We start from the raw sequence: 57,671 nt of genomic DNA on the forward strand, positions 1-57,671 counted from the left end.
AACAGTTGTTGAGCAACCAGGTTTAGGTCAACAAACAGACAAAGTAGAGAAAATTATCTTTGTTAGTGGTAAACTTGCAATAGACTTAGCAGACAAAGTAAAAGATGGTGCAGGTTTCGATCATCTTCACATAGTACGTGTTGAACAGCTTTATCCGTTCCCACAAGAAAAGATTCAAGCTATTGTGGCACGTTTCCCAAATGCGAAACAATTAGTTTGGGCTCAGGAAGAACCTCAAAACATGGGGTCTTGGAACTTTGCTCTACCATATCTACTAGAAATAGCAGAAGATCAAGAAATTACTTATGTAGGTCGTGTGCATAGAGCAAGTCCTGCTGAAGGTGATGGAGATACGTATAAAGTAGAACAAGCACGTATTATTGAAGAAGCTTTAAAAGACTTATAAGATAGGATTAGACATAGAGGAGGAAATTCAAGTGGCAGACATTATTGTTCCAGAATTAGCAGAATCGATTACAGAGGGTACTATTGCACAGTGGTTAAAACAACCAGGTGATACAGTTGCAAAAGGTGAGTTCATTGTTGAACTTGAAACAGATAAAGTAAACGTAGAAGTTATTTCCGAGGAAGCTGGAGTAGTTAGTGAACTTTTAGCTGCTGAAGGAGATACTGTTCAAGTAGGGCAAGTAATCGCAGTAGTTGGTGCGGGTTCAGGTGCATCTGCATCAGCTCCATCGTCACAACCGGAAGCAAAAGAAGAGGTTAAAGCTCCTGAGGCGCCTAAGGCAGCACCAGTTGCAGAAGAAACTTCAACTGAGCAAGACCGTACAATCGCTAGTCCTGCAGCGCGCAAATTAGCTCGTGAAAAAGGCATTAACTTAAGCGACATTTCACCAGTGGATCCAATGGGTCGCGTACGTGTACAAGATGTTTCAGTTCATGGCTCTGCACCAGCACCTTCAAAAGCAGTACCAGCTCCAGCGGCTAGTGCAGCTAAAGAAGATGATGGTCGTACAACTCGTGAGAAAATGTCTCGTCGTCGTCAAACAATCGCTTCTCGTTTATTAGAAGTAAGACAAAATACTGCAATGCTTACAACTTTCAATGAAATTGATATGACGAATGTGATGGCATTGCGTTCACGTAAAAAAGATCAATTCTTTGAAGAAAATGATGTACGTCTTGGTTTTATGTCGTTCTTCACAAAAGCTGTAGTAGCTGCACTTAAAAAATATCCATATGTAAACTCTCAAATTGATGGAACAGATATCGTGAAAAATAACTTCTTTGATATTGGTATCGCAGTTTCTACAGAAGGTGGTCTAGTAGTTCCGATCGTTCGTGATGCAGACCGTAAAAACTTCGCAGAAATCGAAGCTAATATTGGAGAACTAGCTAAAAAAGCTCGTGATAACAAATTAGCACTATCTGATATGTCTGGTGGTTCTTTCACTATCACTAATGGTGGGGTATTTGGATCATTGATGTCCACTCCTATCTTAAACGGTACGCAAGTAGGTATACTAGGGATGCACACAATCCAAAAACGTCCAATCGCTGTTGGAAATGAAGTTGAAATCCGCCCAATGATGTACATTGCATTATCTTATGACCACCGTGTTATTGATGGTAAAGATTCAGTAGGTTTCTTGAAAACAGTTAAAGAATTACTGGAAAACCCAGAAGACTTATTACTAAATAGTTAATATTAAAAGACTCCCATAATATTGGGAGTCTTTTTTGAATAATAAAATCTAGACAATAATACTACTGATTTTTGTTACAGGTGGGGTACCTAGGCTAGAGCACCACCTCTCTTATGGGAAGGCAACCTAAGTTCTCCACGTCCTGCGGCAACGATTGGATAATCCATCATCCTGTTGGCCACCGCCGAAGTCGCCACCTTATACTATTATCCATATAGTGAGTAGTACTCTGCTATAAGAATGAGTATGGCTTATCGCTATGATAAAAAGGTTGTCCAGTTTTTTAGGAATTAACAAAGCCAATGAAAGATAAAGACTAATTATTATTGTTGATTGGAGCGCAGGGCAACAGGTACATGAGCTGAAGACCCTAGACTGATCGTAGCTAAAATCTTTTTTGCGACGAGCTTGGCCAGGAGCAAGGGAAGTCGCTGAAACTATGCCTGCGAAAGCGTCCGACTGAGCGGCAATCAACCGCATAGCTAGGTTTTGTTCTAAAAGGACCGGGAGTTTTTTACATGATTGCATATTTCGCAAATATACAGTTTTGAATTGGTTTGTTGCAAATTAATGAAACTTAAATTATTTTAGAACGTACCATAATATGTAATTACTGTTTCTACTTAATGGCAGAATGTTTAATATGGGGGTTTTCATCTGATTTGGGTAAACTTTGCATTAATTGTGTTGATTGTGTTTGTTATAAATTCTTTATTTAAGTTACTTTTAAGAAAATCATTTAATATCGAGAAAGAAAAAAAGTCTTTTTATCCTAACAAACATTTTAACGAATGGCATAGGAAAATTGATTGGTTTATCAGAATTACTTCCTTAATTGCATTTATATTTACTACGAACTTAATCTTTATCGAAGGTTATTCGATAAACGTTTTACTAATAACCTCTTTTTTCTACATTGGAATAGATTATTTTGTAAGGGCATTTTTTGAACGTAAATTTTCGAGGAACACAAAACAATATATACTAACTATTAGTGAAGGGATTATAATTATGCTTGCCCTATTTATAGTCTTTAAGTTTGATTTACTAGTTTAATGACAATTATTTTAATATCAAAAATATAAGTTGATTTTCCTTGTTTCCATTCTGCGATAAATTCTTAAATATATTAACCCTCTTTTGATGAAATGTAATTTCATAATAAGATCAAATTCGTCACTTGCCCATCTTCATTCCATTGATTTATGATTATTGAAAAAGGATATTGTTCAATTTCAATTTTTAAGTTCTCAACATTTTTGACATCTGGAGGTTCTTCTTTAATCTCTAAAATTATTAAGTTTCATGCTTCCGAATAGATCCTGAGTAACCTATTAAATTATTATTTAAATATAACATATATTGATAATTATAAACCTTTACTTCATAAAATCTTTAGCAATCTTTTCACGTTGTAGAGAATGATGATTAATTAACTGCTACAGTATTCGAAAAAATAACGAAGGGGTGTGACTTGGCACGGCCCCTTCATCATAGTTTATATATGTAGCCTATGTTTGTCCAAGTCCGCATAGGCGCTTTCATTTTTTCTGTGTAACATAGAAGTTGCAATGAGAGATGATGCATTTAATAAAAACATGCTCATAGGAACTAAGAGGTTTTTGCTTTCGGTGCTCTTTTTCTTGTCGTTGGTTTTTTCTGTTTTGTTTTATCAAGAGAAGCTTGAAGTGCAGACATTAGATCGGTCACATTTGATGGTAATTCTGTCTGTTTTTCGCTAGTCGTTACTACATGGTTTCCAGCCTTTTTCTCTTCAATCAGTTCCATTAAGTCAGTTCGATATTCGTCCGTGTATTTTTCTGGATCGAACGCTGTAGTTAATTGGTCAACTAGCATAAGCGCCGTATCAAGTTCTTTTTTTACGACCGTTTGTTCAGAAGGAATATTCGGAACATCTGCGGTACTACGAACTTCATCGGGGAAATGAATAGTTTCCATGATTAACGTTTCCTTATAAACGCGTACAATTGCTAATTGCTCCTTTGAACGTATCATAATTTTCGCAACGCCTATTTTACCTGACTCCTGTAATGCTTCCCTTAAAAGAGAGTATGCTTTACTACCACCACTATCTGGGGCCATAAAGTAACTGCGCTCAAAGTAAATGGGATCTATTTCTTCTAATTTTACAAAATCTATTATTTCTACAGCCTTATCCTCATTTTCTTTTTTAAGTTTTTCTAATTCTTCTACATCTAAAATAACAAATTTGTTTTTAGAGTATTCATATGCCTTGACGATATCCTCATTCTTCACCTCTTGCTTGCAGCCTTCACATACCTTCGCATAGCTTATTGGGGTATGACATTCCTTGTGGAGCTGACGCAATTTAATATCCTTATTTTCTGTTGCTGCATGAAGCTTTATGGGAATATTAACCAATCCAAAACTAATACTTCCTTTCCATACTGTATGCATTATGCTCACCACTTTTTCTTTTTCTTCTTACTATGCAATCTTTTCTTTCTTTTATGTATCAAATGTACATCTTATATGAAAACTAAAGAAAAACAGTGGAAGTAGGAAGAAAAATGTTGCCAATGCTTTTAACTGCTTCAACGGAAATCCCTGTAGGAAAAGAATGGCTGTATGAAACAAAATATGATGGGTTCCGATGCATTTTACACTGGGACAATGAGCCATTACTTAAAAGTAGAAACGGTAAATTACTAAATGATGTATTTCCGGAGATTATAAGCTACTGTCATGAAATTTATAGCGAAATCAAATCCTTTTTACCACTAACGTTGGATGGAGAGTTAGTCTATTTAATAAATAACTTTCAAAGTGACTTTTCTAAAGTGCAGGTAAGAGGTCGTATGCGAAATAAAGAGAGCATTATTAAAAATGCACAAACATTTACCTGTCATTATGTAGCTTTTGATTTGCTGCAATATAATGGGAAGGATTTAACTAACCTTTCTTTAACTAAGCGAAAGCAGCAAATGGGGCGACTCTTTACTAAAATTCAGCTTCCCGTTTCTATAAACTATCAGGATACAAAAAGATTGCAGTCTATTGATGTTTTTGAGGACAATACTCAATTATGGGATAAAATAATCGCAAATAATGGGGAAGGGTTAATCGCTAAACAAAAGAATAGTACATGGAATAGCGCACAGCGTACAACTACGTGGTTAAAAATAAAAAACTGGAGATATATTAGTGTCATTTTAACGAAATACGATAAAGGTAATGGTTTTTTTCACGGTGCAGTTTATCAGAATGATCTTTTAGTAGAAGTCGTAACGTTTCGTCATGGACTATCCGAAATGGAGCAAAATACATTAATGGCCATATTTCAAAAGAATGGGACAAAACTAACCAATAATATTTGGGTAATTGAACCGTCCATTTGCGTGGAAATTGCTTGTATTGATTTTGATGGCAAAAAATTAAGGGAACCAAGGTTTCATTCGTTTAATTTGAATAAAGAAATACAGGATTGTAATTGGCAACAAATGCACAAACAGTTATATCCTTTACCACCAAGTACAAAGGTGACTCATCCAGATAAACCTATTTGGCCTGATATAGGGATACAAAAAGATGACTACCTTTTGTACCTGCAACGAATATCTCCTTACTTTTTACCTTTTCTAAAGGATAGGCTTCTAACAATTATTCGGTTTCCACATGGAGTAACAGGAGAAAGTTTCTATCAGAAAAACAGTCCGGATTATATACCTGATTTTGTTAAGACAAAGCAAATGGACGATATTAGCTATATTATGTGTAATGATTTAGAAACCTTACTTTGGTTAGGGAACCAACTAGCATTGGAATTTCATATTCCTTTTCAAACAGTAAATACGGAAAATCCAACCGAAATTGTATTCGACTTAGATCCGCCATCAGTTGATGAATTTTCACTCGCTGTGGAAGCTGCTCTTCGAATGAAAGTAATATTTGATCAGTTTCAGCTTAAATCTTTTGTGAAAACCTCAGGAGGAAAAGGCATTCAACTCTATATACCACTAGTGGAAAATAGCTTCTCATATGATGAGACAGGTATTTTCACTAAATTTGTGTGTGAGTTTTTAGTGGAGCAGGATCCGAAATGGTTCACTACGGAGAGGTTGAAAAAGAATCGAGGGAATAAATTGTATTTAGATTATGTTCAACATAAGGAAGGTAAGACGATAATCGCACCGTTTTCACCAAGGGGTAATAAGTTGGGGCTGATCGCAACCCCGCTTAAATGGGAGGAGGTTAGAGCGTCATTAAAGCCGGATATATTCTCGATTCCATTCGTAATAGATCGTATAAAAAACGAGGGGAATCCCTTTCAGGCTTTTCGAGATGATTTAGAACAAGAGAATTTTGCGATTGTATTAAAGCAATTGAAAGAACTAATAAAAAAATGATTAATTGAAAAAAGTTGTCTTGAATCGTATACTAGTTATAAAGGACGTGGTTAAATGATACATACGAATTGGGCTACAAAGCCAACTATTAAAACAGTGACTTGTACACAAACAGATGCTAAAAAATTTCTTGTGAGCAATGTCCTTACCGTTGGAAAATCATATGAAGTTAAAAATGAAACAGAAGAATTTATATTTGTAATTGACAACACAGGCAAAGTTGGAGGCTACTACAAAGAATATTTTCAATAAAAACCGATGATGATTTCATCGGTTTTTTTCATAAGGAGACAAGAGCATAATATGAAAGAAATCGTATTGGAAGAACAACAAATCAGACTAAAACGAGGACATTCTGAACAAGATAAAGCTTTGATTGGTGCGGGTGGATATCTTTCGCCAGAAGAACATTTACTAGAGGATGTCCTTATTGCTGTTTCATTAAAAAAACCGGTACTATTGAAAGGTCCAACAGGAGCAGGGAAAACAAAGCTTGCCGAAACAGTTTCGGCGTTTTTTTCGCAGCCTGTTCAAAGTATAAACTGTTCGGTTGACTTAGACGCAGAGGCTTTGCTAGGTTTTAAAACAATCGTGACAAATGATGGAGTAAGTACTATTGATTTTGTAGATGGACCAGTAGTGGAGGCGATGAAAAAAGGTCATATTTTATATATCGATGAGATTAATATGGCGAAATCAGAGACGCTTCCCATTTTGCATAGTGTTCTAGATTATAGAAGAATGCTTACAAACCCTTTTACTGGAGAAGTAATAAAAGCGCATCCCGATTTTTCCGTTATTGCAGCAATCAATGAAGGATATATAGGTACCACTCCTATGAATGAAGCATTGAAAAACCGTTTCGTTTCGTTTGCAATTCCCTATATATCCGGTGAGCATCTTGAAAAACTATGGGAAGAAATGTTTCCTGAAGCACCGAAGGCTTTACATACACTTATGCTGAATCTAGCAGGTGATTTAATGGAACAAGTGAAACAAGGATTGCTATCAGAGGAAGCCGCATCCATTAGAAGTTTGCTTTATGCTACTGAATTGGCGCAATATATGGAGCCAATCAGAGCCATTACGTATGCCATTGCGGAAAAGCTAGAGGATGACCAAGAAAAACAGCTTGTTTTAGCATTGGCCTCTTCTTGGATCAAGTGAGGGAGATAAATGGGTTCGGTTGACCGTTTTATACAGTTCAATAATGAAACAATAGACGCAAGACAATTAATGCATTATGAAAATGTAGCAAAAGCTTTAACTAAAAATACCTTATTAGCAATCAATGAACGTAAACTAATGGAATTTCAACCAGCGGAGCAGACCATTTCCTTAAGTGTGTTTTGGAGACATCGTGAGGAACATGTGATGCATGCTGGTAGAATGTCGGATATATTTCTTATGTCGGAAGGATTTTGGAAGTTTTTCGATGTCCTAAAATGGCAGGAGTTTCAGCAGGAGAAACCAATAAATCTAATGAAATTTCAGGATCAGCTATTGTTTTGTATCGAAGAATTTCGAATGATTGAAATGATTCAGAAAAAAAGAGTAGGTACGCAGAAGATATTTAACAAACGCATCCAAACCTATTTAGATTTTCATAAACAACAGCTTCGCGTAAATAGACAAAAAGGTTTTTTAGCAGATGCCTTTATTAGTTATTTATATATATCCCTTTATGAAGGTACGATGTTCGTAGAAGGACCAGATTCCTTTAAGCTAGCTAATAGCATTATTCAAAAAGTATATGAATCAACAAACACCCAGCATACTATTGATATAGTTTATCAGCTTTATTTTCTTCTAAATGAATATGTGAAAGAAGATAGCTTGTTGCAATATTACGCAATTATTTCTTCCTCCAGTTTACCTACAAAGGATTTTCATTATCATAGAGGGGTAAAAAATGCGGAATCTGGTGAAGAAGAAAAGAAGGATACAATTGAAGAGGTATTTAGATCCTGGCATCGTGAAAATGAGCAGGAAAACGGTGTGCATCTCCAATATGAATTGGAGCATGGAAGAGATGGAAAAGCCGAACCAGCTATCGATGCGGAAGAAGGGCAAGAGGGTCATGAAATTACGATGACTGGAAAGGGCCAGTCAAGTGCGAATAGTAGAGAAGGACAAGTTAATCGAAGGGGTGAAGATCAATCCAGTGATTTAAAGAAAGCTGGCAAATCCTTTGGTAAAGAACATACAAATGTAGTTTACAAGGAACAGCGCATTGAAACCACTAGTCTTTCTGACAATAAGCATCTACTATACAAGTATCGGCAGGAGCATGCGCCTTATCTTAAGGCGTTTATACAAGAGATGAAGAAGCGACTGGAACAAAAGCGTTTAGATAAACGAACAAACTTAACAAAAGGTAGGTTATCTCCCAAATTGACAGCGCTTTGGACAGAGGATAGACCCAAACCGTTTTATAAAAAGAATGCTCCAAGCATTCAGTTAAATGCTGTATTTGGGTTGCTAGTGGACGGCTCAGCTTCCATGCAAGACAAGATGGAGGAAACGAAAAAAGCTGTGCTACTGTTTCATGATGTACTAACGCAGCTAAAAATCACACATGAAATTGTCCTTCATTATGAAGATGCTTATGAAGCAACGGAATCCTCCCAACCGAATGCATTTGAATGGATCCACAAGCTGGAGGACTGCCAAAAGGATAGTGGCTTAAATATTCTTTCAATGACCGCTCATGAAGATAATAGAGACGGCTTTGCGATTAGATGGATGGGGCAACGGTTAGCGAATCGACAGGAGACGCATAAGTTCCTTCTTGTATTTTCGGACGGAGAGCCATCTGCATTTGGATACGCGCAAAATGGTGTTATGGATACCGCGGAGGCAGTATTGGAGCAGGAGCAGTTTGGTATAACGGTTTTACATCTGTTTTTAAATGATCGGGAGGCTACAGAGGAGCAGTTGAATCTATTTCGCTTAATCTTTGATAAAAAATCAGCTACGGCTTCTTCATTAGAAAAATTTTCAGAAGAAACACTACGATTATTACGCAAAATGCTTCATCTTGTAGTGCAAGGTTCTTAAAAGAAAAGTACTTTTTTTATTAACCTAATTTGTTTAAGAGGTATAAACAAGGGAATAAATATAAGCGAGGATTTTTCTTCGTAATTTTGTTCCTCTTATAAATGTTCTCAAACAAAATTGTCGAGACTACAATTTTGGAAGGAGAATTGTTTTTAATGAATTGGTATGAAAAGTTGAATCAATATTTTCCAATCGATGAGATGAAATCACGAGTCCACATGGAAACACTTTTGGTGGATAAAGAAAATGTGTATATCAAAGATGAAGGGCCAAAGCATGTATTGATGTACGTAGAGTTTGAAAACTTTGTATTTGTGGATTATTTATTTGTTTCTAAGGAAGCTCGAGGAGAAGGCCTTGGCCGGAAATTATTGAATCGATTAAAAGAGAAGAATAAAGTCATATTATTAGAAGTTGAACCTATAAATTATGAGGATACTGATTCTGAAAAACGACTTAGATTTTATGCACGGGAAGAATTTAAACATGCCACTCGTATTGGATATACACGTCGATCGCTTGCAACCGGTGAAAATACCATTTTGGAAATTTTATATTGGTCTCCATCAGAGGAAGATGAATATGCAATTTATGAAGCTATGAAGTGGACATATGAAAATATACACACGTATAAAGATGAACATTTTTATGGAGATTCTTATGACTCTTCTCATGAAGTATTAGTGTTTAATGATGAAAACAAGAAAAATATGTTAAGACCATACTGAAGCGTTGTACAACTAAAATAAGACCCATAAACAAACATACCATTTATAGAAAGAGCGCTCGAAGAATATTATTTATCTTCGAGCGCTTCTTTTCTGTATTAAGTGTATTAGGAAGATCGGTTTTTAGATTGATCTGCAATGAGAAGCAGGCGTTGCTTCAATTCTTCCTCCATGCGGCCAATTTCTATTTCTGCAGCTTTTCGTTTCACACGACCATCTGCCTGAATGCGCATCGTTTCTTCAATTGTTTGTAGAAGGTTTTCTTGTGTTTTCTTCAATGTATCGATTTCTACAATACCACGTTCATTTTCTTTCGCGGTTTCAATGCTATTGACTTTAAGCATCTCTGAATTTTTTAACAGTAGGTCATTCGTTGTTTGAGTTACTTGTTTTTGTGCAGCTACCGCTTTTTGTTGACGATTTAATGTTAAAGCAATGGCGATTTGATTTTTCCAAAGTGGGATAGATGTCATAATGGATGACTGAATTTTTTCGGCAAGTGTTTGATTGGTTTGCTGGATCATGCGAATTTGTGGTGCACTTTGAATCGTAATTTGTCGCGATAACTGTAGATCATATACTCTTTTTTCTAAACGATCGACAAATTGGGCCATATCATTCACTTCTTGATATGCCATTTGGTCATTCGATAATTCTGCTTTACGTCTTAACTCGGGGATCGTTACATTTACGATTTCGTCTCGCTTTAACTCTGCTGCAGCAATATAGACGTTAAGCGCTTGGAAATAGGTTTTATTTTGGTCGTATAGTTTGTTGAGCATTTGAACGTCCTCGACAAGCCCGCGTTTTGAATGCTCTAGCTGAATACCAATACGGTCTATTTGTGTGCTTAGCTTTTGATACTTAGTCATAAGCTCCTGAACAGAACGATTGACACGACTAAATAATTTTTTAATACCAGATTTTTTTTGTGTAGATAATTCCTCTGGATTAATCTCGGATAGTTTGTTCATCAAATCACTTAAGATGTCTCCAACAGGTCCGATATCTTTCTTTTGAACATGATCTAACATTTGGTGTGAAAAACGGGTAAGCTCTGCTTGGGCATTAGCTCCATAAGTTAGTATTGCTTCATAGTTACCAGCGGGTATTTGTTCTGCCAATTGCCGGGCTTTTTGCTGCTCCGCTTCAGATAAACGATCCAATAATTTTGGAGGAGTAGCTTCTGCATCTGTTGAAACGGCTTGCGGTTTAGCTGTATCCAAAGTAAATGGGCTTGCTAATAATTCGTCCATTAATAAATCATCTTTTGTATTCGATAACTTTTCGCTCATCTTCTGATTCTCCTTTTAGATATAAAGGTCTTTCTGTTTGTTTCACAGATAGTTTGGCAAAATCCAATTCCATTTTAAGAAGCTCCACGTCTGAGGCTAGTACACTGTGTAAATCCTCTTCCATTACAGTACTGATAGATTCAAGTGTATCTCGTGTGTCCTGTAGAGCAAGCTTCATATCCTTGTTTTTCACCGGCTGTGAAACTAATAATGTATATTTGGAAGTTAGTTCGACGGCAGAATCTAAATGTGCATAAAAGAAGTTTTCCGCCTGATAGAATTTTTTGGGATTCGATTTAACAATAGAGATAATGCGTTTTGCTAAACGATTCATCTCGAATAATTGTTTAAACGAACTGATAGAACGCACTTTCAAATATTGACTATTTAAAGCTTTAATCTTTTTATTTGCTTCTTTTAACTGTTGCTGAATATGGAAATACTCGGATAGAGTCATTTGGTGTTTTTTCATAATTCGTCTTTGTTGTATTTTCTTTATCGTAAAATTAGAAATTAAATAGACCCCAATAGCTAAAGCGGAGCTCCAGAAAAATCCACTTTGTGTGGAGAAAAAGAAAACAAACCAAGAAGTGATCATGATCGGTATATTTAAGCAATGACGTATGAAGGATTGAACTACTTCACTCATGATGTTACCTCCTTTTGATACTATTATATACGATTCAACTAGAAGAAGGTTTCATTTACACCTGATTTTAAACGATATCTGATTGCATGGAGGTATAGCCCTTTAAATCATCAAAAAATTCGATTTCAAAGGCATTTGTTGTAGATAAAGGAGATACTCCCTTTTGAATATACTCTAATAGCTCCTCTAAATCATTCGTAGAACCCTCTATATCAATGACGATGTGCTTATTTTCCATTTGTTTGCAGTAGCCTTTTAAACCAAGTGATTGTGCTTTTTGTTTTACTAAAAATCGAAAACCTACTCCATCCACATCTCCATGCATTTGTATATGAGCTCGTTTATTCATCACAAAGTCTCCTAATCTGTATAGTTATTGGCTTTACTATAACTTAACCGAAAAAGTAGGAATTTTCAATTTATATATTTCAAGCCTTTTAAGTAGACATTTTAAATAGGAACAGTAAAATATGTATTAATAAAAAATGTTAGAGGCGATGAAAATGTTCGAAATTATTTATATGAAGGCCGACTATGAGCCGTGGTGGCAGTTTGAAGGCTGGGAGCAGCATATTATAGAAAAGCATTCTTTTGAAAATGAATCGGAAGCACAATCTTATCTAGAAAGTAAACTAGCAGAATTGCGGGATAAATTTCCAAAAGAAAAAGGGAAGCACGATAAATATTGGGCTTTTTGGTCCGAGAAGGAACAATGCTTTTGTGAATCGTGTGATGACGATTTACAAATATACCATGGATTAATATGGAATTCGCGATAAACTATTTAGAATTATAAAAAAACTCGTTGACTAAAATGTTCCAGCTGATATAATTTAAGTAACAATTCAATGTGAAAAATACCGTATTAATGATTCACATATCCTATGAAGTGATCGATGTGAAATCGGTACTTCATGGAATATGTGAATTTTTTCACGTATTGATTAATTTTTTGGAGGTAATAGAATGAAACAAGGTACAGTAAAATGGTTTAATGCAGAAAAAGGATTTGGCTTTATCGAAGTAGAAGGTGAAAATGATGTATTCGTACACTTCTCAGCAATTCAAGGAGAAGGCTTTAAATCACTAGAAGAAGGTCAAAAAGTAGAGTTTGAAGTAGTGGAAGGCAACCGCGGACCACAAGCGGCAAGCGTTACAAAATTATAAGAGGACAAAGAAGCACACCGTTTGGATGTGCTTCTTTTTTTTGTAAATAGGTTTAATGCTCTGTTAAGAGGGTAAAAAAGTTAAAGTATAGTTTTTAATAGGGGGAAAAATTTTGGCTGATATATTACTAGAACATAACCTGAAAGAATATTTAGAGGAAAACAAACAAAATTTTGAATCATACTTATTAAACCAAGCCGTAAATGTCAGAGAAAAGATAAATGATATTTTAAGAGTTGGCGATATTGATCTGATCAATAATGCACATAAATTAACTAGTTACATAATTAATGGCAATGAGCAGGAAAAACTAAGAGCTTTTGCTAAGCAAGAAGGTGTTGCATGGGCGACTTTTTCTTTAACATTATCGTTTAAATTAGAATGGGTTCAAGCTATTAGAAGAACATTGTGGCATTTCATTAAAAAATATAATGAAGAGATGAAATCAATTTCAATTGATTCCTTTTTTCAATTAGAAAAGCAGATTAACAATCAAATAGACTACTTTTTAAATGAATTTTTCATAAATTATTCGACCTATAAGGATGCACTTATTTCTTCTCAACGTAAAGTGGTGGAAGCCCTTTCAGTTCCTATAATTCCCATTACACCAACCATTTGTATTTTACCTTTAATCGGATCTGTAGATACTTATAGAACAAGTATATTAGAAGAAAAGGTACTTACAGAGATTGGTCGTTTGCACATTCAAACATTAATAATGGATCTTTCGGGAATTTCAGAAATGGAAACAGAGGTCATTGATCATTTAATGAAAGTTATTTATGGTACGTCTATGATGGGCTGTAGTACTGTTATTACTGGTCTTAGACCGGATGTTGTTCGACAGATGATTCAACTAGGCGTTCAATTTGGTCATGAAACGAAAACGTATGCGACTTTGCAACAAGCTCTTAATCAATATTTGATCAATTAAAAGAAAGGTGATTCGAGAGGTTAAACTCGAATCACCTTTTTCATTGTTGTATTATTCTATTTTTTCGACTATGGAGGATATCATAAATGGTTCATCTTCATTTGTGGACATATAATCCCGTTGAATTTCCCCATATCCTTTCGCAAAGTATTTGCGCATCAGATTTCCTTGCTCATCTATTTTCTCCAAGACCACAACGTTTTCGAAAGTTTGTAAATCTGTATCAACAGTTGTTGAAGAAGAAGTTATCTTCCAACCATTAAATTCTGTTCCCACTTCTAATGGTGTTTTTAAATAGACGGAGATAGTCTCCATTGCCTGAAGTTCCTGAAGGGTAGGATTTGCTTCCTCGTATGCTTCACCTTGCTCATCGATAAGCGTGATTTCGGTAGGTGAAATTTTATAATATCTTCTCATAACTGTCCCACCATTGTCTTCATAGGTAGCTACATAGTTATCGAAAAGGTGGTTGGTTTTTAATGTGAAAGCTGCATATTCATTGCCTTCTCCTTTAAACTTCGCTGTAGAATTATCATTTAAAAAATATTGCATTAAATCTGTTGCTTCTTCTCTAACGACAATAGGCTCTGTTATCGGGGTTTCCGTATGTTCAGGAGTCGACTGCTTTGTCTGTTCATTTGTACAGGCAAAAAGAAAAACGATAGGTATTAATACTACGAACATATTTTTCATCGTGTTTGCTCCTTTTTGATTTTAGTATTAGACGTCGTCAAGCTAATTATGTTTCAAACAATCTTTTTTTTGGTATAGTGAATAGAGGAAGGGGATATGACCATGAATGTAGAACTGAAAAAAGATTTACCAACTTATGAAGAGCAACAAGACTTCTATATAAAATTGCGTTCTAAAATTACAGACTACGTACAAAGTAAATCGGGTAAGGCCGGGAAGTTTACTCCATATCTTCTGTTCGCCCCGGATTTATTTCACTTATTGGTTAAGTCGATGTTTGATGACCGTTTAGATGCTAAGAGTAAAACACTCGTAGGTAGTGGGATTTTGTATTTCATCACTCCTGTAGATGTATTACCAGAAGGATTAGTTGGACCAGGTGGTTTTATTGATGATATTATTGTAGCTACTTTTGTCGTGAATATGTTACTAAATAAGTTTTCGCCTGAGGTAATTGAAGAACATTGGGCGGGAGACGAGAAATTGTTGAATGTGTTGAAAAAGGTTTCGGAAACTAGTGATTCATTCCTTGGTAAGTTACCGAGTAGGTCTCTACTTGGACGTTTTATTAAAACTTCAAAAAAGGACAAGGTTGCTAATAACTGATCCTTTCTGAATGTAGGAATTGTAAATGCCACCACTCATATAGAACTTCAATATTAAAAGCATTGCTAATTTTTAGCAATGCTTTTTTTATGCTATGCAGCACAGCATTTAGAAATTTTTACATTATGTATAGTCAACCTTACATAATGTACAGCATACAATACAATATGTAAAACACCACATACAAAAAGTAAAAGGGGGTATGTTAGCATGACCTATCAAGAAAAGAAAAGTATCGTCTCCTTATTCAGCGCTATTTTCATTTTTATATCCTTCTGCTTTTATATGTATCCACTGTTTCCAGAAGATGCATCAGAATCACCAGAAACCTTACGCTATTGGGGCTTCTTCGTATTATGCTTAACGGTTGTTTCTATAATAGCGCACATAGTAATTAGTATAATTTTTAACATTTTGTTTAAAATCACGACAAAAGAAAAAGTCCCAACATTTGCAGATGAGTTGGATAAATTAATAGATTTGAAAGCAAACAGAATTTCTTTTTTTGTTTTTATTCTTGGATTTATTACTGCAATGGGAGTATTAATGCTTGATCAAAGTTTACCGTTGATGTTTATTATTCTTATTATTTCGGGATTCACTTCGGACGTGATCGGCTCTCTATCAAAGCTATATTACTATAGGAGAGGGGTCTAATATGAGCAAAAATCTTGTCGGCAATCATATTCGAAAATTAAGGTTTAACAATAATGAAATGACCCAGCAGCAATTAGCTGACAAGGCAGGAATAACAAGACAAACAATCGTAGCGCTGGAAAAAGGAAACTACTCGCCATCACTAGAGCTGGCTTTTCGCATTGCTTTAGTCTTTAACTTACCATTGGAAGAAGTATTTTTTTATGGGGATACTGTCAACTTGAACGAGCAAGAAAAATGATAAGTAAGGGGAGAAAAGATGGACTCAAATCAGAAATCGGCAAAGATTGTGGGTGTACTGTTTTTCGTAGCAGCAATATCGGCGGTAATCGGGTTGTTGCTATACGATCCAATTCTAAATGGATCCGATTATTTAGTGCAAGGTTCCGAATATTCCACTCAGATTGCTCTAGGAGCATTAATGGAGTTAATCCTGGTCGTATCTGTAATAGGAACTGCAACCACAATGTTTCCGATTTTAAAAAAGTACAATGAAACAATAGCTATTTGGCATGTGTCCTTCCGATTTCTAGAAGGGGTTATTATTACTATTGGTATTATAAGCGTACTTTCACTACTAACATTAAGTCAGAATTTTGTGGCAGAGGGTACTGTAGACTCTTCGTCTTATCAAGTTTCCGGTACATTATTAATAGCTATTCACGATTGGGCGTTTATGCTTGGACCACTATTTATGTTAGGAATTAATACGCTTATGTATAGTTATATATTTTATAAAACGAAGCTAGTGCCTAGACCATTATCAATTTTAGGTATGTCGGGAGCCGTTATTGTATTTATTAATGCATTGTTAGTATTGTTTGGTGTAGTTGAACAACTTTCAGTGTGGGGGCTTTTGGCACTTCCTGTAGCGGCATTTGAAATGATCTTAGCGGGCTGGCTGCTCGTTAAAGGGTTCAATGAATCTGTACTCTCTCAATTATCAAAAGTGGCATAAGATACAAAAAAAGTACAGGATCATATAAATCCTGTACTTTTTGTATCTTATAAGTTTTGAGCTTCTTTCCACTCTAGGAACTCATCGTAAGTTAATTGTTTATCTAAGATTGATCCATCTTCACGAATTTCGATTACACGATTTGCGATAGTTTGGATGAACTGATGGTCATGAGACGTGAAAATCATCGCACCCTTAAATAGTGTAAGACCGTTATTCAACGCTTGGATAGATTCAAGGTCTAAATGGTTCGTTGGTTCATCTAGTAATAATACATTCGATTCCGAAAGCATCATTTTAGAAAGCATACAACGAACTTTTTCTCCACCTGAAAGAACAGATGGTTTTTTCTTCACTTCTTCGCCTGAGAAAAGCATGCGCCCTAAGAAGCCTCGTAGGAATGTTTCGCTTTCATCGTCAGGTGAGTATTGACGTAACCAATCTACTAATGATGGCTCGCTGCCTTCAAAGTATTTCGCGTTATCTAGCGGGAAGTACGCACGAGTTGTTGTGATACCCCAACGAATGGAACCTGCATTTGGTTCTTCTTCCTCTGCTAAAATACGTAACAATGCTGACTTCGCTAATTCATCACCTAGAAGAATAATTTTGTCTTCTTTGTTCATCGTGAAGCTTAAATTCGAGAAGAGTTTTTTGTCTTCAGTAGAATGACCTAAGTCTTGAACTTGTAAAACATCATTTCCGATTTCACGTTTCATCGCGAAGTTTACGTAAGGATATTTACGAGAGGATGGACGAATATCATCTAGTTCGATCTTGTCGAGCATTTTTTTACGAGAAGTTGCTTGCTTAGATTTAGAAGCATTTGCACTAAAGCGAGCAATAAAGGCTTGTAACTCTTTGATTTTTTCTTCTTTTTTACTGTTTTGATCGGAAGCTAATTTAGAAGCAAGTTGACTTGATTCATACCAGAAATCATAATTCCCAACGTATACTTGAATTTTACTGAAATCTAAATCCGCAATATGTGTACACACTTTGTTCAAGAAATGACGGTCATGGGATACAACGATAACAGTATTATCAAAGTTGATAAGGAAATCTTCTAACCATTGAATAGCTTTAATATCTAAATGGTTAGTAGGCTCATCTAGTAAAAGTACATCTGGTTTACCGAAAAGAGCTTGAGATAATAGAACTTTTACCTTTTCGGAACCAGTTAAGTCAGCCATTTTCTTTTGGTGCATTTCATCAGGAATACCAAGTCCTTGTAAAAGGATTGCAGCTTCAGATTCTGCTTCCCAGCCGTTCAAGTCAGCAAATTCACCTTCTAATTCCGCTGCACGCATACCATCTTCATCTGAAAAATCTTCTTTCATGTAGATAGCATTTTTTTCTTGCATAACTTCATATAAACGTTTATGACCCATCATTACTGTTTCTAAAACAGTGTGCTCTTCGTATTCGAAGTGATTTTGTTTTAAAATGGCTAAACGTTCATCCGGATTCATTATCACATTGCCTTCTTGCGGTTCAATTTCACCAGACAATATTTTGATAAATGTTGATTTTCCTGCTCCATTTGCACCGATCAAACCATAACAGTTTCCTGGTGTAAACTTTATATTTACGTCTTCGAACAATTTACGATCACCAAAACGAAGACTTACGTTACTTACTGCAATCATGCTAGTACCTCCTAAAATTCACAATGAACTTATTATAGCATGAAATATGAACAAATTCTATAAATCCTTGATTTTATAGGGCTTCAAGGTACGTTAATTAATAACTGGCCCCAAAATTAGCCCCGCTTGCTTCTAAGCTTTGACTGAACAAGGATACAGATTCAGGTAGGGATGAGAGATACCTGTTCTTCTTGAAAGTTCTCTTATAGATATGCCTTTTTTCTTCCTTGCCTTTCCAATAACATCTCCTAATTTTAAATGTCCCATAAAATTTCCCCGTTTCTATTGTATTTCTATTGCTTATATAAAAAGTGAAGGACGAGAACTAGCAAAGGCAGCAGGAAAGCATATGGGGCGGATTGGACAGCCCGAAAAGAAAGTACAGCAGGCGTTAGATTTGATGGCTACTCGCCAAACAAATGGAATGAGTGTTGCTGACATTGTTAAGATCACTGGCGTACCGAAACCAACGATCTATTTGAAGTTGAAAGAACAAACGAAGAAGTGATCTTGTGCAATTAACGAAGCATCTTAGTGAATGTATTTTTGGGAAGTGTTGAAAGATGTCACCGAAGAAGATGCCAGAATTTCCTGAAGCCTATGTCGTTGCACAGCCTATTTCTTCATAAACTCGCCCATAATTTAATGATAAAAAAAGGGAACCGAATCGCCTTTGCGATCCGAGTCCTTTTTTTTAATTTAGCAGTCAAATTGATTGTAAAATTACCACACTTGTGCGTGTATAACTAATACGCAACACTAGTGCAACCGTCGAATTTATACACTACTTATATTTATTCACCGCCCCTTGCTGTAGCAAGGTTCTTTCTTTATGCAGAGTGAAAATGGATGTATAGAGTAATTGTGAGGATGGTGGCACGAAATGGAAAAACACTAGGAATGACGTGGTAGCTACTAATATCGAGAAATTATTCTATTAGTGCGCAAATATTAATAATCAGAAAAAATTAAATATTCTATTTATTTTTAAAAAAATGTGTGCTAGAACAACTTTATAATTGCATACAATTATTTTAAAGGTGGTGAAGCAGTTGAATGAAAGAGCAAAAGTCAGTCGAGTCTCTACGAAAGATATTGCACATAAAGCGTTGAGAGAAATGATCATCAAAGGTGAACTGGAACCGGGTCAAGCAATTGCGGAGGAAGAGTTAGCCAAAGAGCTACAGATCAGTCGAACCCCTCTTAGAGAAGCTCTTCAGATTTTGGAAGTGGAAGGATTGGTCAATCGAAGTTTAAACGGCCGAATGAATGTCGCTCCGATTTCTACCCAAGAAGTGAAAGAAATCTTTGTTATCCGTAGCAACTTGGAAGGAATTGTAGTTGAAGATGCTATTGATAATATCACGCAAAAGGACATTGACCACTTAACCCATCTCACCAAATTACTCAAAATGGCGATAAGCCTGGAAGATTATGAGACAATCGATAGATTTGGTAAGCAATTCCACGAATACATTTACACGGTGAGTGGCAACAAGATGGCGGTCAAGTTCTTGTATCAGCTCAACAGCCTGATCAACCGGTACAGGCGATTAGCACACAAAAGAATTGGCGATACAAATCAATCCGTAAAAGAACATGAGACGATCCTTCATTACATCATCCAAAAAGACAAGATCAACGCAGTAGAAGAAATGAAGAAGCATATTTTAGGTTCGTTGAATCAAGCCATCAAGACGTTCCAAAAATACGAGCATGCCCAATTCTTACAAGAGAAAGGTACAGATTGAACCAGATTGCGAACCATATGAGAGGAGGAAGAGTTCATGACATATGCAGTAATGGGCGGTGGAAATACAGGGCAGGCCATTGCGGGATATCTGAAATTGAACGGAGAAAGCGTGAAATTGTATACCCGTGATTCACAGAAAGCCGAAAGAATTTCTACACAAGGGTTGGAAGTGAAAGGAATCTATTCCGGGCACGTCGATTTAGAGGCATTGACCTCCATAGATCAGGTGATTGCAGAGGCCCAGTTTATCATTGTATCGACGACGGCTATGGGGCATGAGACAATTGTCAATCAAATTAAACCGTTCTTGCGACCCAATCAAACCATCATCTTTTTTCCAGGCTACTGGGGTGCACTAGAATGTGAACGAATTCTGGGAACTGATTTGATTACAGAAAAGAACATTACAGTGGCCGAAACGAGTGCCATGCCTTTTGTAAGTTTGGCCGATCAAGCCGGTTCTGTTGCGATCACTAAAATCAAATACAACGTACTAATTAGTACGTTGCGTAAAGAGAACCAGATTGCTGCATCGTTTATGGAAAGGTTTCCGCAATTGATTCCGGGAGAAAGTGTATTTGAGACTTCCTTGAATAATTCCAATGTGGTGATTCATCCTCCGATCACCCTGTTTAACGCGGCAAGGATTGACGCGTCCGAGAGATTTCAGTTCTATCCTGACGGCGCGTCTCCCTATTCCTGTAACTATGTAGAAAAGATGGATAAAGAACGACTGGAAATAGCAAGTCGTCTACATGTCGATCTTCATAGCATTTTGAGTATCTTGAATGAATTTTATGATTCCGATTATCCCACTTTATATGAAGCTTTGCCCGGCTTGTTCCCTACAGGATTAGGTCCCACGAAACTCGATTATCGGTACCTGACAGAAGACATTCCATTTGGACTTGTTCCAATATCAGAATTAGGGAAAATCTTAGGGGTGGCAACACCGTATACCGACTCCATCATCAGCACTGCATCTTTACTCATGAACAGCGACTATAGGCAAGAAGGGATTCGCTTTCAGGGGTTGACCGAGGAGAATCTAAGGCGGATGTCCATGGTATAGCACATATAGGATTTGAAATAAAGCACTTGGGGAGGTAGAGATTATCTTACACGTTAAAAACTTACATGTTTCATACAACCAAAAAGAAGTGTTGAAAGGTATTAACCTATCGGTCGAAAAAGGCGAGGTTGTATCGTTTATTGGTCCGAGTGGAACAGGGAAAACCACCTTATTAAAATGCATCAATTACTTAGAAAAACCCCAACAAGGCGAGATTCAAATCGGGGATCTGCATCTCAATTATCAAAGTTTATCTAAGCAAGACATCCTCAAGCTTCGCAGGAAAACCGCCATGGTGTTCCAGATGTTCAATATTTTCAAACATAAGACGGTCATCCAAAACGTAATGGATGCTCAAATAGCCGTTCAGAAAAAGTCCAAAGACGAAGCGTATGCCATGAGCTTAAAGCAATTAGAAAAGGTAGGTCTTACAGACAAAATAAATGAATATCCCTCTCGATTATCGGGAGGACAATTACAAAGGGTCGGCATTGCACGTGGCTTGGCGCTTGAACCCGAGTTGATTTTGTTTGATGAACCTACTTCAGCTCTCGATCCCGAATTAGTAGAGGAGGTATTGAAAGTAATAGAAGATGTAGCAAAGTCCGGCATGACAACGCTTCTTGTCACCCATGAAATGGACTTCGCCAAGCGGATTTCCGACAAAGTGATCTTTATGGAAAATGGCCACATTGTGGAAGTGGGAACGCCTGAACAAATCTTCGAGAAATCAGTAAATGTGAGAACAAGGCGGTTTTTGACAAAGATCTATGCAGAGCAAGACCAACAAAAATTAAACATTAAGGGTGGTTGATAAGAATGAAGAAAAAGTCAATTCTAGTAGTAGCTTCTGTACTGGGTTTATCTCTCCTTACTGCATGCAATTCCACTGACAACGAGTCAGAAGCTGAGAGCAATGGGGATTCAGGCGTAAGAACAATCAAAGTGGCGACTGGTCACACGTCAAAACCATTGAGCTGGGTCGATGAGAACGGCGAAGTGACGGGTTATGAGCCTGAGCTGATCAAGGAACTGGACAAAGTGCTTGAAGACTATGAATTTGAATTATTCGGTGTGGAAGATTCAGCAGGTGAAACAGGACTAGCTACAGGTAAGTACGACATGTTAGCTGGTGGTCTTGGGTTCACGGAGGAACGTGCAGAGCAATATATCATTCCTTCAGAGTCTACTGGACGCGCACTGATCAAGATTTACGTGGCAGAAGGTAGTGGAATTGAAAGCATTCAAGACTTGGTAGGGAAGAAAATTTCGCCTCTATCACCAGCTGGTGCCACATATAAAACAGTTAAGGATTGGGAAGAAGAAAATCCAGAGTTTAAGCTTGAGTATGATTTAGCTGATGTAGGAATTCCAATCGCAGATCGACTAAAAGAAGTGGCGACTGGCAAGTATGATGCGTTGTTCTATCCATCGAGTTACGGACAAATCGAAATCATTGAAGATCAAAATCTACCTGTTGTGGGATTGGACCCAGTCAAAATTATCCCTACATTCTTTATGATTCACAAATCAGAGGAAAATGAGGAACTGAAACAAGCCATCGATGAAGGTCTAAAGGAATTGGCAGAAGCAGGCGTGCTTTCTGAGTTGTCTACTGAATTCTATGCAGAAGATGTGTTTCAATACGATTGAGGCTTTTACATGAACGTCTTGGTTCGAGTCAGATAAGGTCATAGTGAATATCTCCAGATCGACTAGAGCACATCCATATTCTCTCGTTTGGTTGAATCCTTTGAGAATATGGATGTAGACTAAGACGAAAAACATAGACATGACACCGTCATGTACAGAAGAGATATTAAGTAGGGAAGGGAGAAATGACGATGGAAATGGATATGCAAGAATTACTAATGGCGTTTCTTAAAACGCTTCCGATCAATATTATCATCATCATCCTGTCGGCTGCGCTTGGGTTACTCTTTGCTGTGCTATTAACGTTTGTGCGACTAAAGAGAATTCCCGTCATTAGTCAATTAGCCGATTTGTACGTATCTTTTGCGCGAAGTGTTCCTGGACTGATTTTACTATTTATAGCATACTTTGGAATTCCAAAAGTGTTACCTCTCATCGGTTTGGGCTCATATGATATAAGCCCGATGCATGCCGCTATTATTTCCATGGGATTTTATCATTCTGGTTATATTTCTGAAGTGTTTCGACCCGCTTGTCTCGCCGTTGAAAAAAGTCAACATGAAGCTGCAGATAGCTTGGGGTACACACCAATGCAAAAGTTTTTCCGAATTATTCTTCCCCAAATGGTCCCTGTTGCTCTCCCGGGATACGGCAATGCCTTGGTTTACTTGATTCATGATACGTCGCTGATCTTTGCCATTGGCATCGTGGATATTATGGGAACAGCAGAATTGTCTATCTCACGATCTTACGGTACGAATCAAATCCTAATTTACTTTATCATTGCCTTGATGTTTTCGGCTATGTGCTTCACAACGGACGGATTGGTTAGAAAACTAGAGAAGAGAGTGGCCATTCGATAAAGGGTTAACCACAATCAGCAGGAGGGATTAACATGTTTGATTTAGATGCTTCATACGAAATGTTTTTAGGGATATTGGGTGTACTTCCTGAAACCTTACTCATAGCGATTACTATACTTGTATTATCCACTCTTCTAGGAGTGGTGTTGGCTCTGATACAACAATATAAAATCCCTGTGCTGGTTCAACTTACAAAATTATTTAAACTGTTTTTACGAGGGACACCTATGGTGGTATTTTTATACTTGATGTATTATGCACTCCCCGCCATTGGACAGTTCATCATTAAACTTCTGGGTATCAATTATAATATGAATAATATGTCGCCTCTGATTATTTTAATTGTCACAGTTAGCCTCACGTTGTCAGCCTTTCAATCTGAGATCATCCGAGGCTCATTTTTAGCGGTAGATCCAGGGCAAATTGAGGCGGCGCAATCCTTGGGCTATAGTTTTTCTCAAACATTTACGAGAATTGTAGCCCCGCAAGCTTTTGTCCATGCCATCCCTGATTTCGCAAACTCTTTCACAGTGGCCATCAAAGCCACTTCACTCGGGTTTTTAATCACCGTGATTGATATCTTTGCACAAGCCAAAATCATGGCAGCCCAGAACTTTCGCTTTGTCGAGGCGTTCTTGATGGTGGCACTCATTTACTGGGGAATCGGTATTTTAATCACCAAGTTCGCCGACCGCTATGAGAATGATGTGCGAATCAAATGAGGTCATGCCATTACACAAGCCCCATCCATACATACACATCCGTCCTTGCAGCCGCATGGGCGTTTTTGTATGCCTCTTTAAGCAAGCAGGTACTCTTAATCTTGATTGATTTCCTACAGATTCTACACTCGTGACTACACCGTATACCAACTAAATATAACAAAGGTATAGACCACGAAGCGAAAGAGAGGAATGCTGGTTTCTTCGGTTCAGGTGAAACCTCAGTAAAGATGAAAGATACGAGTACTCCGGCATATTTTATTACCTACAAAAAGCACCGCTAACTGCGGTGCTATTAGTTAAACATTTTTCTTAATTGGTGGGATGTTATCATCACTTTTAATTTTACCAATTTTTTTAATGAATTCCTCTAATGTCAGTTTTCCTTTTCTCGAATTACAAATTATGGACCTTAAACTCTTTACCACAAACAATACAAATTTTAGTTACAAGGGTAGTAATATCTAAACCATAACAATTTAAAGAACAATAACGTCTACGCTCTGCGTGACTAGGCTTAGTTTTGTATTCCTTTCCACAGTAAATGCACTTCTTGATAACTGGCATTTAACCCCCCCATTTATTCTTGATGTAAATAAGTTGAATTAACTCCTTCTCTACATGGTGTAATGTTAAGATGTTTTTTTCTACTTAAACAGCTTCTCCGACTTCACCAAGAATTTGTAGGAATAGCGGAGACAACTGAATTAGTACATATCCTAAGTCTGCATTCATGATAGTTTGCCTGGCCTTTTCTGAGTTACCTATCATGAAGAAGAAACAGCCGCCAATCATAATGACACTAGCTATTGGAAAACTGATTGCTATCATTATTTGAACTAGTGGATCTAAAACATTAGCTAACATTTCAAGTGAAGTATCTGCAATAAATCCTGTAGGAATCATTTCTGGTGTGGAAGATAAATTAGTTGGGAGCTGTGCTAATACATTTACTGGTTCAGCAATTGGTTCGATTACAGGTGCAGATACGGGGATTGTAGTAGTATTCGAATCGGATGTATTCATTAAGCGGTACAATGTTGGCCCCAAACTAGCCTAGTAACCTGCTTTGTAATGCTTTATGCTGAAATGTTGTATTAGAGTGAAATACCATAAGGTAGTTGGTATAACAAGGTTTTCATTAAATTGAAACACATAACACAATCTAAAATTGTTATAGCATGAAATAGAGCTTACTAGATATTCTTATAGTGTATAAATTAAAATTTCCATTCTAACGTAAATGAAAAGCCCCTGGAAACAATATAAACATTGTTTCCAGGGGGCTTTTATATAGTAGTTACTTCCAATTCTTCTCTATAAATTCATCTCGACCAGATTGTGCTCGATCCTCTTTATAGTGTGCTGAACTTTTTTTATAGTAGTCCTGATGATACTCTTCCGCTTCATAAAATGTTTTAGCAGGTCGAATTTCGGTTACAATAGGCTTAGAGAACTTACCACTTGCTGCAAGCTGCTCCTTCGATTGCTCTGCATGCTTCCGTTGTTCATCCGAATGAAAGAATATAGCAGTGCGATAACTCTCTCCTCGATCCTGGAATTGGCCACCAGCATCTGTCGGATCAATTTGCTGCCAAAATATTTCTAATAATTGTTTGTAGGAGAAGATGCTTGGATCATATTGTATCTCTACCACTTCTAAATGACCAGAATCACCTTTTTTTACGTCTTCATATGTAGGATTGTCTATATGACCTCCCATATAACCAGAAATAACTTTATGTATGCCGTCCCATGTGTCGAATGGTTTTACCATGCACCAAAAACATCCTCCTGCAAATGTAGCTTTTTCAATCATATTTATTCCTCCTATTAAACTTGCATATGTATCATTAACTTAATGTAAAATAGATTTTACCACTTGTACAGATGGAGTACAAAAATCTGAAACTATTTGAGCTGAAATACGTTATTATTAGGGTATAAAGGGGAGATATCAAGATGGAAGAAGAATTACAACAAACGAGAAGTAGTCGAAGAAAAAGAAGACCTAGAATTGGACGCTTCCTATTCGTTATTTTATTATTTTTAGCTATAGGAATTGGTATATATACAGTTACGCAATATTCCATTGGTTATAAAATTGCAGATACAGAACAAAAGGAACCAATGGATTTTAGAGGAGATACACTTAAACAAGGTCAACGAGAAAATATATTAGTTCTCGGTGTCGATACTCGTGGAGAAGAGCAATCTCGAACAGACACGATGATGATTTTTTCTTGGGACAAGCAAAATAATGATATGAAAGTCATCTCTTTCATGCGCGATATATATGCAGATATCCCAGGTTATCAATCCTATAAACTAAATACAGCCTTTTATCTTGGTAAAGTACAGTTGTTGAAAAACACAATTAATGAGATGTTCGGCTTACCAATTCATCACTATGCATTAATAGATTTTAATAGTTTTGAATCGTTAGTTGATATTATTGCACCTGGTGGTGTTCCAGTGAATGTAGAGAAAGATATGTCTGAAAAAATTGGTGTCACTTTAACAAAAGGACAGCAAAATTTAAGTGGAAAGGAACTACTTGGATATGCTCGCTTCCGTTCGGATTCCGAAGGAGACTTTGGACGAGTAGGAAGACAACAGTTAGTGATGGAAGTATTAAAAGATGAGATGTTGTCTATCGAGAATATTCCAAATTTACCTAAATTTATCGGTGCAACTGAAGGGTATATTCAAACCGATTATTCACGTTCAGATAAAACAAAACGAGTGTTAGATGCAATCGTAAGTGGAAAATTAGAAATGGAAAAAATGACAATTCCCGTGGAAGGAACGTATTCTTTTAAGACCTATAATCATGCTGGATCAGTAATTGTACTTGACAAAGAGAGTAATAAAGCAGCGATTTCAGAGTTTTTAAAAAAATAAGCAGCTTTAGAATTGCTAACCTGATTTTTCCTTCGTAAAATATAAATATAGAAAGGAAGTTTGATAGAAGTGGAGCCAGAAAAGCCTTCTTTTTTTTCAACTAGATACATAAGATTTTTAGGTGGACGTAATACAGTCTTTTCATTGTTTCTTTTACTCATGATTGGGCTTGTCATTATGATTTATGATGAAATTTCTTTTATATTCGTACCACTCACGGTATTTCTGGGTAATGTCATTTTACCGATTATTTTAGCTGTTATTGTGTATTACTTGCTGAGACCGATCCTGCGTTTATTAGAAAAAATAAAAATTAAACGTGTATGGGGAATCTTAATCATCTTCTTAGTTTTAATCGGCTTAATCACTTTGCTAGTGTTTTTAGTTTTTCCTTTTTTAAAAGGCCAAATCTTTAAGCTAGTAGAGGAGTTGCCTACCTACTTTATCCAGTTATTTAACAGTTTAGATCAATTTTTACGTACATCAATTGTGAAGGATTATTATTTGCAAATTGAAAATGACGTAACATCCGTGTTAAATGGCCTTCCAGCTGAAATTGGGGATTTTGTTCAAAACACGGTCACTGGAATTGCCACTGGAATTTCATCTATTGTGGGAGTATTGACAAGCTTTGTGTTAGCTATTGTTACTGTGCCTTTTATCGTCTTTTATTTATTGAAGGATGGCGAAAAACTACCTAACTATGTAATGAAGCTTTTTCCCCCAAGAATGCGAGATGATTTACAGGAGGTATTTTCTGGTATAGACAGACAAATCAGTGCTTATATTCAAGGGCAGATCTTAGTTTCTATGTGTATTGGATTTATGATTTTCATTGGTTTTACAATAATAGGAATGCCGTATGCGCTACTGCTCGGGGTTATTGCAATGGTCACAAGTGTTGTACCATATTTGGGGCCAGTCATTGCGATTACACCTGCTGCTATTATTGCGTTAGTGAAGTCACCTTTACTGCTAGTAGGATTGGCAATTGTTTGGACTATTGTTCAGTTTATAGAAGGGAAGTTTATCTCTCCTCAAATAATGGGGAAATCATTACATGTTCACCCAATTACCATTATTTTTGTCCTTATTACTGCTGGATCATTGTTTGGAGTTCCAGGTGTCATATTGGGTATACCAGGTTATGCAATCTTAAAAGTGGTGGTGTCACATTTTTATACTTTGTTTAAAAGACGGTATAATAAGTTTGAACCAGTTATCGAAAATCATTATGAGTATACAAATCACAAGGTGGACTGAGAGTAATGGCGAAGAAATTTGAATCTTCCATAAAAGTTAAATCGATAAAGATAGACACAGTTGTTGACCATCCTTATATTGAACACGGTATAAATCTGTCCGGTACTATATATATAGATGGTGTACATGATGAGTCGGTGGAGAATATTAAATTAGAGGTATTTAAACTAACGGATGATTCATCCCCAAAAATCGTATCTAAGCACTCAATCGAGGTTGTAGGAGCAGCAGCATCAAAGGATATGCAAATGATTCCATTTGAAATTATGCCTGATGAAAGATGGCTTCCAGAAAATAACGAGGAAGTAACAAAGCTGATTTTACGAACGACCGTGTTATTTGAAAATGGGTCTGAGTATAATGATGAAGATGAAATCTATTTCGATATTGAAGAGTGATCTATGAAACTCCAGTCTGGTGCTGGAGTTTTTTTTATTGTGGGTAAGGAAAAGTGTTTTATACTCGGTTGAGCGGTAGTTACTTGCGTTCTAGATGGATTTACTCGCTTTGCTTTCTAAATACTTGCGTTTACGGTAGTTTACTGTTTATTTAGTTGGTTTTACTAGCGAAACGGGAAACTTATCCAATTAAAAGGGCAGCAGTAAAATATGTTTCAGTATAAACCTTCGATGTTTGTGCACTCTAACTATAAACTAGGAGGCAACGAACGATGATTAAACAACTGTTATCGATACTTATTATATCCTGTTTCATACTGACTGCCTGTGGTTCTCAAAGGGACTCCAATGAACCAGCTAATCCCGAGACACAAATAGACAACCAAGATCAAAAAATTCCGAACACTGGGAATGAACAGGTAAATGAAGAAAATGATGTAGGAATTCCAAAAATGGATGATTTCAATGATCCGACTATTGAAAAACCAGAATAAATTAACGATTGAATTGTTTGAATAGTTATGCTAAAGTTTAGTTAACGAACTCGAACGGAGGTGAAGAAAGAATGAAAAACGCTATGAATGCACAATTATTTATGTTGGAATTTTTATCCACTTCTTGTGCGATTACTCATGAAAATGCTATCAAGGGGACAGCTCTGTCCATTTTTAGCCATTTGCATAGTAATAATCATAGCTGAGAAGTCATTCTTTCGGATCCATTAAGGTAGCGAAAAGACTGTGCTTTTTGGGCAGTCTTTTTTTGTTGCGAAATAAGAATTGCTTCTTGGTTTATAAAGACTCGAAGGGAAGCGTTCAACATGATATGTACAGTAAATAATATAACTAAAATGCTCGGAGGTAATACCATTTTCGAGAGCTTATCGCTCGATATTAAAACAGGAGATCGGTTAGCCATTGTTGGGAGAAATGGAACTGGTAAAACTACTTTGTTTAAATTGTTAGCTGGTATTGAAAAACCTGACGAAGGCGCTATTCATTTTAAAAAAGGCACATCGATTGGATATTTAGCACAAATACCAACTTTTTCTGAAGACATCACTGGTATGGATGTGCTCCAGTTTGCATTTCAGAGCATTACAGAGCTAAAAAAGAAAATGATTCAGATGGAACAACTAATGGCATCTGTGGAATCTCAAAAAATGGAACGTTTGCTCCAACAATACGGAGAAATTCAAGAAAATTTTACGATTCTAGGCGGTTACACAATGGAATCTGATATTGATAAAGTAGTACAGGGACTACAGCTTTCCGGATTCGTAGATCAATCCTTTGCTAGTTTAAGCGGTGGGGAACAGACGAAAATAATGCTAGGCAATATACTGCTGTCTAACCCAGATATTTTATTGCTGGATGAACCGACGAATCATTTGGATATATTTGCAGTTGAATGGTTAGAACAGTATTTGGTTGGCTATTCAGGAACTGTTGTTATTATCGCACATGACCGGTATTTCTTAGATAAGGTTGTCACTAAAATTGCTGATTTAGAGGATGGGGAACTTTCTCTTTATCACGGAAATTATTCTTCTTTTATTTTAGAAAAAGAAGCAAAGTTAATGCGTGAGTTTCAGGAATATGAGGAACAACAGAAAAAGATCAAAAAGATGAAAGAAGCGATTAGGCGTCTAAGACAATGGGCAAATGAAGCGATGCCTCCAAATCCTAAGTTATTTCGTCAGGCACGTAATATGGAAAGGGCACTAGAACGAATGGTGAAAGTAAAAAAACCACTTATTGATCCCAAAAAAATGGAGCTATCATTTGAGTTCGCTTCTAGAAGTGGCAAAGAAGTAGTTAAGATGAAGAATGTAAATAAATCATTCGGAGAAAAGGTTCTATTAGATAATGCGCAGTTCAATGTTTTTTGGAAGGATCGAGTGGCAATTGTTGGTCGAAACGGCTCAGGTAAGTCCACTATATTAAACTTGCTCCGTGGTGAAATTCCTACTGATCATGGAGAAGCACATTTAGGTAGTAATGTCCGTGTAGGATATTTATCGCAGCATTTTGAAATTCAGAACCCGAAGGCGAGGCTAATTGATGTCTTTCGTAGTGAGTTAAATATGGTGGAAGGTGATGCGCGCCATATACTTGCGAAGTTTATGTTTTATGGACCAGAAGTATTCAAGAGAATAGGTGATTTAAGCGGAGGAGAACGGATGAGGCTTCGCCTGGCACAGCTTATGCATCAAGATATAAATTTACTAATACTTGATGAACCGACGAATCATTTAGACATCGATTCGAGAGAAGTGCTCGAGGATGCCCTTGCCGATTTTGATGGAACTATTTTGGCTGTATCCCATGATCGCTATTTTCTAAATAAGTTATTTCCTAAAACTGCCTGGTTAGAGAATGGCCAGCTAACTACTTTTGAAGGAACATATGAGTGGGCTAGAGAAAAGTGGGACGAAATGCATTTTAAACAAGTGGTAGCAGATACAAAACCGAAAACAGCCAAAATTGCACAGCCTACGAACAAAAAGGAAAAAGAAAGCTCACTAGAAGAAAAAATTTCAGAGATAGAGCATGAAATTAGTTTATTAAAAGTAAAAATAGAAATAGAAAGTGATTGGGAAGTATACGAAACGCTGCTGGAATCTATTCAGTTGAACGAACAAAAGCTAGAAATACTCCTGATGGAATGGATGGAGAAAGAAGGATGAAAAGTCTAAAACACGTTGAAAAATCAAAGATTTGCAAAAATTTAGCGAAAAGTATTAACTAGACATCAAATATCTCGTATTGTGCCGATATAATAGTATAAATATGCCCTATATGAACAGTTCATATAGGGCATATTCAATACACAGAGAAGGAAGTTGGAAATGGGTAAATCTATAAAATGGAAGATAATTATTACGGTAATTGTTCTTATTATTGTGAGTATGATACCGCTAATATTAATCAGTACGAGTACAATTAGTAAAAAGACGGAAAACGAACTAATCGATCAGAGTCAAGTTATAATCAATGAAATGTCAGCAACAATTCAGAATTATTTAGCTGCATATGAAAAAGGAATACTGCAATTATCGACTTCCAACGATATATTGGATTTTCCAAATAGTGCTAAAGCTACTGATGAGGTCTTAACTAATCAATTAGAGAAAAATTTAGATACTAGATTTAATGAATTTAATTCTTTATATGATGCGGTGGCTTCTGTCTATATAGCCTTGCCGGATAAAACGATCGAAATAATTCCAGAAGCCGATCTAGGTGCAGATTTTGACCCTACATCCAGGGAATGGTATAAAAATGCTGTTTCCAACAAAGAGAATTTCAGCTGGTCTAAACCTTATGTGGATGTTGCTACTGGAGAATATGCAATTTCAGGTGCTAAAGCTGTTATCAGAGATGGGCAAGTGGTCGGAGTTCTTGCTATTGATATTTTACTGTCGAAGTTAACCGAAAAAGTCGCAAATAGTGAGTTAGGCTATGAAGGTTATCCGATTATTGTAGATGCAGATGGTAATGCTATTGTTCATCCGACACTATTTGGTGAAAATCTATCTGAGCATTCAGCTGTTAAGGAAATGCTCAATAGTTCTTCTGAAAGTGGTGAGATACATGAAGCAACAGAAGGAACCAATAATATTACTGTATTTACAACCTTGCCAGGACTGGAATGGAAACTGGGAGCGGTTTATGAGGAGAATAAAATAAATCAAACTTCAGATAGTATTCGTAACTTATTAATAATAATTATATTAGCTATAGAGGCAGCAGTAGTTATTGTCTTGTATTTCATCATCAGTCATATTTTAAGACCAATTGAGCACCTGAAAAAATTAATGGACTCGATAGCTGAAGGGGATTTAACCGTTCAAGCAAATATTAAATCTAAAGATGAAATAGGTCAGTTAGCAACTAACTTTAATAAAATGGCTACAAGTATGAATGAAATTATACAAGTAGTAAAAGAGTCTGCTAGTGATGTACAAACCAATTCTGAAAGCTTAAGTGCAGTTGCAGAGGAAACAAATGCTTCTGCAGAGCAAGTTTCTTTAGCTGTGAGTGAAATTGCTGAAGGTGCCTCAAAATCTGCAGAAGATGCAGGAGAAGTTACGGAGAGCTCTGTTCACTTAAGTGAGCAAATAAATCTGATTAACGAAAAGTCAGTCGTGATGACTGATATAGCTACAAAAGCGAATTCCATGAATACAAATGGACAAAGTCAAATGAGAGAATTAAAATCATCATTCGAAAATTGGGAGTCTAATCTCACTTCAATGTCTTCTCTATTTTCAACATTAGAAATTAGAGTAAAAGCAATTGGTGGTGTGATGGAAACAATTATGGAAATCTCTGCACAAACGAATTTACTCGCGTTGAATGCAAGTATAGAAGCTGCCCGTGCGGGTGAACATGGTAAAGGATTTGCTGTTGTAGCGGATGAAGTGCGAAAACTTGCAGAGCAGTCGGCAAAAGCAACAGAGGAAGTAAAACAAACTATTACTGAGCTACAGAGTGAATCTCAAATCGTTGGGAAACAAATGATAGACACTATTAAAACGTTCCGTGAACAAGGATCTGTTGTTATTGATACAGAAGTGACATTCAGTGAAATATCATTACTGATGAATAATTTGCAAGCTTCTATTGATTCCGTGTCTATAGAAATCGAACAGGTTTCTAATTATAAAGATCAAGTAGTAGATACAATTCAAGTGATGGCAGCAACTTCGGAGCAAACTGCTGCAGCGTGTGAGGAAGTAAGTGCTTCCTCCGATGAGCAATTACGAGCAATTCAATCGGTGGCAGAAGCATCAGAGACATTAACAAGTTTGAGTGAAAAACTGGCGAATACAGTAAATCGTTTCAAAGTTTAAAAGAAGTTGAATTATTCGAAAACACATGTTAATATTTTCTAATGAAGAACAATATAATTAAATAACTCTTATCAAGAGAAGCTGAGGGAAATGGCCCGTTGAAGCTTCAGCAACCTCTGACTTGTCAGAAAGGTGCTAACTCCTACAAGATAATTTCTTGAAAGATAAGAATCGAGAGCAAAACGTTCACCCTCTTTTCTTATTTTATAGGAAAAGAGGGTTTTTAAATTTAAAGGGGGAGAACAATTTGCCAATAAATATTCCTAAACAATTGCCGGCAGCTGAACATCTAAAAAAAGAGAAAATATTTATAATGGATACCGATCGAGCAATAGCCCAAGATATACGCCCATTAAACATCATTATTTTAAATCTGATGCCCGAAAAAGAGAAAACCGAACTTCAATTACTACGATTATTAGGAAATACATCGCTACAAGTAAATGTGACTTTTTTACATATGGCAACCCATGATTCCAAAAATGTGAGCAAAACTCATTTGGATACTTTTTACACGACATTTAACAAAATTGAACATCGAAAATATGATGGAATGATTATCACTGGTGCGCCAATCGAGCATTTACAATTTGAGAACGTTAATTATTGGAGTGAAATGACGAAAATAATGGATTGGTCCAAAACGCATGTAACGTCCGTTCTGCATATTTGTTGGGGAGCACAAGCAGCTCTTTATCATCATTACGGAATCGGAAAATACGACTTGCCTAAAAAATGTTTTGGGGTGTTTAACCATTGTTTAACCGATCCAACTGTACATTTAGTTCGAGGATTTAATGATGAGTTTAATGCACCAGTATCACGTTACACAGCTGTTTCCTACGAGGAGATTAAACAAGACAATCGGCTATTATTATTATCAAGTTCAGAGGATGCAGGTGTTTTCCTAGTTATTTCGAAAGATAAAAAGCATATTATGATTACTGGTCACTTAGAATATGATGCAACGACACTTGCTGACGAATATAAAAGAGACATCCATAAAGGTGTAGAGATAGACGTTCCGGAAAACTATTATCCAAACGATGATCCATCACAAAAACCAAAGAACTCTTGGCGCTCTCATACTCATCTGTTATTTTCTAATTGGTTGAACTATTATGTGTACCAAGAAACACCTTATGAATGGGAATGACCTCAGATTTTTAAATTGCTTGTTCACTTGCTATAGGTTAGCAAGAATGGAAACATTTAAAGTTAATGCAATGGTAGTAGATTAAATATATAGAAGGTATAGATAACATCTTCAAAATTTAAAGACCTGTCGAATTCCACATCAAAATCCTATTTACAAATCTCAGCAACTAAACAAGGAGGATATGATGAGTTACATACAAACAATTCGAAAGTTAATTGGAAATGAAATGCTTATGACTGTAGGTTGTGGAATTATAATTGAAAAAGAAAATCAAATTTTATTACAACATCGTACGGATCGAGATGTTTGGGGTATTCCTGGAGGCGTAATGGAGCCTGGAGAATCATTTCTTGAAACTGCTTTGCGAGAAACATTTGAGGAAACGGGTTTAAGAGTTGAACAATTACAGTTGTTTGGTCTTTATTCAGGTGAAGATGGATTTGCAGAATATCAGAATGGAGATAAAGTTTTTAGTGTCCAGATTATATTCCATTCAAGCAGTTTTTCAGGAGAATTACTTCATAGCTCTGAAGAAAGTCATGAACATCGATTCTTTTCCAGTAATAACCTACCTCATTTGAACTCGCATCAAGAGCGATTCATTCAGGATTGGGTAAATCAGGTGAACTTGCCGGTAATTAGTTAATATAACTGAATATAATTAGTCAAAATAACGACCTATCTCTAATACAGATCAGTATTTCCCTTATTCAACTAACTGGTTCTTTAGTAAAACGATTAAATTCTGATAAAAGATTAACATAAACAGGGGGAGACTTAATTCATAGACTATTTGAGCTTTGTCTTATTTGGTGATTGCGCTTCAAATTGTTTCTCCAAACACTTACCGATGAAGGAGGAGCTATCAAAAAGATACCCGCTGTTTCAGTTAAAGAGGTACCATGTTCAATCATGTAATTTAGTACGTCTATTTTAAACTGATGTGTGTAATTTTTATATTGTTTTACGAATGCTTCAGAAAAACTGTACCCCAATTGTTAGAAAGTATCTAACAATTGGGGTACAGTTCATTTTGTTCTTTTTTCACGGTCAAAACCAACATTCAGTGTGAAATGTTACACTCAAAATATCTGGTAGCTCAAATTTCAAGCTACTTCAATGTAATAGAAATGGTTTTTGCCTGCTATATAACTAAATATAGGACATTTGATACGAGAAATTGATTAGTTCTGTCGCTATAATAAATAGAGTTTGAATAGAGAGGAAGTTTTCATTGAAAAGGTTATTACACGGCTTGATGGCTGTATCATTGAGTCTTGCCATATTTGTTATTCCTGCTGTATCAGCCATAGCTGATGGATTCCCAGATGTCGCGAGTTTTAATAAAGAGATTGACTATTTGACCGAATTAAAAGTAATCAATGGCTATTCAGATGGTACATTCCGGCCATCCGCGAAACTTACACGTGCACAAGCGGTTGTCATGATTATGCGGTCGATTGGTATGCCAGAATCTGTAGCACATATAAAAGATCCAGGTTACTATGATGTCACGCAATCTAGTTTCGGCTATAAAGAAATTTTAGTTGCCTCGAGTGCAGGGATAATAAGTGGGAAAAGTAAAACTCATTTCGATCCAACAGGGCATATCACGCGTGCCGAGATGGCTAAAGTGGTCGGAAACGCTTTTAAACTGGAAGGTGTGTATGAGCTAGGATTTAAAGATGTCTCTAGAGACTACTGGGCATCCTCATATATCTCATCATTGGCTACAAACAATATTACGGTTGGATATAATGATGGAACGTTTCGCCCAACACAGCCGATTGACCGTGCCCAATTTTCAGCATTCCTTGCGCGAATCATGAAGCCAAATTTCCGCCCATCCACAGGAAAATCAGCCCATTCCATCCTAGACCTGGCAGTAGAATCATCATCCATCGTAGATCTAGTAAAACATCCCCATAAGCCGATTGTTTACTATATTGATGGGAAGTCCAAATCACTTGTCATGCTAAACGTAGAAACGAAATCGAAAAAGGTTGTGGAACTGACACATCCTGCTGAAAAGCTCGTGATTAAAAACGGCAAAATTTTTGTTACGCAATTAATACAAGCAAGAAGCCCCTATAACTTCATGGAGACCCAAAAAGGACTCATCAATGTGTACGAGGCTGAAGATCTTTCTTTCCTAAAAGCAGTAAATGTTAATATCGATCCTTTTGATATCGCTGTGGATGACGCAGAAACACTGATTATTTCTTCAGGTTCGGACCAAGGCATCAGTTCAGAGATTCATACGTATAACTGGCAAACATCAGAACATTTATCATCTGCCAATCTCTTCCCGCAACAATTGATTGAACTGTCACCAACACAGAACAAAGTCTATTCGGTTGCTAGTTCTCATTATACCGGTAAAATGGAAACATTTAGCTTAAGAGAAGGTAAAATCAGTAAGGAAACCATGGTACCTCGATTCTTTAATACGATGAAATTGAGGGGCTATACACAAATGTCCCCTGACGGCAATGTTATTTATAATGGAGACGGGACAGCATACGCATCAAGCAGTATTCCCTCTGAAGATCTGGCTCCTCTTGGTAGGCTTGCGACTCCATTTACAACGATGACGTTTGATGAAACAGGAAAAAACATATATTTAGCTGATCAATCAGAACAGATTTCAGTTTATAAATACAATACTTTAGATCCAACTTCTAATCTGCGAGCATATGGCAAGATTGATCGACTCGTTTATGTAGAGGAAACAGAAGAACTTTATGCTTTTACTAAATTTAAACACGAAGGTGCCAAGACAGAATCCATTTTGTTGGAACGTTTTAAATTTGGAAAATAAAGAACAAAAGCGCAAGCGCCTATGTTAGCCCCGAAAAGCGATGAAAAAATTGCAATAAATTCACTCTTTTTCTTTATTCTTAAGTCTGAAGCGACACTGGCGCACTAGGCGCTGGAGTCTGGACGGAGAATTAGAAAGTTATCCATATACTAAAGGTGCGTATTCCCACTGACTAAATCAATGGGAATATGCACTTTTTTCTATTTGTGCGTGATCTCTGAGGAGCAAAGTATTCCCAAGTGGATTTACCCCAAAAGGTTTATTAGGTGCGAAACTTTTCTAGCTCAAAAAGGGAATAGAGTTGATACTGTAAAATGGAACTGACAAAAAATATGGAAGTTTTGTAACTTATAGAGATGAAGTAAGTCTAACTTATATATTGGAAAGAATATTAACTAGGAGGAAGCAACAATGAACAATTATAAATTTTTTTATTTTTCTACAATCTTTATATTAACTGCTCTAATTATTTTTGCAACAATAATCCTATTACTCCCATTCCTGGCTCAAGAGGTACAAAATATTTCTCCAAAATTATACATTAATATTTACTTTGACCATCTACACTTATATTCGGTTCTTTGGAGTGTCTTGCTTTCTATACCACTAATTTATGTACTTTATAAAAAGAGTTTCAATATAAAAAAACAAGTAAGTACCGTAACTATTCAATCCCTTTTATTAACCTGTTTAATTTTACTTGTTTACTTTAACCTCAATTATTTAGATGAACTTATTTCTCGCCCTACTTATGAATGATATGTTAGAAAACAAACTAATGGAACTAATTGGGTACATTTCTAATAAAAGCGGAGACGCATTTTTACTAAACAAACTTAAGAATCATTGTGTGCAACTGAAAAGCGATTAACACCTTCTTTTTCTGAATATTTCCATTATAATAATGATAGAAGGAACAGAAAAAGGAGAGGATTATTATGAACGAGGTAATAAATTTACACGATGATTTTATCCGTGTTGTTCGGAAGAAGTTTTCAGATTTAGTAACGGATACAGAAAAGGCAATCATGCAAATGGAGGAAGATAATCTATTTTGGACTCCAAATAATCATTCCAATAGTGTAGATATAATCATTAAACATATTAGTGGCAACTTAAAATCGCGGTGGACCGACTTTTTGACGACCGATGGGGAAAAGCCAACAAGAAATCGAGACGATGAATTTGAAAGTACTATACAATCTCGCGAAGAATTGCTGAAAATTTGGTCAGAAGGCTGCCAAGTATTTTTGAATGCTCTTGATACAATTCAATCAGAACATCTGCTTCAAACCATATATATTAGAAATGAACCACATACTGTCATGGAAGCTATTATAAGAAGCCTTTCTCATACTTCCTCTCATGTTGGTCAGGTAATTTATATTGCGAAACAAGTGACTGCTGAAGAAAAATGGACAACATTGTCTATTCCCAAAAAGAAAAGGTAAAAGTGGAGGAATTATTTTGAAACTAGGATTAGCAAAGAACGAGGTAAAGTTATTACCATACACGACCGACTGGGAGAAAGAGTTCAAAAGAGTGAAACTAGAAATTATAGGTGCTACTGGACTTCAAGGAGATCGGATACAGCATATTGGAAGTACCGCAATAATTAACATGCCTGCTAAGCCAATCATAGATCTATTATTAGGGGTAGACGAAATTTCAAAAGTAGATAAAGCAATATTTAAAGAGTTACAGAATATTGGATTTCTAAGGCTTAGAGTGGAAAGACCAGATGAAATAGTTTTTGCTAAGTTTACTGATGAAACTTATGAAGTAAAAACTCATTTCATTCATATGGTTGATTTTGATAAAGAATTATGGAAAAACCAACTATTCTTTCGTGATTATTTAAATTTAAATGAAAAAGCTAGAGAAGAATACGTGAACATCAAAATAACTAGTGCAAAGCAAGAGGATATTAATATAAATACGTATACAGATTTAAAAGAACCATTTGTAAAAAGTATCTTCACTATCCGAACGAACTAGCAAGCAATAAAATGTTAATCTAATATCAATAAATCCCAAAAATAGAACGTATGTGTGGTATAATTGAATTAATAGATTGATCTTCTCATGGGTGGACGGCACAATTTTTAACTTCTTGTTTAACTACTGTAACAGGAGGGGGTGCTGCTTTTGACGATATTTGAATCGCTCGTAATTATGATTAGTTTTTCTTCCCTAATCATCGCTTTGATTACGTTGACCTTTTCAATGACACGAAAAAAGTAATCCACCTATGAGTTAGCGCTCGGATGGATTACTTAGTCTACTTTGCCGACCCCCTTGAAGGGAATCAGTCTATTTTACGACTGGATGCTACTAACATCCAGTCGTTTTTTATTGTATACCTTGATTTCCTTTATTATACCAACTATCCAGAGGGGAATCAATAAAATAAGACGTTCGGTGACAGGATGAACAATTGTATTGTAATTGAATTGTAAAACGATAAAAATTATTTGACAATTATAAGTATTCCTACTATCATAATAGTTAACTTTTGTGTTCGGATTACAGGTAGAAGATGCTAAAAGTAGCATCGCCTAAGAACAGATGAGCTGAGATTAGTTAGTATAGCGGAGAAATTGTTTGAATAAGAATAGTAGCTACAGTAGACAACTTAGAGAGTCAGTGGTTGGTGGGAACTGATTTGTCTCTGATGTGAATGGACTTATGAGAGCTTCCTCGAGAACATGCATGTTTTAGAGGAAGACGTGTTTCCTACGTTACAGGAGCTTAAGGGGGAGTATAACACTCCAACTAGAGGTGGCAACGCGGTCAACACCGTCCTCTTCCAAGGGATTTTTCTGAAATTCCTTGGAAGAGGACTTTTTTTATTTAGCTAGAGATGAGCAGAGGAGAGATTGAGATGAGAGAATTTATCGAAAAAGTAGAGATGAACGAGGATTTGTCTTATTCGGAAATGACTACAGCTTCTAAGTGTATGTTTTCGGAAGATACGGAAGTACAACACATTGTCGATTTTTTAATCGGACTTTCCAAAAAAGGCGAGACTTCCAATGAGGTGGCAGCACTTGCAACTGTAATGAAGTCCTTTGCACTAAACTTAAACGAACCAGTCGGAAATTATATGGACAATTGCGGTACGGGTGGTGATGGATTGAATAGCTTTAATATTAGTACTACCTCTGCATTTGTATTAGCGGGTGCAGGAGCAACTATCGCAAAACACGGCAATCGAAAAATTTCAAGTAGCGCAGGAAGCTCCGATGTACTAGAAGCAATTGGAATCCATACAAATATTAGCCCGGAGGCATCCATTGAATTATTGAGGCAAGAAGGATTAACATTCCTTTATGCACCAAGTGTACATCCAAAATTAAAGCGAATTGGTACCGCTCGAAAAATGATTGGAAAACCTACAATTTTTAACTTAGTCGGCCCATTAACGAACCCTATTCAAATACAAACCCAATATACTGGTATCAATCGATCAGACTTCACAATGGAATACGCGGAGGTGTTAAGGATTTTAGGCAGAAAAAGAGCGATTGTCGTTTGTGGTGCTGGAGGAATGGATGAGGCGTCTCTCGCAGGAGTCAATCAATTAGTGTTAGTTGACAATGGAGATTTAATCCCTTTTAAACTGAAACCCGATGATGTTGGATTAGACTCCGCTCCAGTATCAGCAATTCGTGGTGGGGACGGTCATACAAATGCCAAAATAATGCGCAGTGTTCTTAAGGGTGAGAAAAGTGCCTATTTAGATACAGTTCTTTTCAATAGTGGGATTGGATTATTTACAGCTGGAATCGTTAGCTCTATTCAAGAAGGAGTTAAGATGGCAGCAGATTCTATCCATTCAAGAAAAGCATTAGAAAAGCTGGAAGCCGTTATTGCTTTTAGTCAACAATCTGTACGTCATGAGGTGGTATTATGACAACAATTTTAGATAAGATATTGGATGCTAAAAAAGGTCAAATTCAAGAGTTATTAATGAATTCCATACCAGAACAAACCGAATCTTCTTTTAGACCTTCCTTGTTTGAGTCGCTTTATCAATCTGAAAGATTACAAGTAATCTCTGAGATTAAACGGGCATCGCCTTCAAAAGGTTTGATTGCGGAGGGAGTAAAACCTGCGGAGCAAGCAATTCAATATGCAGAAGCTGGAGCAGCATGTATTTCTGTATTAACCGATACACCTTTTTTCCAAGGAACATTTGATGATCTAGCTGAAGTAGCTCGCACTGTATCTATCCCAATACTTTGTAAAGACTTTATCATTCATCCAATCCAAATCGATTATGCAAAACATGCAGGTGCATCTGTCGTGTTGCTGATCGTTGCGGCACTAGAACAAGAAAAGCTTTCAACCTTATATAAATATGCTATAAGTAAAGGTTTGGAAGTTTTAGTGGAAGTTCATGATTCTGCCGAGTTAAATCGTGCCTTGCAGTTGGATGCGAAACTAATAGGAGTTAATAACCGCGATCTTCGAAATTTTGATGTAGACTTGTCTCGAACTGCAGAAATAGCAGCTATTTTTCCTTTTGAAGAAAAACGTGTACTAATAAGCGAAAGCGGTATTTGGAATCCTAATGATGCTACAAAGGTATCTAGTTATGGTGCTAGTGGAGTGCTTGTCGGGGAATCATTAATGCGTAGTGGAGATGTTGGGAATGCTATTCGAAGCTTACAAGTAAAACGGGAGGTAATTATCTCATGACAAAGGTGAAAATTTGTGGGCTTATGGAGACTGAACATGTGGAAGTCGCCGTGGGAGCTGGTGCAGATGCGATTGGTTTTGTTTTTGCTCCTAGTAAGCGAAAAGTAACAATAGAAAAAGCGCAAGAGCTAGCTAAACATGTGCCTCCAAGTGTCTGGAAAGTTGGCGTCTTTGTAAACCCAACTAAAGAGGATGTACTTACAGCTATTCAAGAGGTTCCGCTCGATTATATACAATATCACGGTCAGGAAACTCCAGACTTTGTACGGACAAACAATCTACCATCTATAAAAGCGTTATCTGTTCAAAATGAGGCGGATGTTCTTCAGGCAAAAAAATATGATACAGATTATTATTTGTTTGATGCACCTGGTACTGATTATCGAGGTGGTAGCGGTGAAGTATTTGAGTGGAAACTGATGGAGGTTAATAATATTCCATCTGAAAAAATTATTTTAGCGGGTGGCTTGAACCCTAACAATGTAAAAGATGCAATTCAGAAAGTAAATCCTTTTATGGTAGATGTGTCTAGTGGAGTAGAACGAAATGGAAGCAAAGATAAAGAACTTATTCAAGCGTTTATAAGTGCGGTAAAAAATGGGGGTGGGGAATGATGGTTAATACAACAGAGGAACAAAGAGTTGGTAGATACGGTAGATTTGGTGGCCAGTATGTTCCAGAGACTTTAATGTCTGCTTTGATAGAACTTGAAAAATCCTATGAGGATGCAATTTCTGATCCAACTTTTTTGGATGAACTAAATTACTATTTAAAAGATTATGTTGGTCGTGAAACACCATTATATTTTGCAGAAAGACTGACAAATGAACTTGGTGGAGCTCAAATTTATTTGAAAAGGGAAGATTTAAACCATACAGGAGCACACAAGATTAATAATACAATTGGTCAGGCACTGCTCGCGAAGCGAATGGGGAAAAAGAAAATTGTAGCGGAAACAGGCGCTGGACAGCATGGTGTAGCAACTGCAACAGTTTGTGCACTATTTGATCTAGAGTGTGTTGTATTCATGGGGAAAGAAGATGTTCGTAGACAGGAATTAAACGTATTTCGAATGGAATTACTTGGTGCAAAAGTTGTTTCAGTGGATCAGGGATCTGGCACGCTTAAAGATGCAGTGAATGAGGCACTTAGATATTGGGTTTCCAATGTAGAAGATACGCATTATATATTAGGCTCTGCCCTTGGTCCACATCCTTTCCCTAAAATTGTACGTGATTTCCAACGGGTAATTGGAGTAGAGACAAGACGTCAAATTGTAGAAAAGGTTGGGAAGTTACCAGATGCTATTGTCGCGTGTGTCGGTGGTGGAAGTAATGCAATTGGCATGTTCCATCCATTTGTGGAAGACGAGGATGTTGATCTGTACGGAGTAGAGGCTGGAGGCAGTGGTATTTCAACTGGTCTTCATGCAGCGGCGGTTACTGGAGGAAAAGAAGGAGTTTTGCACGGTGCTTATATGTACATTTTGCAGGATGACGATGGTTTTATCCAAGAAGCACATTCGATCTCCGCTGGACTAGACTATCCAGGTGTAGGTCCAGAGCATTCCTACTTACACGATATTGGCCGAGTGAAATATACATCTGTAACTGACTCCGAAGCATTAGAGGGTTTACAGCTATTATCGAAAAAAGAAGGCATTATACCAGCTCTTGAAAGCGCTCATGCCATTCATTTTGCTACGGAGCTTGCAAAAGAAATGTCCCAGGAAGAGATTTTAGTTATTTGTTTATCAGGGCGTGGGGATAAAGACGTTCAAACTGTTAGAGATACGTTAGGGGTGAATAACCATGACTAAGGAGAAACTATTAAATGCAATTCAATTAGTTAATAGCCAGGGTGATAAGGCTTTTGTTGCTTACATGATGGCTGGAGACGGTGGTCTAGAGACATTAAAGTCGAAAATTTTATTTTTACAAGAAGCAGGTGTAACCGCAATAGAACTTGGAATACCTTTCTCCGATCCAGTTGCAGATGGACCTACTATTCAACGAGCAGGGGAACGAGCCCTATCAAATGGTACAACACTCCGTTTAATATTGCAGGAACTAGAAACTTTTTATGAAGAAGTCACAGTTCCACTCGTCCTTATGACGTATTATAATCTGATATTAAGTTATGGATTAGAACATTTTGCACAGGCTTGTGAAAGACTAGGGATTGCAGGTCTAATTGTCCCAGACGTACCAATAGAAGAAACGATTGAACTCCACAATGTACTTGCTAATACTGATGTTGCCCTGGTTCCACTTGTTTCCTTAACAAGTCCACCAGACCGTTTAGCTAAAATTACTGCGTCAGGTGAAGGATTTATCTATGCGGTTACAGTAAACGGAATCACAGGAGTTAGAGATGGATTTGGTGACCAATTGGGAAGACATTTTACTAGTTTGTCAGAACAAAGTAATATACCAGTGCTAGCAGGTTTTGGAATCTCTACACCGGAACAAGTAAAAAGCATGGGGGCATTAGCAGATGGCGTGATTGTAGGAAGTGCTATAGTTGATGCTTTCCATCAAAATGAGTTGGAGAAAATAACAACACTTGTACACGCCGCTAAAACTGAAGTACTAAATTAAAGATATTCTAACCTATTACAAATGGTGAAAAGAGCAACTCAAAGTCGAGATGCTCTTTTTACCATTTGTATATATCTTTACAATTATATAAATGATAAAATATTTTGATAATATTATTAAGAAAAGGAGATTCATATGACAAGCTGTATAGGTCCTCCAAAAAATATAATGGAATTAGCTGCTTTCTTAGAGAATATAAATAAGGATGAAGTTTCTCACATTGGTTACTGTGGGGAAAATAAGAAGGAAATTTACGAAACACTTTCAAATGATTATTCTGATGTAGATCTAGAGAAATCTTTTGTCGTTGCCTATGATAAAGATAATATAGTTGGCGCATTAGGGTTTGATATAGATGAAGAAAGTAATACTGCGGAGGTATGGGGGCCGTTTGTCCAAAATGGAGAATACTATTCTCAAACTGCAGATGTTTTATGGCAAGTATTAGAGGATACTATTCCTTTTAAACTAAACGAATACATGTTTTTTGTGAATGAAAAAAATATTTTAGCGAAGCAATTTATTGAACATAAAAATGGAAGGGAAAATGGACGTCATCTTATCTTGAGGTCAGCTAGAAATAGCTTAACCGTTGAAGAAGATATCCTTATTAAAAATTATAATCCTACCTTTCATAAATCGTTTAGTGCTCTTCATCATCTTACCTTTCCAAATACCTATTATAATAGTGAACAGATTCTTTCGAGAATTAGTGATGACAATCGATTATTAATCATCCAACACAATAATAAGATAAAGGGATATGTATATGTGGAGGCTAATCCACTTCACGGAGAAGGAACAATTGAATATATAGCTGTTTCACCAGATTTTCGAGGGCAAGGAGTAGCAACAAAGTTAATGAGAGCTGCTCTTCATCATATATTTTCCTATGAAGCAATTGAAGAAATCACCTTAAGTGTTGGGGCGAACAACAAAGCTGCAATCGCTCTTTATATGGCTTCAGGATTTCAACTAAACCGTACACTAGTTGCATACAAAAGGTAGAAAAGAATTATTCTGATCGATAAGTCCGCTCTTCATATTTTTTTTCGTGCTTGGTGTCTCTCAGTACTTGGTTGTTATGCTTCTCCTCGGGATCCAACCCAGACATCACATCATCAAAAGGCTGATAGTTCACAGTAGGAAAACGTTTCTTCTTGATCATTTTGTATGTTATTCGAGCGATCAAGACAATGAAAAAAAGTCCAAATAGAATACTTGTTACTTCCATCAATAAACACTCCTTTCATTATACTATTCAATATCGAATAACAAATACCTTTAAAGTGAGGAATATTCAAATTATGCAAGTGGAAATAGAGAAAGCCATAATTTTAAGAAATAAAGGAATGAAAAAAGAGTCAAATGAGCTCCTGCTACAATTAGTAGAAAAATATCCGAATAACGCAAGTATCCACTACCAATGTGGCTGGAGCTTCGATGTTTTAGGTGAGGAGACACATGCTGTATCATTTTATGAAACAGCGATAAAGCTTGGCCTATCCAATGGCGAAATGGAGGGGGCTATAGTAGGTTTAGGGAGTACATATAGAGCGCTTGGTGACTATGAGAAATCGAGGGATGTATTTTTGAATGGAATAGAATTATTTCCGAATAATAAAGCCATCCAAGTGTTCTACGCCATCACTTTGTATAATCTTAGCGAACATTCAAATGCTATCGAGTTATTGTTGAATATACTATTAGAAACTACTAATGACAATCAAATAATTGCCTATGAAAAAGCATTGAAATTTTATTCTAAGCAATTGGATGAGGTTTGGAAATAGAGAAGAGGGATGATGTAAGAATTTTTCAAATATACTTTAAAACACATTATACTATCCTCACAAACTCGTATTTGGTGGGGCTTAATAATTTCCTTCTTTGCATAGAATATAGAGCATTTATAATTCTATAATTCGAAGGGAGAAAGAAATGGGAGTACGGTTGATTCAAATTTCCGTTGTTTATTTTGCTATTGGGGTTACGTTAGGAATGTACATGTCTATGGCTCATGATTATGCATTAACAGGTGTTCATGTACACATTAATCTATTAGGTTGGGCATCATTTGCACTTGCTGGAATTGTCTATCATTTATTTCCTGCAATTTCGAAAAATATTTATGCAAAACTGCATTTTTGGAGTGCGAATATAGGTATTCCATTAATGATGATCGGACTAACTATTTTAATATTAGCAGCAGCCGAGCAAGTTACGATAATTATTGCGATAGGCGGAGTATTAGTAGTGTTTAGTGTGATCATGTTTGCTATTAATGTTTTACAAAATGTGAGAGCATAATTGTTGCATATAAAGGCACTGATTTTATTAGTGCCTTTAAAATACATATAGTATGGATACAACAAGTTAATGTATTAGAATAGGTTTATCGTTAACGATATACATCTTGAGACTTAGAGAACTTCCCATCTCTGGACCATAGGAAACGGTAATCATTTCTTTATAATGATATGTATAAGGTAAAAAAATGGGAGGCTACAGTAGTGAGTATAAAAAAGATTGGCATTATCGCAATTATTGTAATAATTTTGGGAGCAGTTATAAACATAGGGATGAGTATTGCTGGTGGATTTATCAAAAATTCACAAAAAATTGAGTTAGTGGATGAAGAGTTCACCAGGATAAACATAACTGGAGATAATACTACTATTAAAGTTGTTCCAACAGCCAGTTCTCATGGGAAAGTTGAATTTATAAGTAAAAAGAGCTCTGGTAGAAAACTAGAGGCTTATGTAAAAGGCGATACTTTATATGTAGAACTGAGAAAGAAGACACTCTTTAATGGGTTTAATATTGGAATCAATGCAACAGGTAACAAAATTATCTTATCTGTTCCAGATGAAAAATACGACGAGTTAAGAACAAAAACAGATAATGGTCAAATTATCGCAGAAGATCTTCAATTTAATAACGTTGATATTGAGTCAAATAATGGAAAAATTGTATTAGAAGATTTGGAAACTAAGAAGGTCAATGTAAAAACGGATAATGGCAAAATTGATTTTCACAATGTAACTGGAGATATAGAAGCGAAATCGGATAATGGTCAAATTTCTATGGTAACGGATAACCTAGATCGAACCATCTCTTTAAAAACAGATAATGGACTTATTAATATTCGGACGACATCTGAACCAAAGGACGCAACAATTCAAGCGAATATAGACAATGGAAGAATTAATATTTTTGGTTCTGCTAATGAAGAGACCATCTTTGGAAATGGGAAGAATAAAATTAACTTAAAAACGGACAATGGAATAATTTCGATCAAAAAAGGGAATGAATAAAGAAATTTCAGCAAAATATTGACGAGTTCGTTAATCTTTGTTACATTGTTTCTTATATCATTTGTGAAGAGAAAATTCTAGTAAGAAAACCTCGTCCTTAATGGGCGAGGTTTTTTTTGAGGAAGGAGCAGTCATTTGTTAAAATATTTAATTGTAATTGTTGGCTCCTTTATAATTGCTTTTGCGTTTAATGCATTCTTAGTGCCTCATGAAATTTTAAGCAGTGGAATTAGTGGTATAGCTATTTTGTTGGGAATTATAACTCCTTTTGATACAGGTATACTTAACTTTGTCATGAATGTACCTCTATTAATATTAGGATATTACAAGCTCGGTAAAGAAATTACACTTAATACGCTCGTATGTGTTTTATCGTTATCCATATTTCTCTATACTATTCCAGCAGAGGCTATTTCCAATAATACATTGCTCTCAGCCATATTTGGAGGAGCTATCGGTGGTCTAGGAATAGGTCTTATTATGAGATACTCTGGTACCTCTGGAGGGATGGATATAATAGCTATTATTATATCTCGTTCAAGTAATTTTAGTGTTGGATTGCTTCTAACAGGGATGAATAGTGTGATTGTGTTAATTTCAGGAGCCATTTTTAACTGGGAAATAGCACTATATACATTATTATCGATATATTTGACAGGTAAAGCGATTGATACTATTTATACCAATCATGAAAAACTAACGATGCAAATAATTACGACTGCGGCTGAACCAATAAGACAGGAATTATTAGCAAGCATTTATCGTGGCGTGACAGTCACAGAAGGCTTTGGTGGCTACACACTAGAAAAAAAGAACATTTTAATCATGGTCGTTACTCGTTACGAAATGATGCAAGTAAAACAGATTATTCACAAGCATGATGAAAAAGCTTTTATTAATATTTTTGAAACAGTAGAAGTCGTTGGTCAATTCGCCAAAAATTAAAAAGTAACTATTAATATCACAAAAGTCGATGTTCCTTTCACTAGGAGTATCGTCTTTTTTATTCGGGAGAAAAGGGATATTTTTGCATGTATTTGGACAAACTTCTTGGGTACTCAAAAAAATTATTACAAAAAAAAAGAGGGATACAATGGGATTTTTTAGTGAGAAAAAAAATAACCAGTTAAAATCCACTACTCCTTCAACGAGTCAAACTAAGGAGTCCAATGAAAAACAAACATTAAAAACAAGCCTTCAGGATAATATAAAAACCGTAAAGGATACGGTAGGTGAAAGTACTGATATTATAATTCGAGAGATTCGAATTGGTAAAGAAGGAGTCCTTAAAGCAGGACTAATATATACAGACGGTTTAAGCTATGCACCTAATATACACGACTTTATTTTGGAGTCGCTAATGCTAGATATTAAAGATACAGATTTAGAAAACAAGCTTATTCCTAATCCTAAACTTATTAACATGATAAAAGATTTTGCCATGACCGTAGGAGAAATAAAAGATGTTTCCAAGTTTGATGATTTGTTTCTTTCTCTTCTATCTGGAGATGTAATTTTTTTGATCGATGGATATTCAGAAGGACTTACCATAGGTAATAAGCATTGGGCTGAACGTGGAGTTACAGAAAGTACGACCCAAACAGTAATTAGAGGTCCAAGGGAAGCATTCTCAGAAAATGTACGAATTAATACCTCCTTGATACGAAGAAAAATTAAAGATCCTCAGCTTTGGTTAGAAAGCAAAATAATTGGAAAACGAACGAAAACGAATATTGCTGTAATGTACATTAAAGGCGTTGCAAATGAAAAAGTAGTAGAAGAAGTGCATTTGCGACTAAATCGAATAGACATTGACGGAATACTTGAAAGTGGAAATATTGAGGAATTGATTCAGGATGCACAAATGTCAACTTTTCCAACGGTATATAATTCGGAACGTCCTGATGTAGTAGCTTCAGCGATATTAGAAGGCAGAGTTGCTATTTTAATCGATGGTACACCGTTTGTATTAACCGTTCCTGCCTTATTTGTTGAATTCTTTCAATCATCAGAAGATTATTATCAACGTGCTGGTCTTACTAGCCTTGTTCGAATCCTTCGATTTATTTCATTTGGGATTTCTTTACTTGCTCCTGCTTTATTTATAGCGGCTACTACTTTTCATCAAGAAATGATACCAACTTCACTTGTTATTAACCTGGCCGCTCAACGAGAGGGTGTACCATTCCCTGCATTTATCGAAGCGCTCATAATGGAAGTCACCTTTGAAATTTTGCGAGAAGCTGGTTTAAGAATGCCAAGAGCCATCGGTTCAGCTATGTCGATTGTAGGGGCATTTGTTATTGGTACGGCAGCAGTGGAAGCAGGTATGATTTCAGCTGCGATGGTAATTGTTGTTTCCATAACAGCTATTGCTAGTTTTGTTTCACCTACTTATGACATGGCGATGTCTGTCAGAATATTACGCTTTGTTTTTATGGGACTGGCTGCATCATTTGGTTTATTTGGAATTACAGTTGGTTTAATTGCATTAATTTTGCATTTATGCAGTTTGCGTTCGTTTGGGATTCCATATATGTACCCACTAGCACCGTTTAATATATCCGATCAAAAAGATACACTTATTCGTTTACCAATATGGAAAATGTCTACTCGTCCTAATTTAATCAGTCAAGAGAATATAGATAGACAGCAAAATCCAACTTCTGCAAAGCCAGAGCCTGAAAAAGAACAATGAAGGATAGTAAGGGGGTTACTGAATGAAGCGAGGCATCTTTATTTTACTAATTCTTTGCATATTTCTAACGGGTTGTTGGAATCGGAGGGAATTAAACGAGTTAGCCATAACACTGGCTATTGGTCTTGATAAATCAGATGACGAATACGTGGTTTCTGCTCAAGTCGTTGTACCCTCAGAAGTCTCCATGAAAGGTGGTAAAGGGGCGGCTCCAGTTTCTCTCATCCAAGGAAAAGGAGAAACAATGTATGAAGCCATTCGAAAAATGACAAAGAGCTCTCCTAGAAAAATATATCCAGGACATCTCCGGATGCTTGTAATTAGTGAAGCATTAGCCAAAGAAGGAATTGGAGATGCCATGGATATAATATCTAGGGATTGGGAGTTTCGGTCGGATTTCTACGTTGCTATAACTAAAGACTCTACAGCGGAAGAAATTTTAAACGTTCTAACTCCGCTAGAAACGATACCAGCAAATAAAATGTTTAACACACTTAAAGTGTCAGAAGAAAACTGGGCAGCTACCGTAGGGGTTACATTGGATAAGCTAATTGTAGATCTACTAAGCAATGGAAAAGAAGCTGTGTTAACTGGAATTTTAGTGACCGGAAAGAAGGAATTAGGATCAAGCATAGAGAATGTGGCGACAGTTACGCCAAGTGCTAAGATTAAGGTTGATGATTTAGCTGTGTTTAAAGGCGATAAACTAGTTGGTTGGTTAACTGAAGATGAAAGTAGAGGCTATAGTGGCATTACAAATCACGTAAAAAACACAGTAGGAACTATTTCTTGTCCTGATGGTGGAAGAGCTAGTTTAGATGTTCTAAGTTTCAAAACAAAAGTGAAAGGTAAAGTTAAAAGTGGAAGTCCGGAAGTGGATATCAAAACTCAGATAACGGCTAATGTAGGTGAGATAGAATGTTCAATTGATATGAGTAAAGCTGAATCGATTAAAACTCTAGAAAAAATCTACGAAAAAGCAGTCGAGGATTCAATTAACCATTCTATTACCAGCGTACAAGAAAAGTATGAATCAGACATTTTTGGATTTGGTAATGCTATTCACCGATCAAATCCAAATGAATGGAAAACATTGAAAAATCAATGGGATCAGCATTTTTCTGAAATGCCTGTGAATATTAAAGTCGACGTGAAAATTCTGAAAACCGGCACCGTAAACAATTCTGTATTAGAAAGTAGAAAGGACTAACTGATAATGTTGAAAAGCATGGGAATTCTTCTAGTTGCTGCAGTCATCGTATTTTTGGAAGTTCCATCTCTTTTGGAAAAAAAGTATAAAAAAGAGTTGTTTGTGTTTTCATTTCTTCTTGCTATAGGAGTAGGGCTAGGTGTTGCACATAGTTTTGGAAAATCTATACCGAATCCAGTTGATCTTCTAACTTTCATTTTTAAGCCAGTACATGATGCAATAACTCGATAGGTGAATTGTATGAACGAAAAGTTAGGTGGAGATAATATAATATGATGCAAAACGTTAAAATAAATTCGTACCAATTTCTAGTTTTAGTCATCTTTTTTACCGTTGGTACTAGCATCTTAATGGTACCATCAGCTTTAGCTAAAGTTGCGAAGCAAGATGCTTGGATTGCCGCTATACTAGGTACGGTGATTGGACTATTAGTTGTATGGCTATTCACGAAAATAGGTCTTTGGTTTCCTAATCTCACCTTTGTACAGATGAATGAGACGCTTTTTGGAAAATGGATAGGTAAAGCCTTTTCACTCTTATTTTTATTCATGACTCTTTTATATAGTGCTATTCTTTTGTATTATTCTGGTTCATTTCTTACCACACATGTGATGCCTAATACACCAATGGCAGCCACTAATATATTGATGGCGATTATATTGGTAATGGCAGTTCGCCTTGGACTAGAGACCATAGCTCGTTCTGCAGAAATCTTAACCGGTGTTTTCTTCCTACTCTTTATTATTTTAGTCGTTTTTCTTGCACCACAGATCAAGTTTGAAAACATTGAACCTGTATTTGTAGCAGATATTAAAAGTATAGCTGAATCATCTTTAACTATCATGATTGTCTCTACAGTCAATGCTGTTAGTTTATTAATGATTTTCCCTGCCTCTATTAACCAACCGAAATCTGCTAAGAAGTCTTTTTTTATCGGAAATTTAATAGGAGGACTAATCATTATTATCATCACATTTTTGTGTATTTTCGTATTAGGAGCAGATTTGATTACAAGACAGGAGTATCCTACATATAGTCTGGCCAAAATGATAAACATTGGAAACTTTGTGAACCGAGTGGAGGCACTAATGGCTGCACTTTGGATTATTTGTCTCTATTATAAGATGGTTCTATATTTTTATGCATCAGTTTTAGGGCTAGCACAAATTTTAAACTTAAAAGATTATCGTCCTTTAACGTATCCGTTAGGGATGATTGTCATTGTTCTATCGCTCGTGGTTTTTCCAAATGTTATAGAGCAACATATTTTTGATGATACTATAAGTAAATACTTTTCTTTGATGATTGGACTTCTCTTACCTCTATTAATGGTTATCGTATATACTTTACGGAAAAAACAATTCAAAAAAGATTCTAATTCTTCATAACTTGATACTAATTGTTTAAAATACCCTTCCCATTTTAATTATGGGAGGGTATATTTTGTGCTTATTTCAATATTTCAAGTTCGTCCATGCATAACCAAGTAATTGAGCACTGCTACTAGAATGTAAACTTCGTGGCCACGTAATGGGTGATAGCTTTCGATTCTTATCTGAAGTATCCTAATAGATATGGCGAAATTTCGCTAGATTTTATATTATGAGGATGCTTCGAGAAACGGGTAGCGGAAAGTGCTATTGCTTGTGAATTTACATCATTATTTCAATAGACTACTTGGTACTTAAAAAAGAAAGGATTGATGAATACATGAATTTCAAAGAACTTAATCATTTATCTGAGTATGATAATGTGTTAGTTGTTGATGAAAATGGTACTACAATTTTCTACGATTTAGCTGATTTACATATTTTGAAGCAAATTGGGCTTAAACCGGAAGAATTTTTAAGAAAAAGTGTAACTTCTTTTTACAAAAACTTACCAATCGAAGAAAGTACATTAATGACCGTATTAAAAACCGGTGAACCTTTATGGAATTCCAAACAAGAACTAACGTCTAATAATGGTTTTACTTACACATCTATGAGTTCCACCTTTCCCATCCATAATGGAACTTCAATTGTAGGGGCTATTGAATTTTCAAAACACTACTAACCAAAAGAAAATATTCAATTACTCGATCAATTTGCTAGCCATAAAATGTATCGCAAAAATAACACCATTTTTACTATCGACGATTTAATTTCACAAAGTAGTGTGATGGAAGAAATAAAGAATAAGATACACAAAGTTTCTAATACCGATTCGACTATTTTAATAAATGGGGAAACAGGAACCGGAAAAGAAATTGTTGCGCAGTCTATTCACAATCTAAGTAAGCGTTATACTCAACCATTTGTATCTGTAAATTGTGGAGATATTCCCTCCAATTTCTTGGAGCATTTCCTGTTCGGAACAGAGAAAGACAATTTAACTGCTTCACCCGACATCCTTGGAATGTTAGAGCAAGCTAACGGAGGTACAATCTTTCTAGATGAAATTAGTGCATTAGACATCAAGCTTCAAGCTAAATTATTAAAAGTAATTGAAGATAAACTCATCCGTCGGGTAGGAGGAAAACAGGACATACACTTGAATATTCGAGTTTTAGCTGCTACCAATGAAAGTCCAGATAAATTAGTGAGAGAAAGAATATTACGTGAAGACTTGTATTACAGATTAAGTGTTTTTCAATTAGATTTACCACGATTATCTGAAAGGAAAGAGGATATTACTCCACTTATTCGTTATTTTATCGAATTTTATAATCGTCATATGCAAATAAAAATAGAAAAATTGAATGACCAAGTGTTAATAGTTTTTCAACAATATAATTGGCCAGGTAATGTGAGAGAACTTAAAAATGCAATAGAAACTGCGTATAATAATGCAAACACAAATGAGATTAACCTAAATGATATACCAGCGAAAATAAGAAACTACTCAAATGTATTGGAGAAAATTACTTTATCCGAAAACAACTTTAATTTAAAGGATAAAGTGGAGGAATATGAAAAAAGTTTAATTATGATAGAACTAAATAATACTGGTAAAAAACTTGCAGAAACAGCTAGAAAGTTAGGTATCTCCAAACAACTTTTAAAATATAAAATGGGAAAATACGAATTGAGGTAAAAATATTTTTACTGAAGGGGGTGAAAAATTTACCTCCTTTTTTTATTTGTAATTATTAATTAAGATAAAAGAAACTATTAGAAAATTAGTACATTTTCAACATCTAGATGCTTAAAAAGACATTAATTTTGTAAGGGTTTTCAATTAGAATGAGGTAGGAAAGAGGGGAACGGAATGAATAAATCGATTCAACATAGCTTAATAGTGGGGTTTGCATTATTTGCCATATTTTTTGGAGCAGGTAACTTAATATTTCCACCTTCCATCGGAAATGTATCGGGATCTGAATGGGTACCTGCATTAATAGGTTTTTCTATTACTGGTATTGCTCTACCACTGTTAGCAATAATTGCTATTTTAAATGTGGGAGGGAAGTTTGAAGACTTAACCCGCCCAATTAGCCCATGGTTCTATAAAGTTTTTAACTTGTTATTAATGGTTGGTATTGGGATGCTTGTTACGATTCCACGTATGTCAGCAACAACACATGAGTTAGGGGTTCACCAGCTATTTCCAAAAGTACCCTCATTAGTTACAATTATTATCTTTTTTGCAATTAGTTTTTACTTCGCAATGGATAAATCAAATGTTATTGACAAAATTGGTAAAATACTAACACCTTTATTAGTAATTATTCTATTGTTCATCGTTGGAAAAGGGATTTTTGATCCAATTGGTATACCAGTTGTAACGGAAATGAAAAATCCTTTTTCAAACGCTTTCATTAGTGCCTATCAAACAGGAGATGTTATAACTGGTATATTTTGTGCGCCTATCTTTATAGCTGCCATTGCAGCTTTCGGTTATAAAGGAAAGCAAGCTCGTTCGATGGCATTAACAGGAACGATCATAGCTGGAATAGGATTACTTGTTGTATACGGAGGATTATTATTCATAGGAGCTTCGGGTAGTGGGCTATTTCCAGTAGGGATTGAAGATACTACTTTAGTATCTAGGTTAATAGAAATTTCACTTGGTGATTTTGGTTCCATAGCTTTAGCTGTTGCGATTGCTTTAGCGTGTTTAACTTCAGCTATTGGTGTAATTGCTGTAATCGCAGATTTTTTGAACGATTTAACGAATAACAAATTAAACTATCGAATATGGGTTGCTGTCGTATGTATCGTTGGTATAGTAATCGGTTCTGCTGGAGTTGGAGCTATTGTCACTTATGCAATGCCAATCTTCACGGCGTTATATCCTGTGGCAATTGTTTTAGTTATTTTAGGAACTTTCCGCAGATTTATTCCAAATCCAGGTTCGTACCAAGGAGCCATTTTGTTTACATTCATCGTTAGTTTGATAGAAACAGTTGGATCATTAGGCTTATCATTCCCGGTTTTGACTGGAATCATTGCAAAACTACCTTTGAGTGGAAATGGTTTTAGTTGGTTAATACCAGCATTTTTCGGATTTATAGTTGGTAGTATTCTTTATAAATTTATAGGTGGTCAAGGGAATGACACATCGAAAGCTATTTATTCTGAAGAAGCTAAATAATGTAATTTAAATTACAAAGGAGACTTACCTCATGGAATTGACAAGAATTATGTTTAGAAATGCCAAAATTTTCACATCAAATAAAGAAAAAAAATATGCGAATGCAATGATTGTTTATAATGGAAAATTTGAGTGGATTGGTTACCAAGAAGAAATAAAAGATTTTCAAGGAGAAATAATTGATTTACAAGGTAGACGAGTTCTACCGGGAATTATTGATGCACATATGCATCCTCTATTACTTGCGAATTTTTCCAAACAAGTTGCATGTACTCCTCCAGTAGTATATTCCATCAAAGACATGATTCGTGAACTATCTACATTAACTGATGCAGAGTGGATAGAAGGGTGGGGCTATGACGAAGGCAAGCTGAATGAGGGGCGCTCCCCGAATCGCAAAGATTTAGATGAAGTTTCTATTGAAAAGCCAATTGTTGTTACTCGTACATGTGGACATATCATTTCTGTGAATAGTAAAGCTCTTTCCATCGCTGGAATTACAAAAAGTACACCCGATCCTGCTGGTGGGAAAATTGATCGTGATGAGCTTGGTGAACCAACTGGTGTATTGCGAGAGAGTGCTAGATTATTAGTGTTAGATAAAATGCCGCAACTTTCCATGGAAGAAAGTGCCGACCGACTTGCTG

At 36.1% G+C, this 57,671-nt stretch carries 64 protein-coding genes, 1 riboswitch and 1 other annotated feature (2 of these 66 cut by a window edge); of the genes, 54 read left to right on the plus strand and 10 right to left on the minus strand.

Features of this window, described 5'->3' with window-relative positions; all coding sequences use genetic code 11:
• The 3 genes from ACIQX2_RS08155 to ACIQX2_RS08165 all read left to right on the plus strand — a co-directional run.
• Positions 1–406, plus strand: partial view of a 2-oxoglutarate dehydrogenase E1 component gene (locus ACIQX2_RS08155; protein ID WP_402848393.1) — the 3' end only. 2,396 nt of this gene lie to the left of the window's left edge; only the last 406 of its 2,802 coding nucleotides appear in the window; its start codon lies off the left edge, out of view; its stop codon occupies positions 404–406.
• Positions 407–437: 31 nt separating this feature from the next.
• Positions 438–1,667, plus strand: coding sequence for a 2-oxoglutarate dehydrogenase complex dihydrolipoyllysine-residue succinyltransferase (gene odhB / locus ACIQX2_RS08160; protein WP_402848396.1), 1,230 nt, complete (start codon positions 438–440; stop codon positions 1,665–1,667).
• A gap of 693 nt (positions 1,668–2,360) precedes the next feature.
• Positions 2,361–2,723, plus strand: a complete 363-nt coding sequence (locus ACIQX2_RS08165) for a DUF4181 domain-containing protein (RefSeq protein WP_402848400.1) — start codon at positions 2,361–2,363, stop codon at positions 2,721–2,723.
• Between the two features lie 555 nt (positions 2,724–3,278).
• Here ACIQX2_RS08165 and ku read toward each other — a convergent pair.
• Positions 3,279–4,106, minus strand: coding sequence for a non-homologous end joining protein Ku (ku, locus tag ACIQX2_RS08170; RefSeq protein WP_402848403.1), 828 nt, complete (start codon positions 4,104–4,106; stop codon positions 3,279–3,281).
• Between the two features lie 113 nt (positions 4,107–4,219).
• On the opposite strand from ku, the gene ACIQX2_RS08175 reads away from it, so the two are divergent.
• The 5 genes from ACIQX2_RS08175 to ACIQX2_RS08195 all read left to right on the plus strand — a co-directional run bounded on the left by ACIQX2_RS08175 (position 4,220) and on the right by ACIQX2_RS08195 (position 9,843).
• Positions 4,220–6,055, plus strand: coding sequence for a DNA ligase D (locus tag ACIQX2_RS08175; protein WP_402848406.1), 1,836 nt, complete (start codon positions 4,220–4,222; stop codon positions 6,053–6,055).
• 54 nt (positions 6,056–6,109) lie between these two features.
• A complete protein-coding gene (locus ACIQX2_RS08180) occupies positions 6,110–6,307 on the plus strand; it encodes a DUF6501 family protein (protein WP_093061008.1) in 198 nt (65 codons plus the stop codon).
• A gap of 51 nt (positions 6,308–6,358) precedes the next feature.
• The gene (locus ACIQX2_RS08185; RefSeq protein ID WP_402848410.1) at positions 6,359–7,222 is read left to right on the plus strand and encodes an AAA family ATPase; all 864 of its coding nucleotides are present in this window, start codon (positions 6,359–6,361) and stop codon (positions 7,220–7,222) included.
• Positions 7,223–7,231: 9 nt separating this feature from the next.
• Positions 7,232–9,115, plus strand: coding sequence for a vWA domain-containing protein (locus ACIQX2_RS08190; protein ID WP_402848413.1), 1,884 nt, complete (start codon positions 7,232–7,234; stop codon positions 9,113–9,115).
• Between the two features lie 155 nt (positions 9,116–9,270).
• Positions 9,271–9,843: a GNAT family N-acetyltransferase gene (locus ACIQX2_RS08195; protein ID WP_402848416.1), complete on the plus strand. Its 573-nt coding sequence runs from the start codon at positions 9,271–9,273 to the stop codon at positions 9,841–9,843.
• Positions 9,844–9,950: 107 nt separating this feature from the next.
• Here ACIQX2_RS08195 and ACIQX2_RS08200 read toward each other — a convergent pair whose 3' ends face one another.
• The 3 genes from ACIQX2_RS08200 to ACIQX2_RS08210 form a co-directional block, all read right to left on the minus strand.
• Positions 9,951–11,138, minus strand: a complete 1,188-nt coding sequence (locus ACIQX2_RS08200; RefSeq protein WP_402848418.1) for a toxic anion resistance protein — start codon at positions 11,136–11,138, stop codon at positions 9,951–9,953.
• Complete coding sequence (locus ACIQX2_RS08205; RefSeq protein ID WP_402848421.1) at positions 11,107–11,787, minus strand: 5-bromo-4-chloroindolyl phosphate hydrolysis family protein; 681 nt, start codon at positions 11,785–11,787, stop codon at positions 11,107–11,109. Before ACIQX2_RS08205 ends, ACIQX2_RS08200 begins: the two co-directional genes overlap by 32 nt.
• A 67-nt stretch (positions 11,788–11,854) precedes the next feature.
• Positions 11,855–12,136, minus strand: a complete 282-nt coding sequence (locus tag ACIQX2_RS08210; protein ID WP_402848424.1) for an acylphosphatase — start codon at positions 12,134–12,136, stop codon at positions 11,855–11,857.
• 154 nt (positions 12,137–12,290) lie between these two features.
• Here ACIQX2_RS08210 and ACIQX2_RS08215 point away from each other — a divergent pair, with 154 nt between their 5' ends.
• The 3 genes from ACIQX2_RS08215 (at position 12,291) to ACIQX2_RS08225 (ending at position 13,891) form a co-directional block, all read left to right on the plus strand.
• Positions 12,291–12,566 (plus strand): DUF1033 family protein, encoded by a 276-nt coding sequence (locus ACIQX2_RS08215; RefSeq protein ID WP_402848427.1) that lies wholly within the window; start codon positions 12,291–12,293, stop codon positions 12,564–12,566.
• Positions 12,567–12,753: 187 nt separating this feature from the next.
• On the plus strand, positions 12,754–12,954 hold the full coding sequence (locus ACIQX2_RS08220) for a cold-shock protein (protein WP_093061016.1): 201 nt from the start codon (positions 12,754–12,756) through the stop codon (positions 12,952–12,954).
• Between the two features lie 109 nt (positions 12,955–13,063).
• On the plus strand, positions 13,064–13,891 hold the full coding sequence (locus ACIQX2_RS08225) for an STAS domain-containing protein (RefSeq protein WP_402849162.1): 828 nt from the start codon (positions 13,064–13,066) through the stop codon (positions 13,889–13,891).
• 51 nt (positions 13,892–13,942) lie between these two features.
• Here ACIQX2_RS08225 and ACIQX2_RS08230 read toward each other — a convergent pair whose 3' ends face one another.
• A complete protein-coding gene (locus tag ACIQX2_RS08230) occupies positions 13,943–14,584 on the minus strand; it encodes a hypothetical protein (protein ID WP_402848432.1) in 642 nt (213 codons plus the stop codon).
• A 96-nt stretch (positions 14,585–14,680) separates the two neighbouring features.
• Here ACIQX2_RS08230 and ACIQX2_RS08235 point away from each other — a divergent pair, with 96 nt between their 5' ends.
• The 4 genes from ACIQX2_RS08235 to ACIQX2_RS08250 all read left to right on the plus strand — a co-directional run bounded on the left by ACIQX2_RS08235 (position 14,681) and on the right by ACIQX2_RS08250 (position 16,805).
• On the plus strand, positions 14,681–15,190 hold the full coding sequence (locus ACIQX2_RS08235) for a YkvA family protein (RefSeq protein WP_402848435.1): 510 nt from the start codon (positions 14,681–14,683) through the stop codon (positions 15,188–15,190).
• A gap of 210 nt (positions 15,191–15,400) precedes the next feature.
• Positions 15,401–15,847, plus strand: coding sequence for a hypothetical protein (locus tag ACIQX2_RS08240; protein ID WP_402848438.1), 447 nt, complete (start codon positions 15,401–15,403; stop codon positions 15,845–15,847).
• A gap of 1 nt (position 15,848) precedes the next feature.
• Positions 15,849–16,088 carry a helix-turn-helix transcriptional regulator gene (locus tag ACIQX2_RS08245; RefSeq protein WP_402848440.1) on the plus strand — a complete coding sequence of 80 codons (240 nt, stop codon included), beginning with the start codon at positions 15,849–15,851 and terminating at the stop codon, positions 16,086–16,088.
• Between the two features lie 18 nt (positions 16,089–16,106).
• On the plus strand, positions 16,107–16,805 hold the full coding sequence (locus ACIQX2_RS08250; protein ID WP_402848443.1) for a DUF4386 domain-containing protein: 699 nt from the start codon (positions 16,107–16,109) through the stop codon (positions 16,803–16,805).
• A 47-nt stretch (positions 16,806–16,852) separates the two neighbouring features.
• On the opposite strand, the gene ACIQX2_RS08255 is transcribed toward ACIQX2_RS08250, so the two are convergent.
• Positions 16,853–18,454 carry an ABC-F family ATP-binding cassette domain-containing protein gene (locus ACIQX2_RS08255; RefSeq protein WP_402848446.1) on the minus strand — a complete coding sequence of 534 codons (1,602 nt, stop codon included), beginning with the start codon at positions 18,452–18,454 and terminating at the stop codon, positions 16,853–16,855.
• Between the two features lie 132 nt (positions 18,455–18,586).
• Positions 18,587–18,721, minus strand: a complete 135-nt coding sequence (locus ACIQX2_RS08260) for a helix-turn-helix domain-containing protein (RefSeq protein ID WP_402848449.1) — start codon at positions 18,719–18,721, stop codon at positions 18,587–18,589.
• Positions 18,722–18,803: 82 nt separating this feature from the next.
• Here ACIQX2_RS08260 and ACIQX2_RS08265 point away from each other — a divergent pair, with 82 nt between their 5' ends.
• The 7 genes from ACIQX2_RS08265 (at position 18,804) to ACIQX2_RS08295 (ending at position 24,517) form a co-directional block, all read left to right on the plus strand.
• On the plus strand, positions 18,804–18,962 hold the full coding sequence (locus ACIQX2_RS08265) for a hypothetical protein (RefSeq protein ID WP_402848452.1): 159 nt from the start codon (positions 18,804–18,806) through the stop codon (positions 18,960–18,962).
• A gap of 544 nt (positions 18,963–19,506) precedes the next feature.
• Complete coding sequence (locus ACIQX2_RS08270) at positions 19,507–20,205, plus strand: GntR family transcriptional regulator (protein ID WP_402848455.1); 699 nt, start codon at positions 19,507–19,509, stop codon at positions 20,203–20,205.
• Positions 20,206–20,241: 36 nt separating this feature from the next.
• Entirely contained in the window at positions 20,242–21,279 is a 1,038-nt protein-coding gene (locus ACIQX2_RS08275; RefSeq protein WP_402848458.1) for an NAD/NADP octopine/nopaline dehydrogenase family protein, read from the plus strand.
• A 43-nt stretch (positions 21,280–21,322) separates the two neighbouring features.
• Positions 21,323–22,093, plus strand: coding sequence for an amino acid ABC transporter ATP-binding protein (locus ACIQX2_RS08280; RefSeq protein ID WP_402849165.1), 771 nt, complete (start codon positions 21,323–21,325; stop codon positions 22,091–22,093).
• Positions 22,094–22,098: 5 nt separating this feature from the next.
• On the plus strand, positions 22,099–22,932 hold the full coding sequence (locus tag ACIQX2_RS08285; RefSeq protein ID WP_402848461.1) for a transporter substrate-binding domain-containing protein: 834 nt from the start codon (positions 22,099–22,101) through the stop codon (positions 22,930–22,932).
• Positions 22,933–23,123: 191 nt separating this feature from the next.
• The gene (locus ACIQX2_RS08290) at positions 23,124–23,795 is read left to right on the plus strand and encodes an amino acid ABC transporter permease (RefSeq protein WP_402848464.1); all 672 of its coding nucleotides are present in this window, start codon (positions 23,124–23,126) and stop codon (positions 23,793–23,795) included.
• 32 nt (positions 23,796–23,827) lie between these two features.
• Positions 23,828–24,517, plus strand: coding sequence for an amino acid ABC transporter permease (locus ACIQX2_RS08295; RefSeq protein WP_402848467.1), 690 nt, complete (start codon positions 23,828–23,830; stop codon positions 24,515–24,517).
• A 651-nt stretch (positions 24,518–25,168) separates the two neighbouring features.
• On the opposite strand, the gene ACIQX2_RS08300 is transcribed toward ACIQX2_RS08295, so the two are convergent.
• Both ACIQX2_RS08300 and msrA read right to left on the minus strand, forming a co-directional pair.
• Positions 25,169–25,555, minus strand: coding sequence for a hypothetical protein (locus ACIQX2_RS08300; RefSeq protein ID WP_402848469.1), 387 nt, complete (start codon positions 25,553–25,555; stop codon positions 25,169–25,171).
• A gap of 262 nt (positions 25,556–25,817) precedes the next feature.
• Positions 25,818–26,336, minus strand: a complete 519-nt coding sequence (msrA, locus tag ACIQX2_RS08305) for a peptide-methionine (S)-S-oxide reductase MsrA (RefSeq protein WP_402848472.1) — start codon at positions 26,334–26,336, stop codon at positions 25,818–25,820.
• 143 nt (positions 26,337–26,479) lie between these two features.
• On the opposite strand from msrA, the gene ACIQX2_RS08310 reads away from it, so the two are divergent.
• The 20 genes from ACIQX2_RS08310 (at position 26,480) to ACIQX2_RS08405 (ending at position 46,232) form a co-directional block, all read left to right on the plus strand.
• Positions 26,480–27,421: an LCP family protein gene (locus ACIQX2_RS08310; RefSeq protein ID WP_402848476.1), complete on the plus strand. Its 942-nt coding sequence runs from the start codon at positions 26,480–26,482 to the stop codon at positions 27,419–27,421.
• 69 nt (positions 27,422–27,490) lie between these two features.
• Positions 27,491–28,684, plus strand: coding sequence for an AI-2E family transporter (locus ACIQX2_RS08315; RefSeq protein WP_402848479.1), 1,194 nt, complete (start codon positions 27,491–27,493; stop codon positions 28,682–28,684).
• Positions 28,685–28,689: 5 nt separating this feature from the next.
• Positions 28,690–29,082 (plus strand): sporulation protein, encoded by a 393-nt coding sequence (locus tag ACIQX2_RS08320; protein ID WP_402848482.1) that lies wholly within the window; start codon positions 28,690–28,692, stop codon positions 29,080–29,082.
• A gap of 272 nt (positions 29,083–29,354) precedes the next feature.
• Entirely contained in the window at positions 29,355–29,576 is a 222-nt protein-coding gene (locus tag ACIQX2_RS08325) for a hypothetical protein (protein WP_402848484.1), read from the plus strand.
• An 83-nt stretch (positions 29,577–29,659) separates the two neighbouring features.
• A complete protein-coding gene (locus ACIQX2_RS08330; protein WP_402849168.1) occupies positions 29,660–29,782 on the plus strand; it encodes an RAxF-45 family protein in 123 nt (40 codons plus the stop codon).
• 120 nt (positions 29,783–29,902) lie between these two features.
• Entirely contained in the window at positions 29,903–31,771 is a 1,869-nt protein-coding gene (gene abc-f / locus ACIQX2_RS08335; protein ID WP_402848487.1) for a ribosomal protection-like ABC-F family protein, read from the plus strand.
• 162 nt (positions 31,772–31,933) lie between these two features.
• The gene (locus ACIQX2_RS08340; RefSeq protein ID WP_402848490.1) at positions 31,934–33,940 is read left to right on the plus strand and encodes a methyl-accepting chemotaxis protein; all 2,007 of its coding nucleotides are present in this window, start codon (positions 31,934–31,936) and stop codon (positions 33,938–33,940) included.
• A gap of 65 nt (positions 33,941–34,005) precedes the next feature.
• A riboswitch (SAM riboswitch) is annotated at positions 34,006–34,111 on the plus strand.
• A gap of 76 nt (positions 34,112–34,187) precedes the next feature.
• The gene (gene metA, locus ACIQX2_RS08345) at positions 34,188–35,096 is read left to right on the plus strand and encodes a homoserine O-acetyltransferase MetA (protein WP_402848493.1); all 909 of its coding nucleotides are present in this window, start codon (positions 34,188–34,190) and stop codon (positions 35,094–35,096) included.
• A 187-nt stretch (positions 35,097–35,283) separates the two neighbouring features.
• Positions 35,284–35,745, plus strand: a complete 462-nt coding sequence (locus ACIQX2_RS08350; protein ID WP_402848495.1) for an NUDIX hydrolase — start codon at positions 35,284–35,286, stop codon at positions 35,743–35,745.
• 588 nt (positions 35,746–36,333) lie between these two features.
• Positions 36,334–37,920, plus strand: coding sequence for an S-layer homology domain-containing protein (locus ACIQX2_RS08355; protein ID WP_402848498.1), 1,587 nt, complete (start codon positions 36,334–36,336; stop codon positions 37,918–37,920).
• 411 nt (positions 37,921–38,331) lie between these two features.
• Positions 38,332–38,679: a hypothetical protein gene (locus tag ACIQX2_RS08360; RefSeq protein ID WP_402848501.1), complete on the plus strand. Its 348-nt coding sequence runs from the start codon at positions 38,332–38,334 to the stop codon at positions 38,677–38,679.
• Positions 38,680–38,858: 179 nt separating this feature from the next.
• Positions 38,859–39,371 (plus strand): DUF1572 family protein, encoded by a 513-nt coding sequence (locus ACIQX2_RS08365; protein WP_402848504.1) that lies wholly within the window; start codon positions 38,859–38,861, stop codon positions 39,369–39,371.
• Between the two features lie 16 nt (positions 39,372–39,387).
• Positions 39,388–39,918 (plus strand): GrpB family protein, encoded by a 531-nt coding sequence (locus ACIQX2_RS08370; RefSeq protein ID WP_402848507.1) that lies wholly within the window; start codon positions 39,388–39,390, stop codon positions 39,916–39,918.
• 141 nt (positions 39,919–40,059) lie between these two features.
• Complete coding sequence (locus ACIQX2_RS08375; RefSeq protein WP_402848510.1) at positions 40,060–40,164, plus strand: putative holin-like toxin; 105 nt, start codon at positions 40,060–40,062, stop codon at positions 40,162–40,164.
• Between the two features lie 351 nt (positions 40,165–40,515).
• Positions 40,516–40,730: a binding site (T-box leader), on the plus strand.
• A 74-nt stretch (positions 40,731–40,804) separates the two neighbouring features.
• The gene (gene trpD / locus ACIQX2_RS08380; protein ID WP_402848512.1) at positions 40,805–41,836 is read left to right on the plus strand and encodes an anthranilate phosphoribosyltransferase; all 1,032 of its coding nucleotides are present in this window, start codon (positions 40,805–40,807) and stop codon (positions 41,834–41,836) included.
• The gene (trpC, locus tag ACIQX2_RS08385; protein WP_402848515.1) at positions 41,833–42,624 is read left to right on the plus strand and encodes an indole-3-glycerol phosphate synthase TrpC; all 792 of its coding nucleotides are present in this window, start codon (positions 41,833–41,835) and stop codon (positions 42,622–42,624) included. The genes trpD and trpC overlap by 4 nt, the downstream gene beginning before the upstream one ends.
• The gene (locus tag ACIQX2_RS08390) at positions 42,621–43,238 is read left to right on the plus strand and encodes a phosphoribosylanthranilate isomerase (RefSeq protein WP_402848518.1); all 618 of its coding nucleotides are present in this window, start codon (positions 42,621–42,623) and stop codon (positions 43,236–43,238) included. Before trpC ends, ACIQX2_RS08390 begins: the two co-directional genes overlap by 4 nt.
• The gene (gene trpB / locus ACIQX2_RS08395; protein WP_402849171.1) at positions 43,238–44,443 is read left to right on the plus strand and encodes a tryptophan synthase subunit beta; all 1,206 of its coding nucleotides are present in this window, start codon (positions 43,238–43,240) and stop codon (positions 44,441–44,443) included. Before ACIQX2_RS08390 ends, trpB begins: the two co-directional genes overlap by 1 nt.
• Positions 44,436–45,224 carry a tryptophan synthase subunit alpha gene (gene trpA, locus ACIQX2_RS08400; protein ID WP_402848521.1) on the plus strand — a complete coding sequence of 263 codons (789 nt, stop codon included), beginning with the start codon at positions 44,436–44,438 and terminating at the stop codon, positions 45,222–45,224. The genes trpB and trpA overlap by 8 nt, the downstream gene beginning before the upstream one ends.
• A gap of 135 nt (positions 45,225–45,359) precedes the next feature.
• On the plus strand, positions 45,360–46,232 hold the full coding sequence (locus ACIQX2_RS08405) for a GNAT family N-acetyltransferase (RefSeq protein ID WP_402848524.1): 873 nt from the start codon (positions 45,360–45,362) through the stop codon (positions 46,230–46,232).
• Positions 46,233–46,239: 7 nt separating this feature from the next.
• Here ACIQX2_RS08405 and ACIQX2_RS08410 read toward each other — a convergent pair whose 3' ends face one another.
• Positions 46,240–46,458 (minus strand): DUF3951 domain-containing protein, encoded by a 219-nt coding sequence (locus ACIQX2_RS08410; protein WP_402848527.1) that lies wholly within the window; start codon positions 46,456–46,458, stop codon positions 46,240–46,242.
• A 73-nt stretch (positions 46,459–46,531) separates the two neighbouring features.
• Here ACIQX2_RS08410 and ACIQX2_RS08415 point away from each other — a divergent pair, with 73 nt between their 5' ends.
• The 12 genes from ACIQX2_RS08415 to ACIQX2_RS08470 form a co-directional block, all read left to right on the plus strand.
• Positions 46,532–47,017: a tetratricopeptide repeat protein gene (locus ACIQX2_RS08415; protein WP_402848530.1), complete on the plus strand. Its 486-nt coding sequence runs from the start codon at positions 46,532–46,534 to the stop codon at positions 47,015–47,017.
• Positions 47,018–47,165: 148 nt separating this feature from the next.
• On the plus strand, positions 47,166–47,534 hold the full coding sequence (locus ACIQX2_RS08420) for a cytochrome-c oxidase (protein WP_402848532.1): 369 nt from the start codon (positions 47,166–47,168) through the stop codon (positions 47,532–47,534).
• Positions 47,535–47,737: 203 nt separating this feature from the next.
• Positions 47,738–48,541: a DUF4097 family beta strand repeat-containing protein gene (locus tag ACIQX2_RS08425; protein ID WP_402848535.1), complete on the plus strand. Its 804-nt coding sequence runs from the start codon at positions 47,738–47,740 to the stop codon at positions 48,539–48,541.
• 135 nt (positions 48,542–48,676) lie between these two features.
• Positions 48,677–49,486 carry a YitT family protein gene (locus ACIQX2_RS08430; protein WP_402848538.1) on the plus strand — a complete coding sequence of 270 codons (810 nt, stop codon included), beginning with the start codon at positions 48,677–48,679 and terminating at the stop codon, positions 49,484–49,486.
• Positions 49,487–49,634: 148 nt separating this feature from the next.
• Entirely contained in the window at positions 49,635–51,239 is a 1,605-nt protein-coding gene (locus tag ACIQX2_RS08435) for a spore germination protein (RefSeq protein WP_402848540.1), read from the plus strand.
• Between the two features lie 22 nt (positions 51,240–51,261).
• The gene (locus ACIQX2_RS08440) at positions 51,262–52,449 is read left to right on the plus strand and encodes a Ger(x)C family spore germination protein (protein ID WP_402848542.1); all 1,188 of its coding nucleotides are present in this window, start codon (positions 51,262–51,264) and stop codon (positions 52,447–52,449) included.
• Between the two features lie 6 nt (positions 52,450–52,455).
• Complete coding sequence (locus ACIQX2_RS08445) at positions 52,456–52,680, plus strand: hypothetical protein (protein ID WP_402848545.1); 225 nt, start codon at positions 52,456–52,458, stop codon at positions 52,678–52,680.
• Between the two features lie 41 nt (positions 52,681–52,721).
• Positions 52,722–53,837, plus strand: coding sequence for a GerAB/ArcD/ProY family transporter (locus tag ACIQX2_RS08450; RefSeq protein WP_402848548.1), 1,116 nt, complete (start codon positions 52,722–52,724; stop codon positions 53,835–53,837).
• 322 nt (positions 53,838–54,159) lie between these two features.
• Complete coding sequence (locus ACIQX2_RS08455; RefSeq protein WP_402848550.1) at positions 54,160–54,504, plus strand: transcriptional regulator; 345 nt, start codon at positions 54,160–54,162, stop codon at positions 54,502–54,504.
• A 45-nt stretch (positions 54,505–54,549) separates the two neighbouring features.
• Positions 54,550–55,524, plus strand: coding sequence for a sigma 54-interacting transcriptional regulator (locus ACIQX2_RS08460; protein ID WP_402848553.1), 975 nt, complete (start codon positions 54,550–54,552; stop codon positions 55,522–55,524).
• A gap of 174 nt (positions 55,525–55,698) precedes the next feature.
• Entirely contained in the window at positions 55,699–57,024 is a 1,326-nt protein-coding gene (brnQ, locus tag ACIQX2_RS08465) for a branched-chain amino acid transport system II carrier protein (protein WP_402848556.1), read from the plus strand.
• Positions 57,025–57,055: 31 nt separating this feature from the next.
• On the plus strand, positions 57,056–57,671 hold the 5' portion of the coding sequence (locus tag ACIQX2_RS08470; RefSeq protein ID WP_402848558.1) for an amidohydrolase. Its footprint extends 968 nt past the window's final position; the window shows 616 of its 1,584 coding nt (coding positions 1–616); it begins with the start codon at positions 57,056–57,058; its stop codon lies beyond the right edge, outside the window.

Origin of the sequence: Psychrobacillus sp. NPDC096623, assembly GCF_044762655.1 — a bacterium.
In the GTDB taxonomy this organism is placed as follows: domain Bacteria; phylum Bacillota; class Bacilli; order Bacillales_A; family Planococcaceae; genus Psychrobacillus.

Coding starts and splice junctions, on each gene's coding strand:
- ACIQX2_RS08360 (WP_402848501.1), top strand. CDS start 38,332: ATGAACAATTATAAATTTTTTTATTTTTCTACAATCTTTATATTAACT.
- ACIQX2_RS08175 (WP_402848406.1), top strand. CDS start 4,220: ATGTTGCCAATGCTTTTAACTGCTTCAACGGAAATCCCTGTAGGAAAA.
- ACIQX2_RS08235 (WP_402848435.1), top strand. CDS start 14,681: ATGACCATGAATGTAGAACTGAAAAAAGATTTACCAACTTATGAAGAG.
- ACIQX2_RS08440 (WP_402848542.1), top strand. CDS start 51,262: ATGAAGCGAGGCATCTTTATTTTACTAATTCTTTGCATATTTCTAACG.
- trpC (WP_402848515.1), top strand. CDS start 41,833: ATGACAACAATTTTAGATAAGATATTGGATGCTAAAAAAGGTCAAATT.
- abc-f (WP_402848487.1), top strand. CDS start 29,903: ATGATATGTACAGTAAATAATATAACTAAAATGCTCGGAGGTAATACC.
- ACIQX2_RS08290 (WP_402848464.1), top strand. CDS start 23,124: ATGGAAATGGATATGCAAGAATTACTAATGGCGTTTCTTAAAACGCTT.
- ACIQX2_RS08365 (WP_402848504.1), top strand. CDS start 38,859: ATGAACGAGGTAATAAATTTACACGATGATTTTATCCGTGTTGTTCGG.
- ACIQX2_RS08220 (WP_093061016.1), top strand. CDS start 12,754: ATGAAACAAGGTACAGTAAAATGGTTTAATGCAGAAAAAGGATTTGGC.
- ACIQX2_RS08190 (WP_402848413.1), top strand. CDS start 7,232: ATGGGTTCGGTTGACCGTTTTATACAGTTCAATAATGAAACAATAGAC.
- ACIQX2_RS08340 (WP_402848490.1), top strand. CDS start 31,934: ATGGGTAAATCTATAAAATGGAAGATAATTATTACGGTAATTGTTCTT.
- ACIQX2_RS08255 (WP_402848446.1), bottom strand. CDS start 18,454: ATGATTGCAGTAAGTAACGTAAGTCTTCGTTTTGGTGATCGTAAATTG.
- ACIQX2_RS08455 (WP_402848550.1), top strand. CDS start 54,160: ATGAATTTCAAAGAACTTAATCATTTATCTGAGTATGATAATGTGTTA.
- ACIQX2_RS08195 (WP_402848416.1), top strand. CDS start 9,271: ATGAATTGGTATGAAAAGTTGAATCAATATTTTCCAATCGATGAGATG.
- ACIQX2_RS08450 (WP_402848548.1), top strand. CDS start 52,722: ATGATGCAAAACGTTAAAATAAATTCGTACCAATTTCTAGTTTTAGTC.
- ACIQX2_RS08265 (WP_402848452.1), top strand. CDS start 18,804: ATGGGGCGGATTGGACAGCCCGAAAAGAAAGTACAGCAGGCGTTAGAT.
- ACIQX2_RS08320 (WP_402848482.1), top strand. CDS start 28,690: ATGGCGAAGAAATTTGAATCTTCCATAAAAGTTAAATCGATAAAGATA.
- ACIQX2_RS08390 (WP_402848518.1), top strand. CDS start 42,621: ATGACAAAGGTGAAAATTTGTGGGCTTATGGAGACTGAACATGTGGAA.
- ACIQX2_RS08230 (WP_402848432.1), bottom strand. CDS start 14,584: ATGAAAAATATGTTCGTAGTATTAATACCTATCGTTTTTCTTTTTGCC.
- msrA (WP_402848472.1), bottom strand. CDS start 26,336: ATGATTGAAAAAGCTACATTTGCAGGAGGATGTTTTTGGTGCATGGTA.
- ACIQX2_RS08435 (WP_402848540.1), top strand. CDS start 49,635: ATGGGATTTTTTAGTGAGAAAAAAAATAACCAGTTAAAATCCACTACT.
- ACIQX2_RS08240 (WP_402848438.1), top strand. CDS start 15,401: ATGACCTATCAAGAAAAGAAAAGTATCGTCTCCTTATTCAGCGCTATT.
- ACIQX2_RS08260 (WP_402848449.1), bottom strand. CDS start 18,721: ATGGGACATTTAAAATTAGGAGATGTTATTGGAAAGGCAAGGAAGAAA.
- ACIQX2_RS08325 (WP_402848484.1), top strand. CDS start 29,355: ATGATTAAACAACTGTTATCGATACTTATTATATCCTGTTTCATACTG.
- ACIQX2_RS08275 (WP_402848458.1), top strand. CDS start 20,242: ATGACATATGCAGTAATGGGCGGTGGAAATACAGGGCAGGCCATTGCG.
- ACIQX2_RS08350 (WP_402848495.1), top strand. CDS start 35,284: ATGAGTTACATACAAACAATTCGAAAGTTAATTGGAAATGAAATGCTT.
- trpD (WP_402848512.1), top strand. CDS start 40,805: ATGAGAGAATTTATCGAAAAAGTAGAGATGAACGAGGATTTGTCTTAT.
- ACIQX2_RS08285 (WP_402848461.1), top strand. CDS start 22,099: ATGAAGAAAAAGTCAATTCTAGTAGTAGCTTCTGTACTGGGTTTATCT.
- trpB (WP_402849171.1), top strand. CDS start 43,238: ATGGTTAATACAACAGAGGAACAAAGAGTTGGTAGATACGGTAGATTT.
- ACIQX2_RS08250 (WP_402848443.1), top strand. CDS start 16,107: ATGGACTCAAATCAGAAATCGGCAAAGATTGTGGGTGTACTGTTTTTC.
- ku (WP_402848403.1), bottom strand. CDS start 4,106: ATGCATACAGTATGGAAAGGAAGTATTAGTTTTGGATTGGTTAATATT.
- ACIQX2_RS08245 (WP_402848440.1), top strand. CDS start 15,849: ATGAGCAAAAATCTTGTCGGCAATCATATTCGAAAATTAAGGTTTAAC.
- ACIQX2_RS08445 (WP_402848545.1), top strand. CDS start 52,456: ATGTTGAAAAGCATGGGAATTCTTCTAGTTGCTGCAGTCATCGTATTT.
- ACIQX2_RS08420 (WP_402848532.1), top strand. CDS start 47,166: ATGGGAGTACGGTTGATTCAAATTTCCGTTGTTTATTTTGCTATTGGG.
- ACIQX2_RS08405 (WP_402848524.1), top strand. CDS start 45,360: ATGACAAGCTGTATAGGTCCTCCAAAAAATATAATGGAATTAGCTGCT.
- trpA (WP_402848521.1), top strand. CDS start 44,436: ATGACTAAGGAGAAACTATTAAATGCAATTCAATTAGTTAATAGCCAG.
- ACIQX2_RS08205 (WP_402848421.1), bottom strand. CDS start 11,787: ATGAGTGAAGTAGTTCAATCCTTCATACGTCATTGCTTAAATATACCG.
- ACIQX2_RS08310 (WP_402848476.1), top strand. CDS start 26,480: ATGGAAGAAGAATTACAACAAACGAGAAGTAGTCGAAGAAAAAGAAGA.
- ACIQX2_RS08460 (WP_402848553.1), top strand. CDS start 54,550: ATGTATCGCAAAAATAACACCATTTTTACTATCGACGATTTAATTTCA.
- ACIQX2_RS08410 (WP_402848527.1), bottom strand. CDS start 46,458: ATGGAAGTAACAAGTATTCTATTTGGACTTTTTTTCATTGTCTTGATC.
- ACIQX2_RS08295 (WP_402848467.1), top strand. CDS start 23,828: ATGTTTGATTTAGATGCTTCATACGAAATGTTTTTAGGGATATTGGGT.
- ACIQX2_RS08415 (WP_402848530.1), top strand. CDS start 46,532: ATGCAAGTGGAAATAGAGAAAGCCATAATTTTAAGAAATAAAGGAATG.
- brnQ (WP_402848556.1), top strand. CDS start 55,699: ATGAATAAATCGATTCAACATAGCTTAATAGTGGGGTTTGCATTATTT.
- ACIQX2_RS08185 (WP_402848410.1), top strand. CDS start 6,359: ATGAAAGAAATCGTATTGGAAGAACAACAAATCAGACTAAAACGAGGA.
- ACIQX2_RS08330 (WP_402849168.1), top strand. CDS start 29,660: ATGAATGCACAATTATTTATGTTGGAATTTTTATCCACTTCTTGTGCG.
- ACIQX2_RS08180 (WP_093061008.1), top strand. CDS start 6,110: ATGATACATACGAATTGGGCTACAAAGCCAACTATTAAAACAGTGACT.
- ACIQX2_RS08215 (WP_402848427.1), top strand. CDS start 12,291: ATGTTCGAAATTATTTATATGAAGGCCGACTATGAGCCGTGGTGGCAG.
- ACIQX2_RS08210 (WP_402848424.1), bottom strand. CDS start 12,136: ATGAATAAACGAGCTCATATACAAATGCATGGAGATGTGGATGGAGTA.
- ACIQX2_RS08200 (WP_402848418.1), bottom strand. CDS start 11,138: ATGAGCGAAAAGTTATCGAATACAAAAGATGATTTATTAATGGACGAA.